Origin of the sequence: Roseinatronobacter bogoriensis DSM 18756 (assembly GCF_004366635.1) — a bacterium.
Classification (GTDB): Bacteria; Pseudomonadota; Alphaproteobacteria; order Rhodobacterales; family Rhodobacteraceae; genus Roseinatronobacter; species Roseinatronobacter bogoriensis.
Window position 1 is genome coordinate 57021 of sequence record NZ_SORN01000003.1, and the last position, 56270, is coordinate 113290.

Sequence of the window (56270 nt, forward strand, 5' to 3'; positions counted from 1 at the left end):
GCGGCGGATCAAAGCGCAAACATTCTTCGACCAGCGCATCCGAGATGGGCGCGCGGCCATAATGGTCTGTCTGCAAAAGCGTTTTGGTCGCGTTGCCGATACTATGGACTGTCGCTTCATGCCCTGCATTCAGCAGCAGGATGCAAGTTGAAATCATTTCATCCGTGCTCAGCCGGTCGCCGGCCTCTTCTGCGTTTATCAGATGCGTTATCAGATCATCGCGCGGGGTCTGGCGGCGTTGCGCGATATAGCCGCGCATGAAATCAACAAATTCCGTGGTCGCCGCTATGGCGCGGTCTTCATCGGCGCGGGTACGCCCGGCCTGATACATGCCCACCATCGCATTGGACCAGCGCAGCAGATCAGGGGCCAGAGACTCTGGTACGCCCAGCAGGCGCGCGATAATCGTCACCGGCAACGGTTGAGCAAAATGCGTCAGCAAATCGAAGGGACCATCAGGCAACTGGTCGATCATCTGATGCGACAATGCCTCGATCTCAGGCGCAAGCGCCGCAATCCGGCGAGAGGTGAAGGCGCGCAGCACAAGGCTGCGCAACCGCGTATGGCGCGGGGGTTCCAACTCCAGCATGGAATGCGCCTCGACCGCATAGAACGGGGCCAGATGTTCGGCCACTGGCGGCGGGTCCAGCGGCATACGCCCGAACCGGCGGTCGCGCAAAATGGCATTTGCGGACGCAAAGCTGACGGCGCAGGGCATGTTGTATTCCTGCCAGAACACCAACGACCCCAGCGCCCGCATCCGGTCATATGCCGGATACGGGTCTTGCACAAAACCTGCATCAAGCGGGTCTTGGGAGAATGCGGGCAGGGAAAGCGCCACCCTGTTTAAGCCTTTGACACGGCGTCCAGTATCCGCGCCCATGACCGGATGCCACGATGAAAGCTGTCCAGATCATATTTCTCATTGGGTGAGTGAATCTGGTCATCATCATTCGCAAAGCCGATCAGCATTGAATCCATGCCGAGAATGGATTTGAAATAACCCGCAATCGGGATCGACCCACCGGCCCCGACAAAGGCAGCGGGTTTGGGCCATTCGTCACTCAATGCGCCGCGCGCCGCCTCGAATGCAGGATGCGATGTTTCCATGACCGAGGCGGGCGAGGCGCCATGCTCGTGAAATTCAACTCGACAATCGGCAGGCACGCGCGCAGTGACAAATTCACGGAACACCTTGCGCAGCTTGTGCGGGTCTTGCTGGCCAACCAGCCGGAAGCTGACCTTGGCGCTGGCCTGTGCAGGCAGCACAGTCTTGAAGCCAGCGCCAGTATAGCCGGAAATCATGCCATTGATCTCGCAGGTCGGTCGCGCCCAGATCATTTCCAGTGCCGTGCGCCCACTCTCGCCAGCGGGCACACTCAGGCCCACACCGCCAAGAAAAGCATCCGGGTCAAACCCCAGCCCATCCCACTGCGCGCGCAAATCATCGCTTATTTCGGGCACATAATCATAGAACCCCGGTAGGGTGATGCGGCCATTCTCATCATGCAGATCTGCCAGAATCCGTGCCAGAACCCGCGCGGGGTTCATCGCGGCGCCGCCAAAGCTGCCTGAATGAAGGTCGCGCGCAGGGCCATGAATGGTGATCTCTTCGCCCAGCAGCCCACGCAGCATGGTGGTAATGCCGGGGGTCTGGGGGTCAAACAGGCCAGTGTCGCAGATAAGCGCAAGATCAGCGCGCAGCGCGTCGCGATTTGCCTCCAGATAAGGAACCAGCGAGGGAGAGCCGCTTTCTTCTTCGCCCTCCAGACAGAAAGTCAGCTTTACCGGCAGACTGTCATGCACCTTCAACCATGCGCGGCAGGCCTCAATGAATGTCATCAATTGGCCTTTGTCATCAGACGCACCGCGCGCGCGGATCACTTTGCCCTTTGGTGTGTCCTGAAGTTGCGGGTCGAATGGGTCAGATTCCCACAAATCCAGCGGGTCTACGGGCTGAACATCATAATGGCCGTAAAACAGCAGATGCGGTCCATCCTTGGCCCCACCTTGCGCAACCACCATCGGATGACCGCCTGTCTGGTCCTTGCGGGCCTCGAAACCAAGAGAGGCCAATTCCGCCACCAGCCAATCAGCAGCCTTGTCCACATCTGCTGCATGTGCGGGGTCCGTCGAAATCGAAGGGATGCGCAGCAAGGCTGAAAGGCGTTCCAGCGCTTGCGGTAAATCCTGATCGATCTGGGCCAGCACAGGGGTGATGGTTGCAGTCATGTTATCGCTCCGGTTATAGGGGTCTGGTGCAGAACGTATCAGAGCGCTTGGGGCTGTCCAGCCCTGTCGCATATGCGAAACGCTTTCACGGCAGAGCACAAGCCATTTGGAGGTTGGAACTATGCGACTGAAAACTATCGGATTGGCAGCCGGACTGATGCTTGCATCTACCGCGCTGGTATCTGCGCAGGACATACAGGCGGAAAGCTATCAGCTGGACGGGGTGCAGATTACGGTTATTGCCCACCCTTTTCTGGCGGAAGACGAACTGATGACCCTGCGCCTTGTTGGGCAGAACCGTGACGCGTTGGAATTGTTCGTACCTGACGGGCCGGGCTATGCGGCGCTGGCTATCGCGCCTGAAGAAGGCTTTGTGCGCAATGGTGTTCCGGTCGATTCGGCCATTGCCATTTCTGGCCTTCAAGATATCGACACAGCGCGCGCCTCTGCGCTCGAAGCGTGCGATGCGGCCCGCCAGACAACGCAGAATTGCGTGGTTGCGCTTGAAGTTGCACCGCGCTGAGGCCCGCAACGGCAAGATGCGACGAAGGGCCACGGAGTCTTTGCTTTGTCAGAGAGGTCAGTTTGATTTAGGTCATGGTTTGACCACAATGTCGAAACTAGAGTCAGAGAGCGGGGCTGAAAAGCTTTGCATTTCGGCTATGGATCGATAAATACGAATGTATACCCAGCGAAGATGCGAGGGAGAGGGTTTTGACTTATACTGCTGCGCTCGACACGGCCTTGAACCGACTGCACGAGGAAGGACGCTATCGTACCTTCATTGATATCGAGCGTCGCAAGGATCATTTCCCGAATGCTGTCTGGACACGCCCTGACGGGACCAAGCGTGATATCGTGGTCTGGTGCGGGAATGATTATCTGGGTATGGGCCAGCAGCCAACCGTCCTGAATGCAATGCATGAAGCGATTGACGCGACAGGCGCTGGATCGGGCGGCACGCGCAATATTTCCGGCACGACGGTCTATCACAAGCGCCTTGAGGCTTCGATTGCCGATCTGCATGGCAAAGAAGCGGCACTTGTCTTTACATCCGCATATATTGCGAATGACGCAACCCTTTCGACACTGCCCAAGCTATTCCCCGGTCTGATCATCTATTCGGATGCGCTCAACCATGCTTCGATGATTGAAGGCGTGCGCCGCAATGGCGGGGCCAAGCGCATTTTCCGCCACAATGATGTGGCGCATCTGCGCGAATTGATGGCCGCTGATGACCCTGCCGCACCAAAGCTGATTGCGTTCGAGTCGATCTATTCAATGGATGGTGATTTCGGGCCGATCAAGGACATCTGCGATGCAGCTGATGAATTTGGCGCGCTGACATATATTGACGAAGTGCATGCTGTTGGCATGTATGGGCCGCGTGGTGCTGGTGTTGCAGAGCGTGATGGGCTGATGCACCGCATCGACATCATCAACGGGACGCTGGCCAAGGCCTATGGTGTGATGGGTGGCTATATCGCAGCATCAGCCAAGATGTGTGACGCGATCCGTTCATATGCACCCGGGTTCATCTTCACCACATCGCTGCCGCCAGCAATCGCCGCCGGGGCAACAGCATCGGTCGAATTTTTGAAAACCGCGCAGCATCTGCGGGATAAACAGCAGGAGAATGCGCGCATTCTGAAAATGCGTCTGCGCGGGCTTGGATTGCCAATCATCGATCATGGCAGCCATATTGTGCCGGTGCATGTAGGTGACCCGATCCATTGCAAGGCAATCTCTGACATGTTGCTGGACCGGCATGGGATTTATGTTCAGCCTATCAACTTCCCCACTGTGCCGCGTGGAACAGAACGGCTGCGCTTTACCCCGTCGCCTGTTCACAAACCCACCATGATCGATGATCTGGTAAGCGCTATGGATGGATTGTGGGCGCATTGTGCGCTGAATCGCGCCGAAATCTCTGCCTGACTTTCTTTAATGCTTCAAATCGCCGTGAAATTGTATATGGTTACCTTCAGGGTGACGCAGATTTAAAAGCTGCGCATCCCTGCAAGGCGGATGCAGGTGAAACTCTAGGCGGTCAAGGGGCGGGTAATGAAATGGTTTGGCAATAAACCCAGATCAGAAGATACGGGAACATCCAGTACTGCGGCGGTCGGGTTCGATGATTTCGAAGTTCGGTTAGGCGACCTGATGCGCGGCGAACGCGCAACTCTGGGCAAGTCTTTGCTGGATGTGCAGCGTGAACTTCATATCCGGGCAACCTATATCGCCGCGATAGAATCCGGCGATCTTTCAGCTTTTGAGGCCGCAAGTTTTGTGGCCGGGTATGTGCGGTCTTATGCACGATATTTGGGGATGGACCCGGACTGGTCTTACGCCAAATTCTGTGCGGAAACGGGCTTTGCAATCTCGTCAGATTTGCAGCGCAGCACCACATCCTCACCCCGGATCGGCGCCCAGCCATCAACAGGTGACTTTTCTCAGGGTCTACTGGCCAGAACCAAAATGGCTGAGGAACCTGACCCTTTTTGGCGGCGGCTTGACCCTGTTGCGATGGGGTCCACAGCGGTGATGATCCTTTTGATCGCTGGTTTGGGCTTCGGCGGCTGGACGGTCCTGCGCGAAGTCCAGCGCGTCAATCTGGCACCGGCGGATCAGCCGCCATCTGTCCTGTCTGATCTTGACCCGATCACATCTGGCGCAGCGCCCCGAATGGCAGCGATAGAGGAACCCTCTCTGCGCGTTGGTGAGGCACGGAACACAAGCAATACAAACGCTCAGGGTGTTGTGCGCAACTACCGCCCAGAAGCGCTGGAAACACCGGTTGTCGTGTCCAGAGATGGCCCCATTGCGGCGATCAACCCGCGCGAATCGGAGCCCAGCCTCGACAATTCAGGCATAAGCTCAGCCATAGAAATGGCCTTGGCAGAAGCCAGCACGAGCGCTGTATCTGGCGAGAGCGTTCGCGTCACGCATGACGGGCCACCGGAAGTTGAGATTCTGGCTGTCCGCCCAAGCTGGATTCGTGTGCGCGCCGCAGATGGAACGGTCCTTTTCGAGAAAGTCCTCGACGCGGGGGAGCGGTTCAGGGTTCCACCATCCGAAAGCCCGGCGACGTTGCGGGCTGGAAATTCGGGCTCAGTCTATATGCTGGTTGACGGACAGCCCTTTGGGCCAACGGCACCGGGCGCACAAGTCGTAGACCAGATTGCCCTTTCGCCCGAGGCTGTCTCGGAACGCTTCACACTTGCCGATCTCAGTGACGATCAGGCTTTGCGTGAGTTCGTGAATGTGGCCGAAGCGGGAACCGACGCTTTGACGCAGACAGACTAAGCTTGTGACATGCTTCAGGCATGTCATAGACAGCTTGGGTGATTTGTCGCACTGAGTTTATTCAGAACCCATGTATATCGTCGCCCAATTCACAGGTGTGGTGCCGCCTTCCCATTGCCGCTATGTCTAGATTAGCTTACATTGCAGGCAGTGAAGTCGAAGGGGGCATCCGCTGATGGACCACAACCATATCCGCCCGTGGCGCAACATCGCCAGACGCAAATCGCGCCAGATAATGGTTGGGTCGGTGCCTGTTGGCGGCGATGCACCCATCTCTGTCCAGACGATGACGAATACCGATTCTGGCGATGCGGCGGCCACGATCAAACAGGTGCTTGCCTGTGCCGAAGCGGGCGCAGATATCGTGCGCGTTTCGGTGCCTGATACCGATGCCAGCCGCGCGCTGCGCGAGGTATGCCGCGAAAGCCCGGTGCCGATCGTGGCAGACATACATTTTCACTACAAACGCGCGATCGAGTCGGCCGAGGCCGGGGCCGCCTGTCTGCGCATCAACCCCGGCAATATTGGCGATGCGGCCCGCGTGCGCGAGGTTATCAAGGCCGCGCGCGATTATGGCTGTTCCATTCGCATCGGCGTTAATGCCGGGTCGCTGGAACGCCACCTGTTGGAGAAATACGGCGAGCCGTGCCCTGACGCCATGATCGAATCGGGCCTCGATCATATTCGCATCTTGCAGGATAACGATTTCCACGAATTCAAGATCAGCGTCAAAGCGTCAGATGTGTTCCTTGCCTCTGCCGCCTATATGGGGCTGGCCGAAGCGACCGATGCCCCCATCCATCTTGGTATAACCGAAGCGGGCGGCATGGTTTCGGGGACTGTAAAATCTGCGATCGGGCTGGGCAACTTGTTGTGGATGGGTATCGGTGACACGATCCGTGTGTCGCTGTCGGCTGACCCGGTCGAGGAAGTGAAGATTGGCTATGAAATCCTCAAGTCACTGGGCTTGCGCCATCGCGGTGTGAACATCATCTCTTGCCCGTCCTGTGCGCGTCAGGGGTTCGATGTGATCAAGACTGTCGGTCTGCTGGAAGAACGCCTTGCCCATATCAAAACCCCGATGAGCTTGTCGATCATCGGCTGTGTGGTCAATGGACCGGGTGAGGCGCTGATGACCGATGTCGGCTTTACTGGTGGCGGTGCCGGGTCTGGCATGGTCTATCTGGCGGGCAAGCAAAGCCACAAGCTCAGCAATGAGCAGATGGTCGAGCATATTGTCGAGCAGGTTGAAAGACGCGCCGCCGAGATAGAGGCGGTGCAGGATCACGCTGCAGAATAATCTGACCTGCGTGATGCCGGGTTTGGCCCGGCATCGGTTTTAATCCGCTCCGCCAGTCTCGGCCAGCAATTGCGCATTGCCGCCTGATGCTGTTGTATCGACGCACAGGTGACGCTCCAGAAAAACATGGCCAGCATCTGGCATGTCCGTAATCAGCGGAAGGATTGGCCCGTCACGTTCAGCCAGCGCCTGTTCGATTGCGCGCGCCTGATCTGTATCTCCCCAGAACAGCACCCCCGAATAACCGTGTAATGCTGCCAGATTATCGGGGACACCGTCGATTATTGCAGCCGCACCCCCCAACGCTTGCACGGCTTTCGCTTGCGCTTGCGCCACCTTCGGCCCCGGCCCCATGCACAGGATGGGTGCGCGCGCGGCAAAGCTCAGGCGGTTCGACTCGCCCGTCGGGCCGGGCAATTCCAGAACGTCTGGCAGCGTTGCGCCTGTCGCATTGGCCAGCGCCTTGCGCAGCCCCTCAACCGTGGCAACCGAGGCGACATCTTGCACCGCCTGCGCTTCCTCGCGTGTGAAGCGTGTCAGGTAATGTGGGCCACCTGCCTTTGGCCCCGTGCCGGACAGCCCTTCGCCACCGAAGGGCTGACTGCCCACGATTGCCCCGATCTGATTGCGATTGACATAGGTGTTTCCCACCCTGATCCGTTCGACCACATGCTGAACACGACTGTCGATCCGCGTGTGCAGCCCAAAGGTAAGCCCATAACCCGTAGCATTCACATCAGCGATAACGCGGTCAAGATCGGCGGCCTTGAAGGTCGCCAGATGCAAGACCGGGCCAAACACTTCGCGCTCCAGTTCCTTTATCCCCGACACAGAGAGGACAACCGGTGGAACGAAGAAACCTGTGTCAGGTGTCGCAAGTTCATGCAGCACGCGCCCCTGCGCCCGCGCGGATTCGATATATGCGCTGATCTGGTCGCGTGCCTGCGCATCAATGACAGGGCCAACATCTGTGTAAAGTGCCCAAGGGTCACCCAGACGCAATTCATCCATCGCGCCAAACAGCATCGCGCGAAACTCTTGGGCGATATCTTCTTGCACATAAAGGCAGCGCAAGGCTGAGCAGCGCTGCCCGGCTGATTGAAAGCTGGATGCCAGCACATCGCGCACGGCCTGTTCCGGCAGGGCTGTGCTATCGACGATCATCGCATTCAGACCGCCAGTTTCGGCAATCAGGGGCGTACCCGGGTTCAGGTGCTGCGCCATCGCCCGCCGGATTACAAGCGCCGTCTCGGTTGAGCCGGTGAAGGCCACACCATTCACACGTGGATCCGATGTCAGCGCCGCGCCAACCGTCGCGCCATCACCGGGCAAAAGTTGCAAGGCGTCGCGCGGAACACCTGCCTCATGCAAAAGTCGCGTTGCAAGATGCGCGATCAACGGGGTCTGTTCGGCGGGTTTGGCCAGCACGCCGTTGCCTGCCGCCAATGCCCCCGCAATCTGGCCTGTAAAAATGGCCAGCGGAAAATTCCACGGACTGATACAGGTAAAAATCCCGCGCGCGGGCGCAGCCAGGTTTTGCGCCTGTAGCGCGTAATACCGCAGAAAATCCACTGCTTCGCGCAACTCTCCCACGGCGTCTAGTTGGCTTTTGCCTGCCTCGCGCCCCAGAATGGCGAAGATCTCGCCGAAATGCGCCTCATAAAGATCGGCTGCGCGATTCAGCACCTCCGCCCGGGTTGCGACATTTGCCGCCCAGGGTTTGGCGGCAGCGAGGGCCGTGTCCACATCCTCCGGGGTGGAGAATGTAACCTCTCCCACATGGTCCGTTGGGCGCGCAGGGTTTTTCGCTGCGTATGGGGCGGCGCCTGTGACCTTGCCTGCAATCAACGGTGCTGCCTTGAAACAGGCTTCGCGAAATGGGGCGCGCGCGGCGTCGATCTCATCCAGGTCGCGCTGATCGCTCAAATCCCAGCCCCGCGCATTGCGCCGCGCTGCCCCGAACAACACCGGGCCTGTGCTGATCTTTGGGTTATGTCCTTTGGGGAGCATCTCCAGAGCAACAAAAGGACAGGCCGCCACCTCGGCTGGGGGGACATCTTCATCTACAATCTGGTTGACGAAAGAAGAATTTGCCCCGTTCTCCAGCAATCGCCGCACCAGATAGGCCAACAGGTCTTTATGCGCGCCCACTGGCGCATAAATACGGCAGCGTGTGCCTTGTTGCGTCAGGACGATGTCATGAAGTTTCTCGCCCATTCCATGCAGGCGCTGGAATTCATAATCCAGCGCGCTGACACTCATTTCTTCGGCCATATGCAGAACCGCCGCCACCGTATGCGCATTATGCGTGGCGAATTGCGGGTAGAGGCGGTCATGCTTGGCCAGTAGCTGCCGCGCACAGGCGATATAGTTGATGTCGGTCGCGGGCTTCTGGGTCAGGACAGGAAAGCCGTCCAGCCCGAAAACCTGTGCACGCTTGATTTCAGTGTCCCAATACGCACCCTTGACCAGCCGCACCATAAGCTTGCGGTCCAACCGCTCGGCCTGGGCGTGCAGCCAGTCGATCACATCGCCCGCGCGCGGCCCATATGCCTGCACCACTACGCCGAAGCCGTCCCACCCTTCGAGTGCGGGGTCCGCCAGCACAGCGCCGATCACATCCAGCGACAGGGCAAGGCGGTCGGCCTCTTCCGCATCGATGTTGAAGCCCAAACCCAGCGCGGCCGCCAGCCGCGCCAATTCGCGCACACGGGGGACCAGTTCGGTCATGACGCGGTCTGATTGCCCCATCTCATAACGCGGATGCAGCGCTGACAGTTTGACCGAAATCCCCGGATTTGATCGTATGTCATTGCCACTGGCGCGCGCCCCGATGGCACGGATCGCCTTGGCATATGCCGTGTGGTAGCGCTTTGCATCCGCATCCGTGCGCGCCGCTTCGCCCAGCATGTCATAGGAATAGGAATAGCCGCGACTTTCCAGCTGTTTTGCCCGGGTCATGGCTGTGTCGATTGTTTCACCCAGCACGAATTGACGGCCCATCTCCTTCATGGCGCGCCCGACAGCGGTTCTGATCACCGGCTCGCCCAGCCGCTTGACCGCACCGCGCAAAACCTGCGCCGCGCTTTTGCTGCGGTCATCCAACACGCGGCCTGTCAACATCAGCGCCCAGGTTGAGGCATTCACCAAGCTGGACGAGGATTTTCCCAGATGCCGGCCCCAATCGGACGGGGCAATCTTGTCTTCGATCAGATCATCAATTGTCGCCGCATCCGGCACACGCAAAAGCGCCTCTGCCAGACACATCAGCGCGATGCCCTCTTCTGTCGAAAGACCGTATTCTGCCAGAAATACTTCCATCAAACCGGGGGAGTCGCTGGCGCGAATATCCTGCACCAGTTTGGCCGCAGCCTGCGAAATATCCGCGCGTGCGCCAGAATCCAGCGCGGCCATGTGAATGGCGCGCGCTGTTTCCTGCGCCTCATCGCGCAAGATATGATGGGTGATCTCGATTGGCAGTTGGGCAGCAGGCTGCATGGCGGCACCTTTCACAGGAAGATCCCCTGAGATTGACATAGAAAAATGTTGATTTCAGCCTTATTTGCTGATTAATGCAGTCAATATATCTTCTTAATGTGGGTTTTTCAGTAAAATGAACCAAGTGAAGCTTGACGGCTTTGATCATGCGATCTTACGGCATCTGTCGGTGAATGGCCGCATCAGTGTAACCGAACTTGCCGGACGGATTGGACTGACGAAATCCCCGACACAAGCGCGTTTGCGGCGGCTGGAAGAGTACCGGGTTATCACCGGCTATCGCGCCATGATCGACCCGCAGCAAATTGATGCGGCCCATATCGCCTTTGTTGAAATCAAACTTTCTGACACCCGCGAAGCTGCCTTACGCGCCTTTAATGAAGCCGCCCGAAAAGTGCCGGAAATAGAGGAATGTCACCTGATTGCGGGCGCGTTTGATTATCTTCTGAAGGTACGCAGCCGCGATATAGCTTCTTATCGCAGGGTTTTGGCCGAACATATCTCGGCGCTGCCACATATCACTTCAACCTCGACCCATGTAGTGATGGAAGCGGTTAAGGAAACCGGTGCACAACCTGCATTCTAAGCACATGGGGTCAGCGACGAACGGCCGTCAGGATCGGCATGGGTCCAGAGCGCAGGATCAACATGCCATCGCGGCTAATGTCGAAACCGGTTGCCACTTCCAGCGCATCCAGAAAGCGTAATTCCAGATTGCGCAGATCAGTCGGGCAGGCCAGCCGGGTCGTTCCCAATTCCCGAAAGGCAAGCTGCCCGTCCTCAACCTTGGCCCGGCCCACATAGCGATTACAGGTGCCGCGCCCCGAAATCTGCCCGTTGTTGATTTGTAGTGTCATGGCCCGCGCTTCCCCGGCGTTCGGGGCCAGTACAGACCCAAACAGGCTGGAAACATACCAACTGCGACCGGACAGAAGATCCAGCGCAGACCCGGCGCACCCGTCCGAAATAGTCGCCGTGGCATGCAATGTCAGCTCGGCTGAAATCGGGTAGATCAGATTGTTATCTGGCAATCTGCATCGCCCCTGTGTCAGGCGAAGCGACAGCGACCTGGCCGATACGTTCATGGCGCCATTACGAGGCGCGGATATTCCAAGCCCGTCACTGGGCAGGGTTTCATCTTCAAGGCCAGGCAGGTCAATCAGCGCGGTTTCCAGCCCAAGTTCAATGCGCCATTCGCCATTCGCAGCAACGGCCTCTAGCGGCAGAACGGGTTTGAATAGCGTGGGCTCGCATACGACTTCGGGCTGCCCCGGCATGGTCAACTCTGCCTGATTGCCTGTAAAGTGCAGCACGCTGCCTGCGTCATCTGCGAAGGTGCTTTCGGCGTCGGGCTGCGCTGCAAGCAGCAAAATTCCCCCTGAATGGCGTAAGACCAGTTCATCGTTTTCCTGCGTGATCTGTATCTGCACCCTATCAGCGCATTCCCACAGGTCGCTGAAGCCAATTGCAAGGCTTTGGTGCAGCGCAAGGGTCAGGTCGGGGGCCGTGCGGTTCGAGATCGGAATGATGGCACTTTGCAAAGTGACCGATCCTTCGGTGATCATGCCCGCCTGTAATGCCTGGGCAGTTCGTGGCAGGGGCGGCAGGTCGATCTGCGCCGCGGTATCGCCTGCTTCAACCGGGTGGCGCAGTGACAGGCTGTTTTCCCCATCTTCGTTGCGGATCAGCAGCAGCACGCCCGAGTCTGGCTCTGCTGGTTCGGCCCATGTGATCGTCACCGCCCCCTCCTGCGAAAGCGCGGGCGGGGCGAGAAAGCACATGAACAGAACAGCATAGGCGTGGCGCATCGCGGCCTCCGTCGGTCGGGATAGACTTGGGATATGCCATGATGCCGCCTTGCAGCAACAACAATTGCGTGAGAATGGCCCGATCAGGCGCGTTCGGAATACTCGAATGTCTCGGTATTGACGACGATGTTTTCATCCTGCCCGACAAAAGGAGGCACCAGAACCCGTACCCCATTGTCTAGAACGGCGGGTTTGAAGCTGTTTGCCGCAGTCTGACCTTTTACAACCGGCTCTGTCTCGACGATCTTGCAAACCACTTTTTGCGGCAGCGCCATATTCAGCGCCTCTTCCCCGAAATATTCCACGGTAACGGTCATGCCGTCTTGCAGAAATGGCCGACGCTCGCCCAGAAGTTCGGCATCCAGTTCAACCTGTTCGAAGGTCTCCATGTCCATGACAACAAGCCGGCCATCGGATTCGTACAGGAATTGCTGGTCTTTCTGTTCCAGACGGACCCGCTCTACCTTGTCGTCAGAGCGAAACCGCTCGTTCAGCTTGCGGCCATCGCGCAGGTTTTTCAGTTCGACCTGCGCAAATGCGCCGCCTTTTCCCGGTTTGACATGGCTCACTTTGACAGCGGCCCATAGGCCACCATCATGTTCCAGAACATTGCCGGGGCGAATTTCGTTACCGTTGATCTTGGGCATAGGTGGACCTTGTCGAGACCTTGATGTTTGAACAAACCTTCCTATATCGCGCATAGAATTGGTGCGCAAGGAAGCGTTGTTTCCGCTTGCATCACGGCGTATGCGCAAAATGCATACCTGCTATGCGAATTGAGTGTAGCGAATCAAGGCGCAAAAAGGCTATGCAGCACCGAGCGGTGAATGCAAGAGCAAGAATAAAGGAATGTGGTATGTTTGATGCGGCTGATGGAACGGCCTTTACCCACGAACAAGGCGCGCGCGCTCGCAAGCTTTTTGCTGCGGTAGTGCTTGCTGCGCTGGATGATGCGATTGCGGATGACAAGAAATACGGCAATGGCCCTGAGCAGATCGCTCGTTGGGCACGCTCGCGCGATGGTCGCGAAGTGCTAAGCTGCGCCGGAATTGACCCGAATGAACGCGTTGTTGCTGGCTTGATGGAATTTGTGGCGAAAGGCGTGCGCACGTCTGTCGCGCTTTCGCGTGAAGAGAGCGAGCGTCGCAATGCTGCCGCAGCAGCAGAAGCCGAGGCTGCATAAGCGGCACACAGCCGACTTGGAATGACAAACCCCGCGCTTTTGGCGCGGGGTTTGTCATTTTACCTAAGTCAGCGGTCGTACAGGCCCGGGACCACCATGTGCTTGTCAGATTTGCACACCAGCTGCTTCCGCCAGGAAATCCAGACGATCCTGCCCCCAGAACCGCGCTTCGCCCATTACGAAAAACGGCACCCCGAACACACCTTGTTCTACCGCATCTTCCAGATTGCGGGGATAGATCTCTGCGCCCTGCAACATGCCGCTGAATGCGAGGCTTGGGTCAAATCCCGCCGCAGACAGGCAATCGCGGATCACCTCATCTTCGGCGATGTTACGGTCCTCTTCCCAGCAAGCGCGGCTTAGACCTGTGACCAGCGCGGCCATATCCCCACCCCCTGTTTCCTGCGCGGCGATGATCGCGTAGGATGCGGGCGCTGGATTGGTGGGAAAGAATGCCGGCTGCAATTTTATCGGCACACCAAGACGATCTGACCAGCGCTGCAATTCCTGCAACCGATAGGCCTTGCGGCTTTCATGTCTGTCGGCCAGAACCTTGCCGCCAGTGCGATGGAACAGCGCGGATGGGTCCAGCGGTTTGTAGCGCAATGTGGCCCCGGCGGCTTGCGCAATCCGGGCAGGGCGTGTGCCCGCCATATGAACCCAAGGCGACATTGGGCTGAGATAGTAATCGATATGGGCCATGTTCCATCCTTTTGCACACAGAGGCAGTTTGCAAGATCGTAACGGGGTGGTAAGCGGTGTCAACTTGTCCGAATCCCGAAGGATGGCACGATGATCGATCGCTCGGAACCCAAACTGATTTCCGGTAATTCAAATGGCCCATTGGCAAACGCCATTGCGCGGCGCATGTCGTTGCATCGGGGTATGTCTGTTTCCCTCGTCGATGCGCGGGTCGAGCGGTTCAATGATGGTGAAGTGTTCGTCGAGGTTTACGAGAATGTCCGTGGCGAGGATATGTTCATCATCCAATCCACCTCAAAGCCCGCGAATGACCATCTGATGGAATTGCTGATCATCGCCGACGCGCTGAAGCGTTCATCAGCCGCGCGGATCACAGCCGTCATTCCCTATTTCGGCTATGCGCGGCAAGACCGTCGAACCAAGGCCCGCACCCCTATTTCAGCCAAGCTGGTGGCCAATATGATCACCCAGGCTGGAATTGAACGTATTCTGACGCTTGATCTGCACGCAGCCCAGATTCAGGGCTTTTTCGATATTCCGGTAGATAACCTTTATGCTGCGCCGGTCTTCGCGCTGGATGTGAAGCATAATTTCCGGGGGCGGTTGCAGGATGTGACGATTGTTTCGCCCGATGTGGGCGGCGTTGCGCGCGCGCGTGAACTGGCCAAGCGGGTCGGCTGTGCCCTCGCGATCGTGGACAAGCGCCGCGAGAAGCCGGGCGAAGTGGCAGAAATGACCGTGATCGGCGATGTGAAGGGCAAGACCTGCATCATTGTCGATGACATTTGTGACACCGCAGGTACCTTGTGCAAAGCCGCCGAGGTGTTGATGGAGGCTGGCGCAACCGAAGTGCACAGCTACATCACGCATGGTGTGCTGTCTGGCCCTGCCGTTGGGCGGATCACCAATTCGGTCATGAAGTCGCTTGTCATCACCGACTCTATCGCACCGACCGAGGCGGTTCAGGCCGCACCGAATATTCGGATTGTTCCAACCGCGCCTATGTTTGCCCAAGGCATCCTGAACACATGGAAAGGGACATCGGTATCATCTTTGTTCGATACGGAAACGCTGATGCCGATCTATGAAGGGCTGTATAGCGAATAGGTGCGATTTTCTGGCTGACAAATCGGTCCTTTTCCGCCTTTTGTTGTCCTGTTATGTCCGGCACATGGCACGAGGTGCAGCGACCAGTGACAAATGTCAGCTTTCGGGACTATCCCGCCGCTCGGTTGTTCTCTGCGCGGAACAAAGGCCGAAGGCCGCCGCGCATCGCCGGGCCGCCCTCACGGCACGGCGATTTGGCTGCCCCAAGCGCTCAGATCAGATCCCGCAGGGACTTGGTCAGCATAAAGTGCTACAGATTCAACCATGGATCGCCGCACCGCGGCCCGACGCTGCGCGGCTTGTCGAAACCATCCTCCGTCCGAAACGCCCCCAACCTGACACCACATGCTTTCTGCAAGTTGGTTTAAATAGGCAGCTCTTAAGAAAACCGGAACGCAGCTTTACGCGGTTCTTGAGATATGGCGCAACGGGACGGCAAGCCGCGCACAAGGTCACTCATGTTCCTTTTGCTTCATTTCATCGCGGCGCATACGGTCTGCGCGTGGGAGGGACTCCAGCGGGTCAAAGTCATTGATATCCTTGCGTGACTTGTGCCGCTTGCTGTTCCAGCGCGACAAGCCCAACCACACCGCCAACCCGACAGACGCCCAGATCAACCCCTGCACGAAGATATGCAGCCCCGGCACGAAATATGTCACAAGCGCAACAGCCGCCGCGCCGATTGCAAAGCCCAAGGCGACATAGGCTGTGGTCATCATCTCCACGGCCAGCAGGGCGGCCGCAATCAGGCCCCAGATTATCCAGTCAGGCAAGGCGAACAGGTCCATCACTCACATCTCTTTCAGAATGGCAGCCGCTTCGCGGAAGGAATTTGACGGGCCACCCGGCAGCATGATCAGCTTCGCGTTATCCGACTTGGCCAATCCCTCCAATGCTTCGACCTGCATGCGTGCGGTCTGGAAGGTCAGGGCTTCGCGCGCGTTATCCCCTTCGAGAGAGGCCGAAATGGCACGGTTGGCCGAAGCATTGGCATCGGCAATCGCGCGGATGGCGTCGGCACGGCGCTGCGCCTCATATAGTTCTGCATCAGCGGCAAGCTCTGCTGCGCGGCGCTGTCCTTCGGCGCGGGTGATTGCCGCACGGCGTTCGCGTTCTGCGGCCAGCACCTCTGCCATGGCTTTCTGCGTAGTCTCGTTCAACTTTACATCGGTGATTTCTGACCGCGAGATGCGAATGCCGTATGTCTTGCCTGCATCTTCCAGCGCCTCAAGAAGCGCGACATTCAGCGAACCGCGATCCGATTGCACCGCGTCAAGTTCCACCTTGCCCAATTCCGAGCGCACCAGTGATTGAACCAACCCGATGACCAGTTCATCAATCCGGTTGACACGAAAGACCGCCGCTTCGGGATTGTCTATACGGTACACGACCAGAAGCTGCGCCCCGAACACAACGTTATCTGCCGAAACCACTTCCAGAGAGATATCGTTCAAAACCTGATCATTGACCGGCACTTTGGAATGCACCCGATCAAGGAATGGCACGATCACATTCACCCCGGCGTCCAGCGTTCGATGGTATGCGCCCAAGCGGGTGACGACATAGTTTTCTGATTGCGGCACGATCTTCAGGCCCAGAAGGACAACAAGCACCAGCACGACAACAAGTGCAAGAATAAGTTCCATGACCACCCCCAATAAAAATATGCCCGGATCATATGACAGATGGGGCGCGCTGCAAGGTTAAATCATGCGCTCTCTTCCGTGGCAACACGCCGTGAGAGAAGCATCAGGCCAAGGGCTGTGCCTGAACACAGGATCATCCCGAAGATCAAAGGCAAGGGCGTGCCGTCATAGGCCAGTGAAATCGGCACCGCAATCAGCACGGACCCGACTGTTGACAGCGACATGACCACCGAAGACCCGATCCCCGCCATATGCCCCAAGGGCTGCAAGGCGAGGGCGTTCAGATTTCCGAAAGTCAGCCCGATGGAAAAGAATGCCGTGCACATGAAGGCAAAGAACAGCGCAAAATCCCAAGGCGCGGGCAGGCCGCGACTTATCAGAACCAGAAACACCACCGAGACACTAGCTTGCCAGAAGAACGCATAAGTGGCGATCTTGCGCATACCCAGCCGCATGACAAGTTTTGCATTGGCCACGCTGGCGGTTCCAGCCACCAGCGCGGTTGCCGCGAACCAGAAGGGGAAGGTAGACGCGCGGTCATAGACATCTTCAAAGATCATCGGCAGGTTGGACAACCATGCAAACAGCGGCGCAAAAGCAAATGTCAGCGCCACGACATAGACCATCACCGCCGGATTTGTGAGAATTTCGACCAAGGCCGCGCCGATCACGCGCGGCCGCAACGCGCGGCGGCGGTCAGGCGGCAGCGATTCCGGCTGGCGGATCATCAGCCACAGGCCGGAAATCAGACCGAAGGCCACGAAAGAAAAGAAGATCATGCGCCAGCTTGACAGCCACATGATACCCGCCCCGATTGAAGGCGCGATTGCAGGCACCAGCACGAACAGGGTCATGATGATCGAGGTAACGCGCGCCATGGCGCGGCCCGAATACAGATCACGCACCATTGCCTGTGCGACCACGCGCGGCGCTGCGGCCCCCAGCCCTTGCAAAAACCGCGCGGCCAGCAGCGACTCGATCGACCAGGCCTGCATCGCCAGAAACGCACCCGCCAGATAGACGGCAATCCCCACCAGCAAAACCGATTTACGCCCGAACGCATCCGAGACAGGCCCGCAGACCAGCGTGCCAAGGCCAAGACCGAAGACGAAGCTTGCAATCACCAACTGTCCGCGCGCGGGCGTGTCTGGCGACAATTCCAGCCCGATCGCGGGCAAGGCCGGTAACATGGCGTCAATGGAGAATGCGACCGTCGAGGTTAGCAGCGCCATCAGCGCGACAAATTCGCCAAATCGCAATGGCCGTGTGGGCGAAAAGGCCCCTCTCATCCGGGCATCCCCCGATTCAGGTCATCGATAACGTCTTGCCACAGCTTTGTGGGCTGTGCGCCCGATATGGCGTATTTTTGGTTGATAATGAAAAACGGCACCGCCTGAATGCCCCGGGCGCGCGCTGCGCGATCTGCTTCGCGCACCAGTTCACAATCGGCGTCACTGGCCAGCAGGCGCGCAACCATGTCACGCCCAAGCCCTGCCTGCGTTGCCAGTTCAAGCAAGACTTCATGACTGCCAATATCGCGCCCTTCGGTAAAATAGGCACGAAACAAGGCACTGACGATTGCGCCCTGCCGCCCTTCCAGCCCAGCCCAATGGATCAGCCGATGCGCTTCCAGCGTGTTGGGGGTCCGCGCAATGCCCGGAAGGTCGAATTCCAACCCGGCATCTTCTGCGGCCTCGATCACGGGTTGGTAGGCCTCAAGAATGCCCTGCTCTGCGCCGAATTTCAGCGACAGATACTCTTGCCGCGCCATCCCTTCAGCGGGCATGTCGGGGTTCAGCTGGAACGGATGCCAGCGTATCTCGAACGGGTGATCGGGGCGCGATTCCAGTGCGCGGCCAAGGCGTGTCTTGCCAATATAGCACCACGGACAAATCGGATCGGACCAGATATCAAGTGTAATCATGCCTGCGATACCTTGAAGCTGTCACGCAAGGCGCGGCGCGACAATTTGCCATTCGCGCCACGCGGCAGGCTTTCGCATCTGCGATAGAGGCGCGGTTGTTTGTAGCGCGCCAGCCTTTCGGCGGCAAAGGCTTGCAGCGCTTCCTCTTCCAGTAGTTCATCTGCGGTGTAGAAAGCGGCAATGACGCTGACCCCTTCGCGCACAGAGACTTCGGCGCAAGCAATGTCATGTATCGCCGGGTGGCTGACAAGCACGCGCTCCACCTCCAGCGGCGAGACGCGAAAGCCGCCCGCGTTCATCATGTCGTCATTGCGGCCCGTATACGAAATCGCATCGCTTTCTGCCATCTGGCCCCTGTCGCCGGTCACAAACCAGTCACCCAGCAAGGGCAGGGCGGGCGCACCGTCTTGCAGATAGCCTAGCATCAGCCCCGGATCGCTGCGATGGATCGCAAGCATCCCTTCTGCCCCGCGCGGGACGGGCGCGCCCTCGTCATCCAGAATAGCGACCTGCCGCCCCTGTTGCGGAAAGCCTGCGCTGCCAGCCGGGGCAGGGCGCGCCGGACTGGCCGAGATATAGGTCGAGCATTCGGACATGCCCAGCGCCTCGTAAATCTCGCGCCCTGTCGCATCTCGCCATGCGTTGCGCGTAATCTCCGGCAGTTTTTCACCCGCAGACAGGCCGTGACGCAGGCGCGGCAAATCCAGCGCGCGCCCATCTTTCAGAAGCTGACGATAGACACCGGGCACCGCAGCAAAGATGGTCGCATCAAACCGTTTGAGCATCAGGCCAAGCGGTGCACCTGCATCGGGGATCAGGGCTGTTGCACCGATGGCCCAAGGGTCCATCAACCCGGTGCCCAGAGTATATGTCCAGTTGAACGCACCGGCATGCAGCATTCGGTCATCTGGTGTCAGGCCATACCAGCCATCCCACATCATCCGCCGCGCCCAGATGGCCCGGTGTGCATGAACCACCGCGCGCGGGCTACCACCGCTGCCAGATGTATAAATAATGTATCCGGCGCGATCGGGGCTGCCCATATGCCAGTCACAGGGCGGCAGATCCTGCATGGCGTGCAATGCAGCCTGTCCGATTACAGGGGTTTCATAATCCGGCAGCGCCACCCCGTCCGCACCCAGCACCAGCGAAGGGGTCACTTCATGCGCGATGCGCGTGATCTCTCCCTGCGTGAGTTGTGTCGATGTTGGCACAGGTACTAGCCCCGCGGCGATGGCACCCAGATAAGCCACCGGAAAATCCACTGTATTGCCCAGCCGCATCAGGACCCGGTCACCGGGCTGCAACCCGGACTGCAACAAGCCCTGCCCGGTGCCGCGCACCGCAGCAATCAGGCGGGCATAGGACCACCGTTCTGCCCCGCTTGCGCGCAGGATTTGCAGCGCAATCTTGTCGGGGGTCGTAGCACCCGCAGACAGGACATAGTGCGCCATGTTAAAGGGCGCGGGGCATGGTTCGGGCGGTGTGGGGGCGGTTACGGACAACATGCGCATAGAGCTACGCGCGCGCCAAGACAGTTGCAAGCCCAAGCCGCCCCGCGTAAAGGACAAATCCATGACCAGAGCAGATGACCCAGGCGTTCTGAAAATCATGCGCAACAGCGGCACCGATGACGTGGCGCGGCCCATTGATCTGGCGCAGCGTGTGCGCGAATTGCGAAAGTCGCGCGGCTGGACATTGGAGCAGGCCGCCACGGCCGCTGGTCTGGCACGTTCGACGCTGTCGAAAATCGAAAACGGGCAGATGTCGCCAACCTATGACGCGCTGAAGAAACTGGCGCAGGGTCTGGAAATCACGGTGCCGCAACTGTTCACCCCGCCCGTGCAGCACCCCGCAAGCGGGCGCATGGCAGTAACACGGGCCGATGAAGGCACTGCGCAGCCGACCCCGACTTATGATCACAGGTTGCTGGCAGGTCAGCTTAGCCAAAAGAAGATGCTGCCTTATCAGGCGCGGGTCCGGGCGCGCGATATGGCCGATTTCGGCGGATGGGTTCGTCACGGGGGCGAAGAGTTCCTGTATGTCCTGACAGGCGAAATCCGACTGTACACCGAATTCTATGCCCCGATCGACATGCGGCGCGGTGACAGCGCATATTACGACGCCAGCATGGGCCATAACGTCATTTCGCTTTCGCGAGAGGATGCGCAGATTCTGTGGGTCACCTCTCTGGAGTGAACGTGTGTTCCTCACCTGATACAAGTTTCCCGATCCCGCGATGAGTGCAGCAGACAAAGCATAGGCGTACCCTTTCTGTTCTTGCCAAGCCCCGCGTTTTCAGCCACATGATCAGGTATAGCCAACAAAATAAACGCCACAACAAGGTGAAGGTCTGATCATGAAACTTAGCGTCATCCCAGCAGTTCTAATGACCTTGCTTGTCGCCGGTTGTGCGGGTGGCATCAGTGATCGCGCGGTGGTTAAAGGCGCTGGGGCCGAACTTCTGAAGCTTCGGGCAGGGCCGGGTCTGGGGTTCAACATTATTCTTGGTCTGCCAGATGGAACCGCCGTTTCACGCCGCGATTGCGTGACCGAAGTGGGGCAGCTCTGGTGCCGGGTTTCGCTGGTCGCGGCCCCAAGCATTACCGGATATGTCTCTGCCGATTACCTCTCAACGCCCTGAGGTCAGGCGCCGTTTTCGCACATGCTTGAACTGGTTCGAATTGGGCAGGCCCCTGTTTAAATTTGCGGGTCGCAATTTCACGCAGGCCGCCGGATAAAAGCATGCAGGCGGATGGCCTGCATGCTGTCGTTGCGGTTATTGCATCAGTTCGGTCCAGATCTGGGTGTGGATGTCATTGACCTCTTGCGGGCAGGACTGGCCCCAGCGCCCTGCCTCTGCCTGTTCGGCAGGTACATTGATCTCTGGCGCGTCGCGCATCTCTTCATCCATAAACTCTTCAGAGCCGGTGATCCCGTTCGAGTAGCGCGCAAAATTCGAGATGAGCGCCGCGATTTCGGGTTGCAAGACGAAGTTGATGAACTTCATTGCGTTTTCAGGGTTTGGCGCGTCTGCCAGCACGGCTGCGTTATCCATCCAGATCGGATAGCCGGTTGCAGGATAGCCATAGGCGAAATTGTCATTTTGCAACCGCACCCGCATGGATGCGCCGTTCCAGTAGATACCTGCCGCAAAGTCACCGGCAGCGTAGCTGTCGACGGCCCCGTAATCCAGCGCCAGCCAATGAGGTTTGGCAGACATCAGGCTATCGCGTACAGCGCGCAACACATCACGATCGGTCGTGCAGCGTTCGCCACCGTGATAGTAAATGGTCATCGCCATCACATCAGACATTTCTGGAATCACGTTGATCCGGCCCTGCAACTCGGCGGGCGGGTCGATAATCAGCTCAAAGTTATTCGGGTCACCGCTATAGACCGATGTATCCACGATCACGCCGGTTGTTCCCCAGGCCCAGGGAACCGTATATTCACGGCCCGGATCGAACGGCACATCTACCCATTGTGGTTCGATATTGCCCATATTGGTCACAATCTCGCGGTCAAGCGGCTGGATCAACCCTTCGGATACCCAAGTATCAATATAGGTGTCTGAAGGCACAACAATATCAAAGCCATGCCCGCCCTGACGAATACGCGCAAGCGCGGTGTCATTGCTATCGAAATCGGTCAATGTGACCTCAATGCCCGTTTCCGCAGTAAAACGTTCCAGAATTTCGGGGTGGGTGTAGTTGCCCCAGTTGTAAAGATTGACCACACCTTCAGCACTGGCCAGCGCTGTAGTTCCAAGCAAGGCCACACTGGCCCATCCAGCTATCATTTTCATTTTGTCGTCTCCCTGTGGTTGGTGGTAGAACCCTCAGCGCCCACGGGTGCGGGTGATGAGGAAGAATGCTGTCACAATCACCAGCGACAGCGCGAGAAACAGTGTGGCAATGGCATTCATTTCCGGTGTTACTGTCCGGCGAAGCTGACCAAGCATATATGTGGGTAGCGTATCCTGCCCTGCGGATTTCACAAATTCGGTAATCACCACTGTATCGAGCGAGATTACAAAGCCCAGCATGAACCCGGCCAGAATGCCCGGTATCATCAGAGGCAGCGTGATATACCGAAATGCCTGAATAGGGGATGCGTAAAGATCGGCCGCTGCCGCCTCTAATGCGTGATCAAGCGTTTCCAGCCTTGCGCGGATCGGCAGATAGGCAAAGGGAATGCAAAATGCCGTATGCGCCGCGACCAGATAGCCCATACCAGTATAGCCTGTCTGGACCTTGATCGCGGCCACGAAGATCAGAAGCGCGATGCCGGTTACAATTTCAGGCACCATCAGGGGTTGGTTGATCAGCGCATAAATCATGGTCTGGCCCGGAAAGCGCCCTACGCGGGTGGTCCCAAGGGCCGCCAATGTTGCAAGCGCTGTTGCAAGGCCCGAGGCAGTGACCGCCAACCACAGAGAGCGTAGCGACACATCGCGCACCTGCGTATTGTTAAACGCAGCTTGATACCATTGCAGCGAAAACCCTTCCCAGCGCGACTGCGAAACGCCTTCATTGAAAGAGAAAACCACCAGGATGATGATGGGCAGATACAGCATGACAAAGGTCACGATGGCGATCAGCCCAAAGCCGGGCAGTTGGGTTATCGAAAAGCGCGCTTTAGCCACGACGCACCTCATCATTCCGGCCAACGACGCGAAGGTAGAAGATCAGCGCACCCACAACAACGACCAGCATCAGCAGCGCCAGCGCCGCGCCTAGGGGCCAATTCCGGCCCTGCCCGAATTGCAGTGCGATCAGGTTGCCCAGCATCATTGTCCGCCCCCCTCCCAGAATACGCGGTGTTACATAGGCACCAATTGCAGGGATGAAGACGAGGATGGACCCAGCAATGAAGCCCGGTTTCACTTGTGGCAGGATGACATGCCACAGCACATTCAACCGGCTGGCATAAAGGTCATATCCCGCCTCGACCAAGCTGAAATCCATCTTTTCCATTGCGGCGTATAGCGGCAACACCATCAGCGGCAAAAACACATAAGCCATGCCCAGAAGCACCGCAAATTCGGTGAACATCATCTGGATGGGGCTGTCGATCACCCCTGTCCACATCAACACTGCATTGATCGTGCCGTTGTTGCGGATCATTTCCTGAATGGCGAATGTGCGGATCAGCAGATTGGTCCAGAAGGGGATTGTGATCAGAAACAACCAGATGGTCCGCGTGTGGCGCGGGCGGGTCGCAATGAACCAGGCGGTCGGAAAGCCCAGAAAAGCGCAGATGAACGTGGTTTGCAATGACAGCCAGATCGAGCGCCAGAAAACTTGCAGATGCGCAGTGTTCCATTCGACAAGATCGGGTTCAAAAATGTCACGTCGGAAAAATACCCGGAACCACGCATCCAGTGTGAATTCCCAACTGACACCGCCCATATTGCCCGGACTGAGGAAAGAATAGACCGCCACGATCAGCAAGGGGCCGGACGCCGCCAGAAGCAGAACAATCAACGCCGGAGTGCAAAGCAGCCATTTCCAACCATGCCCGCGCATCGCTTAATCCTCCAGCACGCGCAACGCGCCGGGCGCGAAGGAAAGGCCAAGCTTGGCCCCCGGTGCGGGGGCTGGCTGGTCGGGGCGGTTCTGACGGCGCAGCACGAAACCTTGCGCGTCATCCAGCAAAAGATGCAGATGGGTGTCCGTGCCAAAAAAGGTGGCAGCTTCGACAACGGCTTGCATGTCGCCCTGTCCTGCTGCGGTAGGCTCTGCCTGCTCTGGTCGGATCACGGCGGTGACACGCGCGCCGACAGGTGGGCTGATGCTGTTGGGCAGGCGCGCGGATGCCTGCTTGCCGCCGGGCAGTTCCAATACCGCTTCGCCGTTTTCTATGCCCTTCACACGCAAGGTCAGAAAGTTCGTATCGCCGATAAAATCAGCCACGAACCGATTGACGGGCGCGTTATAGATATCCTCTGGCGGCCCAAGCTGCAGGATTTCGCCCGCCGACATGACAGCGATCCGGTCCGACATGGTCAGCGCTTCTTCCTGATCATGGGTTACAAAAACAAAGGTGATGCCCGTCTCTGACTGTAGGCGTTTAAGCTCGCTTTGCATTTCCTTGCGCAACTTCAGGTCAAGCGCGCTGAGCGGTTCATCAAGCAACAACACGCGCGGACGCGGTGCGAGCGCACGCGCAAGGGCGACGCGTTGTTGTTGCCCGCCTGAAATTTCTGATGGCAGTCGGTCGGCCATCGCTTCCATGCGCACAAGCTGCAACATCTCGGCCACGGTTGCCTTGATTTCGGACTTCGGCTTGCCCAGCATTTTCAGCCCGAAGCCGATGTTATCCGCAACGCTCATATGCGGAAACAAGGCATAGGATTGAAACACCGTATTGATAGGGCGTTTGCTGGGGCCAAGCCCGGTCACGTCCTTGCCATTGACCTTCAATACGCCCGTGCTGGGTTCCTCGAAACCCGCGATGATACGCAAGAGTGTGGTCTTGCCGCACCCGGAAGGGCCAAGCAGCGTAAAGAATTCGCCACTGCCGATGCTCAGGTCGATATCGCTAAGCGCATGGAATGCAGAAGCACCTTGCCCAAAGGACTTGTTCAACCCGGTGATTTCGATTTCCTGCCGCACGTTATTACTGTCCTTTTCATGGCCCCGCAGGGTCAGAATGCACTTTCCTTTTCCCAGACAATCTGACCACCACAAATGGTCATCTCGACCTGCATCGTGCCGATTTCCTCTGGTGTCGCCGCCTCTATATCCCCGCCAAGGATAACCAGATCGGCCAGATACCCGGGGCGCAGCTGCCCCTTGCGGGTTTCGCTATGCGTCGCAATGGCCCCACCGGTCGTATATGCCGCCAGTATATCATGCAGGCTCAGGCGTTCATCAGATGCCCCCTCATAAACCGGGCGCTGCAAGGCGGATTGGATGCCACGCAACGGGTTCAGGTCGGCAACCGGCCAGTCACTGGCAAAGGCCAGTGGAACGCCCGCTTCTGCAAGGCTTTTGTGCAGATAGGCATCCCCCCAGCGGTGCTGACCGATCTTGTTCATGGTCGGCTGCAAAGGAAAGTCACTTGCCCCGGGGGCGTGGATAGGCTGGATCGAGGCGACAACGCCAAGATCTTTCAGCCGCGCAATGTCGCCTTGGTCGATCAGTTCAATATGCTCGATCCTGTGGCGGGAATCGCGCGGGCCATTTACCTGTCGTGCGCTTTCATACCCATCCAGAACCCGACGCACGGCACCATCGCCAATCGCATGGACCGCAATCTGAAGGCCGCACCGGTCCGCCTCTGTGGCGATGGCGGCAAACTCGGATTTCGACCAAAGCGGCTCCCCTCGCCAGCCGGGCTGGTCGGGGTAGTCATTGATCATGACAGCCGTTCCGCTGTCGATAACGCCATCCATGAACAGCTTTACGAAACCCGAAGACAGCCAGTCGTCGTTATATTGTTGCGCCATCTCGCTGGCGATTTCCAGATCGGCCAGTGTGCTGCCGCTGGCATAGTGAAACGGCACCTTTACCCGCGCGGTCAGCCGCCCGTCACGGCGCAAACGGTCCAGAATGCGCAAGGTGTAGGGGTTGCCATCCATATTTATCAGGCTGGTCAGCCCAAGCCTTGCACAATGCGCAAGCCCTTTGGCCATAATCTCGCAATCTGCCGCGAATTCTTCGTCGCTCGGGTATGGGTCAGGGTCTTTGCCTGTGGCCAGTCCGGCCATGATCCGGTGCGCGCCGGCCAATGCAAGCACAGGGGCCTTGGCCTGAAATTCCCGCAACTCTCCTGTGGCCAGCCCGTCATTGCCCATGACGATTTCATTGCCGCGCCCAAGACTGCGCCCTTCCAATATGCCCGCTCGTTCAAGTGCCAGCGTATTGGCCCATGCCGTGTGATGATCGGCCGCAAGGACGCAGACAGGGCGGTCGGGCAGAATTGCGTCCAGATCCTGCCGCGTCAATGAGCGGCCCACAACATCGTAATCGCACCCTTGCCCAAGAATTACAGGTAAATCCGGATGGCTTGTGGCATAGTCGCGCAAAGCTTGGGACAGTGCATCAAAACCCACCACCCCAAGCAGTTGCAAATGGTCCAGCTCTCCTGCGCCAACGAAAAGATGCAGGTGACTTTCAATAAAGCCGGGCAGAACCGTGCGGCCTTGGGCATTGATCACGCGCGTCCCGGTGTCGGCCAGTGCCATTATTTCGGCATCTTCGCCAATGGCGGTTACTTTGCCTGCGGCCAAGGCAATGGCGCTGGCCCGTGTCCGATCAGGATCCATTGCCAGCACGCGGGCATTCACAATCACAGTATCTGACCTAGTCACGCACGCCCCCGCCAAGCAAACAAATATTTTGATCAAATCATAAACAGGTGGTTGCTGGCTTGTCTATGGTTTTGCTTCACTGCGATGAAAGAGTTTGATTCCGCGCAAAGAAATTAGGCCATAGTGGCTGGGGGCCACGTGGTTGACTGGGCCATCAGTGCTTGTCTGCTGTATAAGTCTGGCCGCGATCCTGACCCGGCTCTCTCAGGAAACCTTGCCGCGTGCGGCTGCGATGACTGCGTCACATGTCAAGGCACGAAGTTTGTGTTGACCGGGTTCCGAGAATAGCGACTTGTCGAAGCTGATCCCGAAGCTGAAACGATTCGAGATATTGAAAAAGCACGCAGCGCTGATCAGCCAGTGCAGCTCATGCGGGGACACGTCGGGCCGGATGCTGCCGTCTTTCTGACCGCGTGCGCAAATATCTTCAATGCGCTCGATCGCGCTGGCATTCACGCGCGCAATAAGTGACGATTCTGAAAGATGGCGTCCTTTATGGACATTCTCAATCATGACCAGCCGAATGAAAACTTCGTTTGCGCGGTGGTGGTCGAAGGTGAATTCGACCAGCCTGCGCAACGCGTCAAGGGGCGCAAGCGAGGTCAGGTCAAGCGCTGCTTCTTCGCTGCGTACTTTGCGATAGGCTTCTTCAAGTACCTGCCGGTAAAGCGATTCCTTATCACCAAAATAGTAATAGATCATACGCTTGGATGTGCGCGTCCGGGCTGCGATTTCGTCCACGCGCGCACCTGTCAGGCCATGCTCGGCAAATTCCTCTGCCGCCGCAGCAAGGATATTCGCCTGCACGGCCTCTGGGTCTTGCTTCCATTTTTTTCGCGTCTGTGTGTCGGTCATCAGGGCAAGGCCACTCAGGTATACCAGCGTCACCTTTGCATAATGTACCGAATAGTTAAAAGCAATTGACATAATTAACCAGATGGTTCATTCCGTGTCTCAGGGAGCGGGGGGGACGATTCGCAAAATGGACACGCAAGCAGGCACCAAGGCGTCTTTGCTGATAGGCTTGATCGGCGCAGGCATTGCGGGCTCGCGCACTCCGGCAATGCACGAGGCTGCTGCGCGCGCGCTGGGCTTGCCGCTTGTCTATCGCCGGATTGATCTGAACACACATGCGCCAATCCCATTGCCCGACCTGCTGTCGCAACTGGAGTGGATGGGGTTTGACGGGCTGAACATAACCTACCCGTGCAAGCAGGAAATCTTGCCGCTGATGGACGAGTTGTCGCAGAACGCCCAAGGCGTCAGCGCTGTGAACACGGTGGTTTTTCGTAACGGGCGCAGGCTGGGCCATAACACCGATATATGGGGCTTTGCCGAAGCGTTCCGGCGGGACTTGTCAGGTGTTCAACACCGCGCCGTTTTGCAACTGGGCGCGGGCGGCGCAGGGGCTGCGACCGCCTTTGCGCTACTGGGGCAGGGCGTGATAGACCTGCGCATATATGACCCCATGGCGGACCGCAGCGCCGCCCTCGCGGCGCAACTGTCCAGCCAGTATGACCCGGCGCGCATAAGCGTCGTCACGGACCCTGCACAGGCGGCGATGGGCTGTGATGGCATTGTCAACGCATCCCCTGTCGGCATGGAAAAACTGCCCGGTTTGCCGATGCCTGTGGAGGCATTGCCCGTCGGCGCGTGGGTCGCGGATATCATCTATTTCCCAATGCAGACCGCTTTCATCACAGCGGCGAAAGAACGCGGCAGCAGGGTTATGAACGGGGCCGGAATGGCACTTTGGCAAGCGGTGCGCGCCTTTTCGCTGTTCACGGATCTTGACCCCGATCCCGATGCAATGCGCGCAGCTTTTAACGCCGCGCTGCCCGCACCCACCGTGCAACCCGCGCGAATGATTTCCTGATAACGCAAAAGGGAGGACACCATGCGTTCCATTACTTCAACCTCATTAGCAGCACTTGTGCTTGGCCTTGGGTTAAGCGCTGCAAGCGCTCAGACAATCCGCTTTGGCCATGTGGACCCGGCTGAATGGACATCCTCCAAGAAAGGTGCTGCCGCCGAAGTCTTCAAAATGCTGGTTGAGGGAGAGTCTGATCTGACGGTCGAGTTATTTCCGGCCGGCTCGCTTGGCAATGAAAACGAATTGATTGAACAGGCACAAGAAGGGCTGACGCAAGTCGTCATGGTTTCCGGCGCGATGAGCCGGGTATGTCGTGCGGCACAAGTTCTTGATGTGCCATTCACCTTTGCCGATGCCACTGTCGCATGGTCGGTTCTGGATGGGCCATTCGGCGACGAACTGGCCGAACATTGCCTTGAAGAATCCGGCCTGCGCACGCTGGCTTATGGTGAGACGGGCGTGCGGCACTTCACCAACAACACCCGCGAAGTGCGCAACCCTTCCGATATGGAAGGCCTGAAATTCCGCGTTCAGCCGATCCCGCTTTATGTCGAAATGGTCAATGCGCTGGGTGCCGAACCTACGCCCGTTCCGTGGACCGAGGTGCCGAATGCCCTGGCCACCGGCCTAGTTGACGGGCAGGAAAACCCCGTCGGGGTTATCTATGGCAACAACCTGCACCAGTTGCAAAAGCACCTGACGCTTTCAGGCCATGTCTATGCCACAGATTTTCTGGTCATCAATGACGAGTTCTTCCAGTCTCTGAGTGAACAAGAGCAGGCGGTTGTCGCACGCGCGGCGACGGTTGCCGGGACAGTTGGCCGCGCGATCCAGCAGTTCAATTCGGCACAGGGGCTGAGTGCGATGGCCAGCGAAGGTGTCACGGTCTATGCCCCGACCGCCGAAGAGCTTGGTCAGTTCCGTGAGCTGGCGCAACCGGCTGTTCTGGAATGGCTGCGCGAAGAGTTGGGCGATGATGCCGAATGGATCGACCGGCTACAGGCTGCACTTGATAGCTGATCGTCATTTCTGGCGCGCGCATCCGCTGCGCGCGCCTGTTTTGTCAACCTGAAAGGCACCAAGCAATGCTGGAGCGTTTGCACAGATATCTGAGCGCCGCCTTTGCCTTTGGCGCGGGCCTCTGCATGGCTGGCATATTTGCGATTGTCCTGGTCAATTCGCTGCGCCGCTACTTTCTTGGCCGGTCCTGGCCCTGGGGCGAGGAATTGCCCGTCTATCTGGCAATCTATGGTGTCATGTTCGGTATTGCCCTTGCAACAATGCAAGAGCGCCACATCGCCTTCAGGGTGCTGACGGATTTTCTGAAGCCGGGATTGCAGCGCATTGCTGCGTTGATCGTCGATCTGATGACACTCGTCGTGGGTATTTTGCTGGCGCGATCCGGCTTGATGCTGATCGAAAGTCGCGGCGGGCGTGATGCATCCGGGCTGGTCACGACCATGCGCGGCCTCTCACGCGAATATGACATGGCCTGGATCGCAACACTCGGCACTTTGGGCCCGTGGCAGTTCGCCCTTGTCCTTGGTGGGGGCATGTTGGCGCTGGCGGCATTTGTCCAGCTTTTGCGGCGCCTGTTCGCACCGCTGCCCGTGGTGACGCCATGAGCATTTTCATTCTCATCCTCGGGCTGGTTCTGGGCGCGCCCATCGCCTTTGCGATCTTGCTATCACTTGGCATCTTCATGGAATTTGCCCCTGCTCCCTATCACGCACGCATTGTCGCGGCAGAGGTGTTTCGTGGCCTGAATTCATTTCCGCTTCTGGCGATCCCGCTTTTCATTCTGGCGGGCGAGGTAATGAATGCTTCGGGCATCACGCATCGGATCATTGCATTTTCCATTGTCATCGTCGGCAGGCTGCGCGCGGGGCTGGCACTGGTCAATATCTGGGCCAGTGTTGTCTTTGCTGGGCTGTCGGGATCGGCCATTGCAGACACATCTGCCATCGGTCGGGTGTTCGTGCCCGAAATGGAAAAAGCCGGCTACCCGCGCGATTTTGCCGCCGCGCTAACTGCCGCAAGCTCGGTGATCGGGCCGATTATTCCGCCATCCATTCCCGTCATCATATACGCGCTGACAGTAACCGGGGTTTCGGTACCCGCCCTGTTTCTGGGCGGTGTCGGCCCCGGCATTCTGCTGGCGATAGCGCTTTCGGCCTATGTTATGCTGACGATCCGCCGCATCCGCCCTGGTGCTGCCACCGACCGCGCGGCCTATGATGCGATCCCGGCCAAGTTCGGCGCCATCCTTGGCGGGTTTTTACCGCTGATGATGCCGGTTTTCGTTGTCGGGTCGATCATCCTTGGCGTGGTCACCCCGACCGAGGCGGCCGCCTTTGCCGTGGGTTATGCGCTGGTTCTGGGCGGGCTGATCTACCGCGAGGTCAACTGGCGCGATCTGCCGCGCATCTTCTCGGAATCGATGCGCGACAGCGCTGTGATCCTGATCATCATGGCGGCTGTTTCGGCAGGCAACTGGCTGCTGACCTATAACCGCATCCCCAACATGCTGACCGATTGGGTGATGGGCAATATCGACAGCACCACTGTGTTCCTGCTGATGGTGATCGTTCTCTTTCTGGTCGTGGGGCTGTTCCTTGAAGGGATTGCCGCGATGCTGGTGCTGGTGCCGATCCTGCACCCGATTGCGGTCAGCATGGGGGTCGATCCCACGCATTTCGGCATTATCGTGATCTTCAACCTGATGATCGGTCTGATCACGCCGCCCCTCGGGTTATGCCTGTTCGTGGCCGAGGGCGTGGCCAAGGTCGGAATGGGTCCGCTGATCAAGCGCATCATGCCCTTCTTTCTGGTCGAGGTGCTGGTGCTTTTCATCATCACTTTCGTGCCGCAGACCGTCACCTTCCTGCCGCGCGCCCTGGGGTTCTGAGCATGCAATTTTCCGGCGATATCCTGATCGAAGACGAGTTTCTGCGCGACGGCTTGCAGAATGAGGAGCGGATTTTCACGCTTGCCGAAAAGCTGGAGTTTCTGGCCGCGCTGGAAGCTGCTGGCCTGCGGCGTATTCAGGTCGGCAGTTTCGTGCATCCGAAATGGGTGCCGCAAATGGCCGACACGGATGCGCTTTGCGAAGCGATGCCACGCAACGAGGGCGTGACCTATACAGCGCTGGTTCTGAACGGCGCGGGGCTGGACCGCGCGCTGGCCGTGGGGCTGGGGCATCTGTCGATCTCGATCTCGGCCTCGGAGACGCATTCACGCAAGAACACCAATCGCAGCGTCGATGAGGGGCGCGCGGCTATCACACCCGTGATCGAGCGCGCTCTGTCCGAAGGGGTCACTGTGCGTGCAGGCATTCAATCCGCCCTTGGCTGCGGGTTCGAGGGGCGCATCGACCCTGCCCGCGTGATCGCCATCGCCCGCGAATTTGCGGCCCTCGGGGTGCAGGAAATCAACATCGCCGACACGGCTGGTCTCGCCAATCCGGTGCAGGTCTTTGACCTCTGCCGCAAGCTGCAAGATGCCATCGGGCCAGATGTGGCGCTGTCGCTGCATCTGCATGACACGCGCGGGCTGGGGCTGGCGAATATGCTCGCCGGTCTGCAAGCGGGCGTGCGGATTTTTGACGCGGCCATGGGGGGGCTTGGTGGCTGTCCGTTTGTGCCCGAGGCCACTGGCAATGTCGCCACCGAAGATCTGGCCTTCGCCTGCGAAGAAATGGGGCTGGCCACGGGCATCGACTGGCAAAAGCTGCGCGCGCCCGTTGCGCGGGCCGAGGCGCTTCTGGGCCGCGCGTTGCCCGCCCGCCAAAGCCATGTCCCAAGCCCCCCTTGGCTGAGGGAGGTCGCATGAGCCATCCCTATGCCCTCTCTTATCTGACCGTTCCCGGCGTGACCCCGCCCGAACAGACCTATATGGCGGCGCGCACAGGCTACGATCTGGTCAGCTACCGGCTGTTTCATCTGGGCGTTGCGGGCGAGCCGGACATCAACCCGACCGATCCGCAAATCATCCGCGAAACCAAACGCGCTTTGGCGGAAACGGGCCTGAAATGCTTCGATATCGAGCTGATGCGCATCCTGCGCGGGCTTGATCCGCGTGACTTCCTGCCTGCTTTCGAGGCGGGCGCAGAGCTGGGCGCCAGCCAGGTGATCTGTTCCGCCTGGACTGATGTGCGCAATGACCGCAAGTTCATCGTCGAAACTTTCGCCGAAATCTGTGATCTGGCCGCGCCGTTTGGCCTGAGTGTCAATCTGGAATTCCCGGCCTTTTCACGGCTGACCACGCTGGAAGAAGTGATCGACATTCTGGAACGCACCGGGCGGCGCAATCAAGGCGTGCTGGTCGATACGCTTTACATGCATTTCAACAAGGCCCCGCTGCTGGCGCTGGAACGCGTGCCGCCGGAATGGATCAATTTCCTGCATATCTGCGATGCGGATGATCTGGCCTATACGCGCGACGCCATGATCCAGACCGCCCGCGATGCCCGCCTCTATCCCGGCGAAGGGGCCATCGACTTTTGGGCGGTCAATTACCTGTTTCCCGACCTCCCGCTCTCGATCGAATTGCCGCATGCCAAGCGCATCGCGGAATTCGGGCCAGAGCAACATGCGCTAAATTGCCTGATCGCGGCCAAATCCGTGTTCGAGGGCGAGGACGCGCTTCAATCCACGGCGGCACGATGAGGACCGCAACACAGGAGAACTGACCAAATGGCCAGAGAACTGACAGAGGCAGAGACCGCCACGGTCGATGCCATGATAGCGCGTGCGCGCGCGGCAATGGACGAGATCAAGGATTACGATCAGGCGCAGGTCGACCGTCTGGCGCAGGCGCTTGGCTGGGCCTGCGGCAATGAGACGACCTTTCTGCGCATTGCGCAAATGGGTGTCGATGAGAGCGGTATTGGCGACCGGGCAGGGCGTGCAGGCAAGCGCTTCAAGATCCTTGGCGTGTTGCGAGATGCGCTGCGCGGCAAATCCGTGGGCGTGATCGAGCAAGACCCTGAAAAGGGCCTGACCAAGATCGCCAAACCCGCAGGCGTGATTGCGAGCCTGATCCCGACCACGAACCCCGAACTGACGCCCCCGGTGACGGGTATCTATGCGATCAAATGCAAGGACGCGGTGATCTTCTCGCCCCATCCGCGCGCGCGCCAGACCACATTCGAGATGGTGCGCGTCATGCGCGAGACGCTGGCCAAACTCGGCGCGCCGCGTGATCTGTTTCAATGTGTCGAACACCCCTCGATCCCGATGACCGAATACCTGATGTCGCAGGCTGATCTGACCATGGCCACAGGCGGCAAGCCGATGGTGCAGGCGGCCTATTCCAGCGGTAAACCCGCCTATGGCGTGGGCGCGGGCAATGCGACGATGGTGATTGACGAGGACGCTGATATCACTGAGGCGGCGCTGAATTCGCGCTTGTCCAAGACCTCGGATTTCGGGTCGGGCTGTTCGGCGGATGGCAATCTGGTCATCCATGCCAAAATCTATGACGCCATGCGCGCGGCCCTGATCGCTGAGGGCGGCTATCTCTGCTCGCCCGAGGAAAAGGCGCTGCTGGCCAAGGCGCTGTGGAAAGACGATGGCAGCCGCCGCGTCGAAACTGTCGCAATCGCCGCCCAGGCCATCGCGGAGTTCGCGGGCTTCATCATTCCAGATGACCGCAAGTTCATCATGGTCGAGCAAGACGAGATCGGGCGCGAACACAAGTTTTCCGGCGAAAAGCTCTGTGTCGTCATGGCGCTCTATCGCGCGGCGGATTTCGACGATGCGCTGGCCAAGGTCCGCGCTATCTACGAGGTGGGCGGCAAGGGCCATAGCTGCGGGATTTATTCCTTCAACGAGGACCACATTCTGCGCCATGCGATGAATGCGCCTGTCAGCCGGGTGATGGTGCGTCAGCCGCAATCCAAGGCCAATGCGGGCAGTTTCTCGAACGGGATGCCGATGACCTCCAGCCTTGGTTGCGGCATCTGGGGCGGCAATATCACGAACGAGAATGTCAGCCTGAAACACTACATGAATGTCACATGGGTCGCGCGGCCCATCCCCGAAGACCGCCCCTCGGATGCGGAACTTTTTGGCGAATTCTACAACACAGAGGTGATGTGATGGATGGTGCATTTCGCTCCGGCAAGACCGACCTGATGGCCCCGCAACTGGTCCGCTATCTCGAAGCGCGCGGTGTGCGCCACATTTTCGGGCTGTGCGGCCATACCAATATCGCCGTGCTTTCTGCGATGGCCAATACCAGTCTGCGCTTCATCAATGTCCGCCATGAACAGATCAGCGCCCATGCCGCCGATGGTTATGCGCGTGTCACAGGGCGGGCGTCGGTGCTGTTGTCGCATCTCTCGCCCGGTCTGACCAATGCGGCCACGGGCGTGGCCAATGCGGCGCTCGATTGCATCCCCATGGTGGTGATCGCGGGCGATGTGCCCAGCTACTATTACGGCAAACACCCGCATCAGGAAGTGAACCTGCATGCCGATGCCAGCCAGTATGAAATTTACCGCCCCTTCGTGAAACGCGCATGGCGCGTGGACACGCCTGACCTGCTGCCGGAGATCCTGGAAAAAGCCTTCACGCTGGCCGAATCTGGTCAGCCCGGCCCGGTTCTGGTCAATGTGCCGATGGATTTCTTCTCGGCGCAGATTGATGTGGCGCTTTGGGACCGGGTCAGCGGCGGGCCACGCGCTCTGGCCAAACCGTCGCTCGATGACGAGACCGCGCGCCAGATCGTGGCGCATCTGGCCGATGCAAAAGCGCCGGTCATTCATGTGGGCGGCGGCATTGCGCTGGCCCAAGCCTATGATGAATTGCGCGCTTTCGTCGATCACATGCAAATTCCGGTCAGCCATTCGCTGATGGGCAAGGGCGTGCTGGCCGATGATCACCCGCTGACTCTCGGCATGACCGGGTTCTGGGGGATGAAATTCACCAATGAAACCACGCTTGCCGCAGATTGGATTCTGGCGCTGGGGACGCGGTTCAAGGAGGCCGATTGTTCCAGCTGGTATCCGGGCTACACGTTCAACATTGGCGGCGATGGGTCAAAACTCATCCATATCGACATTGAACCGCAGGAAATCGGGCGCAACTACCCTGCCGAAATCGGGGCCGTGGCCGATCTGAAAGCCGCGTTGCGCGTGCTGACCCGTGTCGCGCGCGAAATGCTGCCACAGGGCCGCAAGACGCCGGGTCTGGCCGAGAAAATCGCTGCCGAGCGCGCGGAATTCGCGGCGCAGAATATCGAGATGCAAAGCTCTGACGCATTTCCGATGATGCCTGAGCGCATCCTCGCGGATTTGCGCGCCGCGATGCCCGATGACGCCATCCTGACCTCGGATGTGGGCTGGAACAAGAATGGCGTGGCGCAGCAATTCGACATTCTGACCCCCGGCTCGATCCTGATCCCCGGCGGCTTTGCCACCATGGGCTTCGGCCCGCCTGCGGCTGTGGGCGCCAAGATCGCAGCACCCGAGCGCGTTGTCATCAGTCTGGTGGGCGATGGCGGCTTCGGGCAGAACCCGGCAGTTCTGGCCACGGCCGTTGCCGAAAACGCCCCTGTGATCTGGGTCATCATGAACAACAATGCCTATGGCACCATCGCCGGGCTGCAAAAAGCCAATTACGGCCTGACCCATGGCACCACCTTTCCACGCGCCGCTGATGGCACCGAGCAGACGCCAGACTACGCAGCGATTGCGCGGGCTTATGGCTGCGATGGGGTTCGTATTCGCAGCGCGGCCGAGTTCCGGCCCGCACTAGAAGCCGCGATCGCAAGTGGCAGACCAACGGTCATAGATGTCGCGATGATCAATAACCCGACACCAACTTCGGGGCACTGGAACATTCTGGATATCTATTCGCCCGATGGTACGGGCGGACATGCGACCACCGACTGATCTGCGACTACCGGAGTATGCGCCATGAAAACCTCGATCTCGTCACTTTCTGTTTCTGATACGCTGGAAGACAAGCTTGCCGCCTTTGCAGCAGCAGGTTTTGACGGGATCGAGATTTCCGAGCAGGATTTCGCAGTGCAGGGAAGTACGCCAAGCGAAATAGGCAAGCTTGTGCGTGACCACGGGCTGGACGTGACACTGTTTCAGACCACGCTGGCCCTGCCGGGAATGCCAGACCGCGCGCGTGCCCTGACGCAACTGGAACGCCGCCTTGATATAATCTCCGCGCTGGATGCCCCACTGTTGCTCCTCAAGGCGCCATCCGACCCCCAAAGCCTTGGCGGTATTGACCGTATGGCCGATGATCTGCGCAATGCCGCCGAACGCGCCGCAGCGCGGGGTTTGCGTATCGGCTTTGAGCCGCGCGCTCAGGCGCGCCACATCAACGACTACCGTGATGCGTGGGAAATCGTTCGCCGCGCCGACCATTCTGCGCTGGGTCTGGTTCTGGACAGCTTTCATGTTCTGGCCCGCGGCCTGTCGCCTGAAGGCATCCGGGCCATTCCCGCTGAACGGATTTTTCACGTTCAGATGGCCGATGCACCCGCAGTCGAGATGGACCTTGATTTCAAGTCGCGCGGATTTCGTCAGTTGCCGGGTGAAGGTGATTTGCCGTTGCTGACATTTCTGCGCGCTGTGCTTGCAACCGGGTATAGCGGCGCACTGGGGCTAGATCTGCGACAGGACAGGTCACGCCCCAGCACGCGCAACCTTGCACTTGACGGATATCGCGCGCTGGTCACCCTGGCGGATGCAGCCCGGCGCGCGGAACCCAGCCTGAACTTGAACCTGCCAGCATTTCCGCCCCCGTCGCGGGTCGAGGATGTGGCCTTTGTGGAATTCACCGCTAATGAAGATCAGGCGCGCTCACTTGGTCACATGTTATCTTGTCTTGGCTTCGCGCCTGTTGCGAAACACAAATCCCGTCAGGTTGCGCTATGGCAGCAAAATGACATTCGGATCGTGGTGAATTCAGAACCAACGGGCTACGCGCATTCTGCACAGGTCATGCATGGTACAAGCATTTGCGATATTGGTCTGACAGTGCCTGACGCCGAGGCCGCCGCCCGTCGTGCAGAAGCGCTGGGCGCAAGGCGCTTTCACCAGACACGCCACCCTGATGAAATGAATATCCCTGCGGTTCGTGGCGTCGGGGGGTCGGTGCTGCATTTTCTGGACCGCAAAAGCGATCTGCGCCGCGTCTGGAAACGCGAATTCGTGCCCTTGCCGCAGGTGACAGGGGTAAAGCAGGCAGGGCTACGGCGCATCGACCACCTTGCCCAGGTCATGCAATTGAATGAGTTGCCGGGCTGGGCCCAGTTCTATGCCGCACTGTTCGATGTTGACAAGGCGTCAGAGACACGCGTTGCAGATGCGGGCGGGCCGGTAAGGTCGCGGGCGCTGCAAACAGAAGATGGCAGTTTCAGACTGACGATGAATGGCGTTGACACGCATCGCACCTTTGCGGGGCGGTTCCTGTCAGACAGCTATGGCGCCTCTGTCCAGCATATTGCGTTTCATACCGATGATATTTTTGAAACAGCGCGTGTGCTTGCAACAACGCGCTTCACTGCCCTGCCAATTCCCCAATCCTATTATGAGGATCTGGCCAGCGCTTTCGACCTGTCCGATAGTTTTGTCGCTGATCTTGTTGCGGCCAATATTCTCTATGATCGTGACCCGCTAGGAGGCGAGTTCTTTCAGCTTTACTCTATGCCACATGGCGACGGGTTCTTCTTTGAAATCGTGTCGCGCAAGAGTGGCTATAACGGCTATGGTGCCCGCAACGCGCCCTACCGGACAGCGGCATTCAAGCGGTTGTCAACACGATAGGCAGGCCGATTGGCGTCCGGCTTCTGACGAAAGAGGTGCAGTGAAAGTTTTGAGGGCGTTGCGGACGGTGGATGGTTTCGACAAGCCGCGCATCGCCGGGCCGCCCCACGGCACGGCGATGCGCGGCGGCCTTCGGCCTTGATTCCGCGCAACCGAATGACGGCAAAGTCCCCCAAAGCGAACCTGAGACATTCATGGCCCCCTTTTTCAGAAAGCCAAATAGACAATCTGGCGCGTGGTGCATCGCAGCCAGGCGGCAAGACTAGTTTCAGGCCACCCGCGCGCCCTTGACCCAAACCTCTTTCAGCATGGGTACCGACCCGGGTAGCGCCACGCGGATCAGATCCGCGCGCAGCCCTATGCGCAGCGCGCCCCTGTCAGCAAGCCCAACTGCACGCGCCGGTGCAGATGTGACTGCGCGAAAGCCCTTTGCAAGGTCGCTGCAGGATTGCCCCAAGCGTATAGCCGCCTGTAGCAAGGCCGCCGGAATATAGTCTGATGACAAAATATCCAGTCGGTCCGCCGAGGCAAGCACCGATGCCGCGACATTGCCGGAATGCGACCCCCCGCGGATCAGGTTGGGCGCGCCCATCATGACCGCTATTTCATGCGCGTGGCACGCCTGCGCAGCTTCCAGCGTGGTAGGAAATTCGGCCAGACGCACGCCATGCGCCGCCGAGTTCGAAACTTGCGCTGCGGACGTATCATCATGGCTGGCAAGCGTCGCGCCATAGCGATGCGCCGCAGCAACCGCCGCCGCCTCATGGGGGGCACGCACGCGTGCGCCCAGCGCCTGCTGTCGGGCGACGTGATCGTCAAATTCGGCGTCTGTCATGCCGTATTTGCCTTTCAGATAAACACGCAGCTTGGCCAGATCGGAAAACTGACGCTGCCCGGGCGTGTGGTCCATCAGGCTGACAATCCCGACCCGGTCAACCGGCCCGAATTCGTCCAGTTCATCCAACAAGGTCTCAGAACATATTTCGGCGCGCAGATGCAGGTAGTGACTGATCTGCAATGCGCCCAATTCGCGCATCTCCAGAATCTCAGTGGCCAAAGCGCGCGCATAGCGGCCTCGCCCACGTGCATCGTCGCGCAGCAGTGACCCAATACGCAGCGCGTCATAAACCGTGGTAATGCCTGTGCCTGCCAATTCTCGATCATGGGCAATCAGGGCGCTGGCATGCGGCCAGTCCACCCCGGGGCGGGGGGAAAGATGGCGTTCCAGATTGTCCGTATGCAGTTCAATCAAGCCCGGTGCCAGCAGATCACCGTCGCAATCCTGTGCGCCCTTTGGCACATGCGCGCCATCCTCGATGGCCACAATCACCCCGTCCCGGATGACGACAGCCCCGCGCTTGACCTCGTCGGGCAGCACAAGCATAGAATTTGCGAAGACATGCTCTGTCATTTCTTTGGTCCTTATTCTAGGCGTCACGGCGTTGTCACAGTCCTGTGCGAGGCCCGGAGCAAGCTGTCGAGGAGGATCGAATGCTGGAAAGATTTCAGCGATTTGCAGTCTATTACGCGCCGGCACCGGGCACCGAGCTTGCGTTTGCGGGGTCCAGATGGCTGGGCTGGGACGCAGAGGCTGCCATCGCCTGCCCCCACCCAGAGCTTGGCCTTGATCTGGCAGAGATTACCGAGGCACCGCGTAAATACGGGTTGCATGCGACCCTGAAGGCCCCGATGCACCTTGCCTGCCCGCCCGCTACCCTCTTCGATGCGGTCGAAACACTCGCCCAAGGACTTGCGCCGGTGGATATGGGCCAACTGTGTCTGCGCTGTCTTGACGGGTTTCTTGCCATTGTGCCCGAAACCCAGACCCAGGCCCTGACGGATGGGGCCGCGCTGATTGTCAAAGCGCTCGACCCTTTCCGCGCCACCTTGTCCGCACAGGCGCTTGCCCGCCGCCGTGCTGCCGGTCTTAGCCCACGGCAAGAAGAACTCTTGCAGCTTTGGGGCTATCCTTATGTCATGGAGGAATTTCAATTTCATATCACGCTGACAGGGCGGCTGGGTGCCAAAGCCATGACCGACGCGCTGCGCGCCGCCCATGCATGGTTTACCCCTGCGTTGCAGGCACCCTTGACGCTTGATGCGCTTTGCATCTTTGGAGAGGATGAGGCAGGGCGCTTCCATCTTCTCAGGCGCGTTCCGTTGCGCGGCTGATCGCGGCCAGCATTTGCGCAAGCGCGTCTTCAATCGTGGTGTCATTGCGGATCGTCACAGCACCGACGGGCGCATCCAGATCAGCGCGCGACAGACGGGCAGCAATCGCCTGCGCATCCTCGCGACCGCGTGTCTGCAAACGCTGTGCCAAAACCTCGTGCGAGGCTGTTATCATCAACACCAACAACCCCGGATAGGCCTGCTGTATCTCCGGCAAGGCTTTGCGAGAGCCGTTGAAAACCACGATGCGCCCCTGCGCGAGATGATCATTGATGCTGGCAGGTATGGCATAGCGCAACCCATGCGCCCGCCAGTCAAAGGCATAACACCCGGCTGCCCTTTGCGCCTCAAACTGCGCCTGAGAGACGGCGAGATGCGCCTCGCCGCCAGCATCTGCGGCGCGCGTCACAATGCGGCGGACCTTGACAATATCTGGCCTCGCTTTTGCAAGGGCGTCGATCAATGTGTCTTTGCCCACCCCTGACGGGCCGACAATGGCGACAAGAACCCCCGTCATGCGGCCTCCTTTGTCGGGGTAAACCCCGTCACATCCACCTCTCGATCACAGACGGCTGCGCGCGCGTCTGCGTCATGGAATATCCCCAATATGGCGGCACCACGCGCTTTGGCCTCCAGTATAAGGTCCAGAACCACGGCGCGGTTCGCAGCATCCAGGCTGGCCGTCGGCTCATCCAGCAGCATCACAGGCCAATCCTGAATAAAGCCCCGCGCGATATTTACACGCTGTTGCTCGCCCCCCGAAAATGTGGTCGGGGACAGCGACCATAGCCGTTGCGGGAGGTTCAGGCGCTCCAACAGCCCTTCTGCCTTCGCCAAGGCCGCGTCCTCGTCAATGCCCTGCGCCAACAAGGGCTCTGCCACGATCTGGCGCGTTGGAATGCGCGGGATAACCCGCAGAAACTGGCTGACATAGCCCAGGGTGCTGCGCCGCAACTCCAGCACAACACGCGGGGCCGCGCGGCACAGCTCTGTCCCAGCCACGTTGATTGAACCTTCTTCACAGCGGTAATTTCCCCAGATCATCCGCATCAGGGTCGACTTCCCCGCCCCCGAGGCACCGACCAGTGCCACGCATTCGCCTGCCCCCACAGACAGGCTTGCCCCTGTCATCACTGGCAAGACCGCGCCGCCTTGATTGTGCAAAACGAATTGTTTGCCCACACCTGCAATCTCAATCATTCCCGCGCCCTCATTTTCTTGCCAAAAATACTCAATCCCACACAGCCCCGCGCACAGTGCGTCAGGCCTGAAGCACTGAACTGACCAAAAGCTGTGTATAGGCATGTTGCGGGTCGTCGAGGACCTGATCGGTCAGCCCGTCTTCGACCACATGCCCGTCTTTCATCACCATCAGCCGGTCGGCCAGCAGCCGCACCACGGCCAGATCATGCGTGACAATCACGGCCGACAATCCCAGCCGCCGCACCAACCCGCGCAGCAGGTCCAGCAGTCGCGCCTGCACGCTGACGTCAAGCCCGCCTGTGGGTTCATCCATGAAGACCAGTCGCGGCCCTGTCACCAGATTGCGCGCGATTTGCAGCCTTTGCTGCATTCCGCCCGAGAAGGCGCGGGGGCGGTCGTCCACGCGGGCCGCATCAATTTCCACGCGCGCCAGCCAGTCGCTCGCCTGTGCCCGGATGTCCCCGTAATGGCGCGCGCCAACGGCCATCAGCCGTTCGCCCACATTGCCGCCAGCGCTGACATTCATGCGCAAACCGTCGCGCGGGTTCTGGTGGACAAATGCCCAATCCGTGCGCGCCAGCCAGCGGCGTTCTGCCTCGCTCATCGCAACAGTATCACGCGGCCCCTTGTCGCGCGTATCAAGGATCACGCGGCCAGCATCCGGGGCCAGGTGTCCCGCAAGGCAATTCAGAAGCGTCGATTTCCCTGAACCGCTTTCTCCCACGATCCCCATCACCTCGCCGGGCCAAAGCGTGAAATTCACATCCTTGCAGCCCAGATGCGCGCCATAGGATTTAGACAGACCTTCAACCTGCAAAAGCGGTGTCATGCGGCATCTCCCTGTCGGGCCGCAACGCGGGCGGCGCAATAATCGGTGTCCGAACACACAAACATCCGGCCCCCTGTATCATCGGTGATCACTTCATCCAGATAGCTGTCCGCGGCTTCGCAAATCGCGCAAGCCTGATCTGCGGCCTTGCTTGGCTGAAAAGGATAATCCTCAAAATCAAGGCTCTCGACGTGCGTGAAGGGTGGCAGCGCATAGATACGGCATTCGCGCCCAGCCCCGAACAACTGCAAGGCAGGCGACATGTTCAGTTTCGGGTTGTCAAATTTCGGGATCGGTGACGGGTCCATGACATAGCGCCCCTGAACCCGCACCGGGTAAGCATAGGCGCGCGCGATCTCGCCGTGACGCGCAATATCTTCGTACAGGCGCACCTGCATCAGCCCATAATCTTCCAGCGCGTGCATCGTGCGTGTTTCTGTCTCGCGTGGTTCCAGAAAGCGCAAAGGCTCCGGGATCGGCACTTGAAAGACAAGTATCTGCCCTTCGGAAAGTGGGGTTTCCGGAATGCGGTGGCGGGTTTGAATGATACTGGCCTCGGCCGTTGCTTCTGTTGTGGCGACGCCTGCGACACGGGCAAAGAACTTGCGAATAGACACGGCATTGGTTGTATCATCCGCGCCCTGGTCAATCACCTTCAACGTATCTTCGGGCACAAGGCAGGCTGCGGTTACCTGCACCCCGCCTGTGCCCCAGCCATAAGGCATGGGCATTTCACGGCTGGAAAACGGCACCTGATAGCCCGGAATGGCAACCGCTTTCAGGATGGCGCGGCGCAACATGCGCTTGGTGGCCTCGTCCAGATAGGCGAAATTGTAGTCAGACATGGTGTTCACACTCCTGCGCGCGCCCGTGGCGCGGGTGGGTGGGTAGGGCGATACGAGGGCGCGCCTGAAAGGGATCGGCCTTCATTCTGCGGCCTCCTGATAGGCGCTGGCATCGCGTCGCAATTTTCGGATCAACTCCAGCTCTGCCTGAAAATCCACGTAATGGGGCAGCTTGATATGCTCCAGAAAGCCGCTGGATTGGATATTGTCGCAATGTGACAGCACGAATTCCTCGTCCTGTGCGGGTGCCGTGCCAATATCCTCGCCCAATTCGCGCGCGCGCAAGGCACGGTCGACCAGTGCCATCGAAATGGCCTTGCGTTCGGATTGGCCGAAAACCAGCCCATAGCCGCGCGTAAACTGTGCAGGCTCTGTCTTTGACCCCTGAAACTGATTGACGCTTTCGCATTCCGTCAGCAGGATTTCGGCAAACTCTATCTCGAAATCCAGCTCGGGCAGTTGTGCCGACACACGCACATAACCGATGCGCAATTCGCCAATAAAGGCATGATTGCGCCCATATCCCCGCTGTGTCGAATAGGCCAGCGACAGCAAGAACCCCTCATCACCACGTGCCAGTGCCTGCAACCGCAAGGGCCGTGTTGCGGGAAATTCCAGTGGCGCGCGCGTCAGGTCCGGCACGTCGCCTTCGCCTGCACTCTCTGGCTGCATCAGTCCTTCTGCGTTCAGATGTGACAGGATATGCGGCACAGCCCCCGTTGCTGCCGGAAGCTCTGGCGCAGGGGCTACGCTATCGTCTTTGGCCAGATCGAAATCCAACAGACGGTGGGTATAGTCAAAGGTGGGCCCCAAAACCTGCCCGCCCGGCGCATCCTTATAGGTTGCCGAAATCCGGCGGATGATCTGGGCCGCGCCTGTGTCCAGTGGCACAGTTGCCCCGAAACGCGGCAAGGTTGTCCGAAACGACCGGATCAGAAACACAGCCTCGACAGCATCGCCACGCGCCTGTTTCAGGGCCAGTGCGGCCAGATCAGGATCATAAAGCGACCCTTCCGCCATGACGCGATCTATAGCCAGCGATAACTGTTCCCGAATTTGCGCCAAGGCCAGATCAGGCACGCCGTGATCGCCGCGCCGCGCTTCGGCCAGCCAGCTATGCGCGTTGTCAATGGCGCGCTCTCCACCTTTAACGGCGACATACATCGGGAACCTCTATTCTTGTGGAACGTGGAAGTGCTGCCAGTGTCTTGCCACTGGTGAACATCAGATCGCAGCCCAAGGGAAAGCGGGCGGCGTTGCGCTGCAATGCACCCGGATCGGGCAGGTTCAGCCAAGCCTCTCTCTCAATGCCCGGCCCTGACAGCCGGACGCCTTCGTTGTGCAACTGGTCCAGTTCGACAATCAGCGTGGCAGAGCGATCGGGATATTCCGGCACGCCCTGTTGGTAGGTTGAAAGCTCGCCAAGTGCCTGCCACGTGCCCAAGGCAAAACCCGCGTGTTGCGGCGCGCACAGCGGTGCCCCCAGATGGAAGGCAACCCATTCGCGCATGGCTGGGCAATCATGCGCACCGGCCAGATGCAAAGGGGTTGTGCTGTCTGCAAGGATCATCAGCGCAATCGCCGCCGCATCAGAGCAAGGCGCAGGGGCAGAAACCCCCTCAAGCGTTACAATCCGGCCCGGATGCGCCATTGCATCGAGAACCTGTCGAAAGGCGCGCGCGCCTTCGCGGGCGGGGTCCGAAAACCCGGCGGTCAATAGGGCGCTCATGGCTCACCTCGTACAAGCGTGAAGAAATCGACCTTGGTGGCGGCGGCGCGGCGGGCGCGGGCCTGCGACTGTTCGGTTTCGTGCTGGGCCAAAGGCGCCAGAACGCGCGCGTGCAATTGCGCGGCTGCATCTGTTTGCAACAAGGCATCCAGCAATGCGGCACGTTCTGCCTTGCGCGGGCTGCGGCCCTGAACAAGCGCATGGCCGACGGTGCCACAGCCAAGCCGCAATGCGGCGCGGGTCACCGTCACTTCGCCCAGATTAAATGCAGCGCCGGCTGCACCTGCGCGCCCTTGCACCATCATGGTCCCGGCCTCTGGCTTTCGAAGCCATGTGAAATCAGGGGCAGCATCGGGCCAGCAGGCGTCTAGTTGTGCCAAAGGCGCACGCGCAAGAAGGCCCATCCAATCACGGCGGGTCAATGGGTCGGCGGTCATGTCGGATCTCTCAATTCGGTATAGACAACTAGACAAATACGCTGTTTACAGTTTTCAATCAAACGGAATTTTGTGAAAGTTTCACGACATGACACAGCGCGTCGCCCTTTGGCAGAACATAAAAGACCTACTTCATGGCGAAATCGTTCAGGGCGTCTGGCGGGCTGGTGCACGTTTGCCCACCGAGGCGGATCTGGCGCTTAGATTTGATGTGAACCGCCACACGGTTCGGCGTGCCTTGCAGGCTTTGGCCGAAGAGGGGTTGGTTCAACCCAGACGCGGTGCAGGCGTGTTCGTGCGGGCCGCCCCGCTGCGCTACCCGATCGGGCCGCGTACAAGGTTTCGACAAAACCTGCTATCCGCAGGGCGCACCCCGTCGCGCAAATTGCTGCACCTGTCGCAGCAATCCGCATCCAGCGCAGAGGCAAAAGCCCTCGGGCTCGTTCCCGGTGCGCCAGTCCATGTGATGGAGGCTATAAGCTTTGCAGATGATCTTCCAATCTCTCTTGCAAGGTCGTGTTTCTGCGCCACACGATTTCCCGAGCTTGGGGTGGCTCTCCGCGACACGAACTCGGTCACAGGCGCGCTGGCGAACGTGGGAGTTGCCGATTACTTGCGCAAATCCACGCGGTTGACAGGCCAGAATGCAGACCCTGTGCAAGCACGTCATTTGCAACTGTCTACGGGCGACGCACTTATCCTGTCAGAAGCAATCAATGTTGATGTGACAGGGCGGCCCGTTGAGTTTGGCCGAACATACTTTGTCGGCGAACGTGTCGAATTGGTTCTGGAAAGCGAAGATAACGCAGCTTTTGTCACGTGATTGCAATATAGCTGAGTTACCCGCGGGCCAAACGCGAAGGAACTGATACATGACACCCCAGAATCTGCGCATCAACGGCGCGTTATCCTTAATGAACGGCAGCCTGGAAGATTGCGACCTTTTCATTTCCGATGGCCATTTTGTGCCATCGGGTGGCGCTGTGCATGAGATCGACCTGTCAGGTTACTGGGTGTTGCCCGGGATTATCGACTTGCATGGCGATGGGTTTGAACGCCACATCCGCCCCCGACCCAGCGCCCCGTTTGAAAAGCGCGCAGCGCTGCAATCGGCCGATACAGAACTGGCAAGTCAAGGCGTTACGACCGCATGGTTTGCACAAAGCTGGTCCTGGGAAGGTGGGGCGCGCGCGCCGGATGAAGCGGTTGCCCTGCTTGACGCACGTCGCCAGATTGCCCATCGCCTTATGACGGATATCCGCATCCAGTTGCGGTTTGAAACGCATATGCCGCACGATCATGCAGCCCTTATGGGTGTCGTGCGCGACTACCATCTGGATTACATCGTGTTCAACAATCACTTGCCCGAAGCGCTGGAGCTTGCCGCTTCAAAACCCGCGCGCTTCGCGGCGTGGGCCTTGCAAAACGGGCATCTGCCCGAAGATCTGCTGAAGAAAGTACATCAAGCCCACGAGGCAGGCCCGGAAATCCCGACTTTCCTGACATCCCTCGCGGCTGATCTGCGTCTGGCCGGGGTGATGATGGGATCGCATGACGACCCGGATGCAGAAACCCGTGCTTTCTATCGCGGCATTGGCGCGACCATTTGCGAATTCCCCACCTCACTCGCGGCCGCCAATGCCGCGCGTGCGGCGAATGAACCGGTCCTGATGGGGGCGCCGAATATCGTGCGTGGCGGTTCTCAATCCGGCAATATTGCCGCGATGGAACTGGTCGAAGAGGGGCTGTGCGATGCGCTGATTTCTGACTATTACATTCCGGCGCTGGCGCAAGCGGCGTGGGAGATTGCGGATATGCGTGCATTGTCCTTCGCCCATGCCTGGGAAATGATCTCTACCCGCCCTGCACAGATCATGGGCCTGTCTGATCGCGGCAGCCTTCTGCCCGGCCAGCGCGCCGATCTTGTGGTGATGAACCCCAAGACCCGCCGCGTTGAGGCAACTCTCGTGCAGGGTCAGATTGCCTTTGCAAGTCTTCAGGCGGCATACCGTCTTTTACAGGCACCTTTGCCCTATGCCCTTGCCGCGCAATAAGTCTGACATGACATATGCCGGAATAATAGAGACAGAAATCGGGCGGATCCGCCCCATTGATCTGCTGGAGCATGACCATCTGGGCCGCGCGCGTGACTGGGTGCGCTCTGGGGCGGTCCTGTGTCGTGTGGCGCCCCCCGCGACCCCGCGCATGCATCTGGTCAGCTATTTTCCGGTGATCGATCAAGGTCAGGTGCTGTTGGGCGACCATATCAGTTCAGGCCTGTGGCTGCCGCCCGGCGGACATGTCGAACCGGCTGAGCATCCGCGCGACACGGTGCGGCGCGAATGCCTTGAGGAATTGCGCATACCAGCCCGTTTTCTGCGAGATGGCCCAGTGTTCCTGACCATCGCTGAAACCATTGGTGCACATCCGCATGAAGATGTGTCGCTGTGGTATCCGCTACAGGGGGTGGCGGGTGCCTTGCCGGAATATGACAGGCGCGAATACCGGGCAATGCAATGGTTTCGTTTTGACGACGCGCCTTTCCACGATTCGGACCCGAATCTGGAAAGGTTCCTTGGCAAGCTTGTCGAAGAATCCGTCGGGACGTGATGCGCCTGGCTGCGAGGGGGAGAATATTGGCCCTCAATGCAGCGTCACATCTTCGTATTTCGCCAGAAACGCCTCAACCTCCATATGTCGAAAATCAGACAGTGCCATGCGCAGGCGGTCATGGTCCCAGTCCCACCACGCAAGCTCTGTTAACCGCCGCGCAATCTGCTTGGGAAAGCGACGTCGCAGCTTCTCGGCCGGGACGCCGACAACGACCGTGTAGGGCGCCACGTCGCGCGTGACAACGGCCCCCGCACCGATGATGGCACCATGGCCGACGGTTACATCAGGGCGGATGATCGCGCCATGCCCGATCCAGACATCATGGCCGATTGTGACCCGCCGTTCCGCGCGCCGTTCGAAAAACGCAGTATCGGGTGCTTCATCAGGCCAGTAAAGGTCTGACCGGTACAGGAAGTGATGCAGGCTTGCGCGGTCCATCGGGTGATCGGTCGGACCAATGCGCACATTGGCGGCGATATTGACGAATTTGCCGATGGTCGCATTTGCAATATCACAGCCCCGCGCGCAGTAACTGTAATCGCCCATTGTGGTGTTCAACAGCACCGATCCCGCGCCAATTTCCGTATAGATGCCAAAGTCGCTGTCCCGGATCGTGCAATCCGGGTGAACCAATGCCCCATCGGGTGAAAGCTTGCGGGTCATCAAAATTCGCGCCCCTCTCCTGTCCAGCGCACGAACTGCCCAGTCTGGGCCATGTCCAATGTGCTGGCAATCTCCAAAATACCGTGCGCGACCTGAGTTGCGTTTTCCTTGGCATCTGGTCCGCCCATATCTGTACGCACCCAGCCGGGATCAATCAGCGCGACAGCTATCTGTCGCGCCCGCACATCCGTGGCCAGACCCTGCATTATCTTGTTCACCGCAGCTTTCGAGGCGCGGTAGGCAATCCGGTCGGATTTGGCATATCCCATCCACGCCATCTGACTGGAAATCGTCAAAATACGCCCGCCATCCGGCATCTTGGGAAGCACGGCCTGTGCCATTGCAAGTGGGGCAAGCGTGTTGATCAGAAATGTGTCCGCAAAGCCATCAAAATCCATGTCCAGCGTGGCCTGCCGTTCTGGCCCTATCACCCCGGCATTATTGATCAGCACATCAACCGGCCCCAGCTTCGTCCCGATTGCGCGTAGCCTGTCACGGTCCCGCATATCGACCAGGTGTTCCGTCACGCCTTGGGGCGCATCGCCATTTTGGCGCACGGTTCCACTGACCTGCCAGCCACGCGAAAGCGCCTCTATTGCTATTGCGCGCCCGATCCCTCGTCCCGCGCCTGTAATAAGAATATGCAACTGACCCTCATTCTCTTGCACGAAATACTCCCGCCGGAGGCTCCGGCGGAAGCCATCTGTGAAACCGTCAGATCAATGCCCGCGCTCACCGATGAAGCGCTTGCGGATCAAGCCTGAACCCCAGTCGATGATTGCGATCACAATCAACACATTCAGCACGACAAAGGCCACCTGATCGAACAGGCCCGCGCGGAACCGCTCGATGATGATCATCCCGATCCCGCCAGCGCCAACCAGCCCCAGAATGGTCGCCGACCGGGTGGAGGATTCAAAGGAATACAGCGACAAGGATATGAAAACCGGCAATATCTGGGGCAGGTATCCATAGCGGATGATCCGGCCCGTATCCGCGCCGGTGGCACGCACCCCTTCGACCTGCTTGCGGTCGATATTTTCAATCGCTTCCGAGTAGAGCTTGGCCAGATTGCCCATGTCAGAGATCCAGATCGCAAGGACGCCCGCCAATGGTCCCAGCCCCACGGCGCGCACAAAGACCAGACCCCACACGATCTGGTCGATGCCGCGAAACACGTCCAGCAGTCGCCGCACAGCATGGCGGAACAGGCCCACCGGCATGGTGTTGCGCGCCGCCAGAAAGGCCAGCCCCAGCGCAAAGATCGTTCCCAGCAACGTGCCGACAAAGGCCATGGCGATGGTTTGCGCAATGCCTTTGTAGATATTGGCATATTGCCATGTCGCCATATCCTGCCAGACCACCATCCGGGTGATCAGCGCCCAGGCCCGGTCTGACGCGGCAAGCAGTTTTCCGATCTCGAAAAAGCCGAGTGACCAGATCAGATAGACGATGACAAAGGCCCAGCTTGCGGCTTTCAGTGTGGCCACGAACGGATCGCCAAAAGCCTTTGGATGGCGCTTGCGCGCAGCCGCGATATCGGCGTCGGAAATGGCGTGAAATGTAAGTGTGCTCATTTCAGGGACTCCTTGCCAATCAGACTGTGGCGCGCGCGCTCGGACAGCAGGTCAATGGCCGTAACCGTCAGCACGACCAGCAGCAGCACGGCCGTCACACGGTCATCTGAATAGAAGCTGATCGTATGGCTGAGTTCCGCCCCGATCCCGCCTGCGCCGACAAACCCGACCACGGCGGATGCCCGCACATTTATCTCAAAGCGCCACAAGGCGTAGGATGTAAAATTCGGCAGGACTTGCGGTAACACGCCATACCGCATCTGTTCAAACCATGACCCGCCCACAGCCTTGATGCCGTCCACCGGGCGCATAGAAGCATTTTCATTCACTTCCGAGAACAGCTTTCCCAACGCACCCGTCGCGTGAATGGTAATCGCAAGAACGCCGGCAAGAGGGCCAATGCCCACGGCAAAGACCAGCACCAGCGCAAACAGAATTTCCGGCACCCCACGGCAGAATTCCAGAAATCGTCGCGCCAGCACACCGGCCCAGGGAAAGGGCGCGCAATTCCGCGCGGCGATGAATGACAGGGCTACGGCCAGGCCTGTGCCAAGTATCGTGGCCGTCAGCGCCATAAGGATCGTTTCCCATATCAGGCGCATATACTTCCAGAAATCATTGTACCAATACCCGATAGAGCCAGGTGGAAATCGCCCTGCCTCGTTGCGCCCATCAAACAGGACGTCCCATTGCAGCGTCGGCATGACGGAGCCGAAATATTCGAAAATGCGCGGCAGGCCCGTTGCCAGCCGGTCCGGCGTGAATCGCGAAATCCAAAGTGACCACAAAAGAAACCCCAGAAACGCCACGCCCAGTGTTATATTGACCACCATCCGGTCGCGGATCATCTGGCGGCGATGGGTCTCGAACAGGGAAACCGGGTCGCGATCCTGGCCGTTTGTTGTGACACTTGCCATCTCAGTTCACCACGCGCGCTTCGGGCTGCGCCACGGGCTGCGGACGCAGGGCAGTTGATGTCATGGCTTCAGAGAAGGCCTCCTCGGCTTCGGCGCCGTAGATCTCGCGCGCGGCGCGGTCGGTCAGGTCCTTTGGCGTGCCGTCAAAGACGATGACGCCATCCTGCATGCCGATGATACGGTCGCAATACTGGCGCGCGGTGTCCAGCGTATGCAGGTTGCAAATGACCGTCAGCCCGTCTTCGCGGTTGATGGCGCGCAGCGCGTCCATGACCACTTTGGCGTTCAGCGGGTCAAGGCTGGCGATGGGTTCATCAGCCAGCATGATGCGCGGTTCCTGCACCAGTGCACGCGCAATGGCCACACGCTGCATCTGCCCGCCCGACAAAGTGTCAGTCTGTTGCAGCGCCACATGCGCCATGCCCAGCCGGTCCAGCGCGCGAATGGCGAATGCGCGTTCCTTGGCGGTGAATATCCCCATCATCGAGGAGGCAAAGCCATGATGGAACAACCGCCCCGACATGACATTGGTCAGCACGTTCAGGCGGCCCACAAGGTTGAATTGCTGGAACACCATCGCGCATTCATTGCGCCACTGGCGCAACTCGCGCCCCTTCAGCGCGGTAATGTCGCGCCCCTGAAACAGCATCTGCCCGCCTGATGGTTCGTTCAGGCGGTTGATCATGCGCAAAAGCGTGGATTTGCCCGCGCCAGACCGCCCGATAATACCCACCATCTGCCCGTCAGGGATGGTGAAGGTTGCGGGTTTGACGGCAACGGTGCTGTTGAACTGTTTGGTCAGTCCCTTGAATTCCAGCATGGGGTCTACTCCTGTCAGCGGCGGGGCCGCGAAAAAAGACAGGCCCTTGCCGATGCAAGAGCCTGTGTGTGTCGATGTCAGGCGCTAGCGTGAACCCGCGATTTCGTCCTGACGCATGCGCACTGCGGTTTCATAGAATTCATGGTCGATCTCGACGAAGCCGCCGCCTTCGCCGCCGATTGTGGCCTCGTAACAGTCGGGCTGGCGGTCCTTCATGTTCAGGAACAGGTCCAGCACCAGTTCGCGGGCTTCCGCGGGCAAGTCCTTGCGCAGCACTGTCGGGCCGTTCGGGATCAGGTCCGAGGTCCAGATGAAGCGGATATCATCCATATTCAGCAGGCCGTTATCGACCATGCGCCGGATATTGCCACGGCTGTAGCCCTCGGACGCCTCGCCCAGCAGGGACGACCATGTGGCGGCGGCATCATACTGGCCTTGCAGGACGGCGATCACCCCTTGTTCGTGCCCGCCGGAAAAGCCCACAGTGCCGAAATAGCTGTCCTCGATACCGGCCAGACGCAATTCGGCACGCGGGAAAAGATAGCCGGAGGCCGAATTGGCATCAGCATAGGCCAGACTGCGACCCGCCATATCCTCGATGTTTTCAATGCCGCTGTCTGCGCGGGTGATGATAACGGAATAATACCCCAGTGACCCATCGACATTGGCCGATGTCATCACAACCTCGACCGCCTCGGGGTCTTGCAGGTAAATACCGGCATAGCCCGATGCGCCCAGTCCGGCCTGATGCAACTGGCCCGCAAGCAAGCCCTGCATGACGCCTGCGTAATCAGCGGCGGGATACAGTTCGACAGGAACGCCCAGTGTATCGGCCATCAATTCCTGTAGGCAGCTGTAGCGGCGAAGGCGGTCGGCCTCATTCTCGCCCGACAGGATTCCGATATTATAAGTGCCGAAATCCGCGCGCCAGTCTGCGGCAGCAGGCATCACAGAGGTCATGAGGACGGCAAGCGTGGCAGCAGCGCCAGTGAGTGTTCTGGTCATGGTGGTGGTCCTTTTGGTGGAGTATCAAAACGCCCCCGCACATTTCCCCGCGCAGGCCATGAAAAAAAGGCGGCCCGTGACGGGCCACCCTTCAGGTTCGATCAGCGCGAACCGGCAAGTTCTTCGCGGCGCATTTCCACAATGCCCTCGAAAAATTCATGGGTCACAGGCTCCCAGCCCAACCCCTCGCCATAGCTTACGTTGTAGTAGCACTCGATATCCTGTTCATGCTGGGTCGCCAGATAATCGATAACGATGTCCTTGACCTCTTGCGGCAGGGCCTGACGGATCACGATCGGACCATTGGGAATGATCGGGCTTTCCCAGATGATGCGCAGATCGGCCATATCCAACAGGCCGTTGTCGATCATGCGTTTCAGGTTTCCGCGGGTATACCCTTCGGCAGGGTCACCCTGACCCGAGGCCCATGTCACACCTGCATCATACTGGCCTTGCAGCACGGCAATGACTGCCTGTTCATGCCCGCCACCAAAGCCGGTGCGGCTGAAAAATTCTTCTTCAACGATACCGGCGCGGCGCAATTCAAAACGCGGGACGATATAGCCCGATGTCGAATTGGGGTCGGCATAGGCCAGTGAATGGCCTTCCATATCTTCCAGTGAATGGATGTCACTGTCGGCGCGCACATACATCGGCGCAATGTAGCCCAGCGACCCGTCCGCTTCCTTGGTCACGAAGATCGGTTCAACCGCGTCCGCATCCTGCAGGTAAATGCCTGCATAGCCTGATGCGCCCAGCGCCGCATAATCCAGCTGGCCTGCCAGCAGGCCCTGCATTACGCCGGCATAATCGGGTGCGGGGAACATCTCGACCGGAACACCAAGGCGTTCGGACAATGCCGTGGCCATGCAGTCATTGTTGCGCAGGCGGTCGGCTTCATTCTCGCCGCCCAAAAGGCCGATGCGGAACACAGGCAGGTCATTGCGCCAATCGGCGCTGGCGGTCAAGGGAAAGGTACTCAGCGCTGTCGTCGCAACGAGCAGTGCAGCAAGAGCCTTGGTGTGCATGAGAGATCTCCAGGTCAGGTTGGCAGCGGTGCGCCCCAAAACGGGACGTCTGCGTGATCTCAGGCTTCGGTAACGGTCGCATAACGCTTCCATGACGAAACCATGAAATCTTGTCTGCGACAGAGGCTTTGTTCGGACGTTGTGTGACAGATTGGGTGACGATCGCGTATCACTCCGGCGATTCATGTGGCGGGGCGCACGGTGCTGAAACTTTGCCGCAAGTGTTTTGTCATCCGCCTTCTTTGCGGGTCCTTGCGGGGGCAGGCTGGACAATAGCACCGCAGCGGCGAAAGCCTGCATTCTCTGACCAATCGCTTCAATTTCATCAGCTTGACGGTTGTGCGCTTTTGACATAGCGCAACTACAGATTGGTGCAGCCAGCCACGATCAGAATCGCGCCAATCAATGTTCGTTTGATCTACCAATCGCTTATTTGGTTCATCGCAAATCGTCTAAAGCGGGCGCTTTTGTCCACGGGTGCTGAAAGCATGGGGAATGCTATGACAAACAGTTCAGCAAAACGCCGCTTCGGTTGGCTTGGACGGGCGTTTTTCGTTTTGGGTGCCGTCGCAATATTGGTCTGGGCTTGGTTGTCTGGCGCATTGTCGCCAGCGCTGATGATGGCAAGCCCGGCAGGGCGCGGCCATTTTGTTACCGACAGCATTTTGGCGGACCTTGTTGTCGATATCGACGGTTTGGCCGTTGAAGGGTTGGACAAAAATCTGTCTGGCCTCACATATGCGGCGAATACGAACACATTGTTTACCGTCATCAACAATCCCCCCGCCGTGGCAGAGGTGAGCACAGATGGCGCGCTTCTGCGCCTTATTCCAATCAAAGGTGCGAAAGACACAGAAGGCATCAGCCATTTGCACGGAAACAAGTTTCTGATCGCTGATGAAAGGGATCAGTCGATACATCTTGTTCATATTGACCCGCATACCGAAGTTCTGACACTTGATGGGCCCCCCGCCCTGAAACTCGACTTTGGTAATTTCCGAAATTTGGGGTTCGAGGGCGCTTCATGGGATTCTCGAAACAACCGGCTTTATCTGGTGCAGGAGCGGCTACCGATCAGGTTACTGGTGGTCGATGGGCTTTATCCAGAGGACCCGGATCAAGAGCGGTTCTTGTCTGTCAGGTCTCATCGTCTGCCATGGCTGCACCGGCTTGCCCTGCTGGACCTCTCGTCGCTCATACGGCACGAGCCTTCGGGAAAACTCCTTCTCTTGAGCGATGCTTCAAAAATGCTGCTCGAATATGATGAAGATGGGCAGTTGGTCAATGTGCTGCGCTTGCGGGCGGGCATGCATGGCTTGCAGTCCGCAATCCCGCAGGCAGAGGGGGTGACGATGGATAATGAGGGGCGCCTCTTCATCGTTTCAGAGCCGAACTTGTTTTACCGTTTCGCACATGAGTCGACGGCCACCGAGAACTGAATTGACCAAGGCGAAAAACGAGAAGCCCCGACCTCTGTTCCAGGACGGGTTTCTTATCTTAGCATGCACACATCAAAAGCCAGCCGCGTGAAATAGGTGTTGTGCGCATGATCCGGACCAATGCGGCCCAGTCAGTTTTCGCAAATATCACCGGCCGCTAAACCGGATAACCGTAATGCGCAATATGTCCCCATATCGACTGGTTTATCTTCGCCAATTCATCAATGGATTGGCGGATATGGTCAAGTGCCGCTGCATCCAGATCCAGTGACTGGCCCATGCGGATGCTATCCTTGCGGTCGGC

General features: G+C 58.9%; 56 protein-coding genes (2 of these 56 cut by a window edge). 23 read left to right on the forward strand and 33 right to left on the reverse strand.

Translation table 11 applies throughout. The features are described from left to right. Both EV660_RS08525 and EV660_RS08530 read right to left on the reverse strand, forming a co-directional pair. Positions 1-829 carry the 5' portion of a cytochrome P450 gene (locus tag EV660_RS08525; protein ID WP_071481924.1) on the reverse strand. The gene continues 341 nt to the left of window position 1, outside the view, so the window shows 829 of its 1170 coding nt (coding positions 1-829); the start codon lies at positions 827-829; its stop codon lies off the left edge, out of view. A gap of 17 nt (positions 830-846) precedes the next feature. Continuing rightward, positions 847-2232, reverse strand: coding sequence for a dipeptidase (locus EV660_RS08530; RefSeq protein WP_071479893.1), 1386 nt, complete (start codon positions 2230-2232; stop codon positions 847-849). A 121-nt stretch (positions 2233-2353) separates the two neighbouring features. On the opposite strand from EV660_RS08530, the gene EV660_RS08535 reads away from it, so the two are divergent. The 4 genes from EV660_RS08535 to ispG all read left to right on the forward strand — a co-directional run bounded on the left by EV660_RS08535 (position 2354) and on the right by ispG (position 6838). Next, positions 2354-2755: a hypothetical protein gene (locus tag EV660_RS08535; RefSeq protein WP_071479892.1), complete on the forward strand. Its 402-nt coding sequence runs from the start codon at positions 2354-2356 to the stop codon at positions 2753-2755. 191 nt (positions 2756-2946) lie between these two features. After that, a complete protein-coding gene (hemA, locus tag EV660_RS08540; RefSeq protein WP_071479891.1) occupies positions 2947-4170 on the forward strand; it encodes a 5-aminolevulinate synthase in 1224 nt (407 codons plus the stop codon). 126 nt (positions 4171-4296) lie between these two features. Beyond that, positions 4297-5538: a helix-turn-helix domain-containing protein gene (locus EV660_RS08545; protein ID WP_071479890.1), complete on the forward strand. Its 1242-nt coding sequence runs from the start codon at positions 4297-4299 to the stop codon at positions 5536-5538. A 175-nt stretch (positions 5539-5713) separates the two neighbouring features. Further along, complete coding sequence (gene ispG, locus EV660_RS08550) at positions 5714-6838, forward strand: flavodoxin-dependent (E)-4-hydroxy-3-methylbut-2-enyl-diphosphate synthase (protein WP_071479889.1); 1125 nt, start codon at positions 5714-5716, stop codon at positions 6836-6838. Positions 6839-6877: 39 nt separating this feature from the next. Here the strand turns inward: ispG and putA are convergent, their stop codons facing one another. Beyond that, positions 6878-10336: a bifunctional proline dehydrogenase/L-glutamate gamma-semialdehyde dehydrogenase PutA gene (gene putA / locus EV660_RS08555; RefSeq protein ID WP_071481923.1), complete on the reverse strand. Its 3459-nt coding sequence runs from the start codon at positions 10334-10336 to the stop codon at positions 6878-6880. A 115-nt stretch (positions 10337-10451) separates the two neighbouring features. On the opposite strand from putA, the gene EV660_RS08560 reads away from it, so the two are divergent. Then, positions 10452-10922, forward strand: coding sequence for an Lrp/AsnC family transcriptional regulator (locus tag EV660_RS08560; protein ID WP_071479888.1), 471 nt, complete (start codon positions 10452-10454; stop codon positions 10920-10922). A gap of 10 nt (positions 10923-10932) precedes the next feature. Here the strand turns inward: EV660_RS08560 and EV660_RS08565 are convergent, their stop codons facing one another. Both EV660_RS08565 and efp read right to left on the reverse strand, forming a co-directional pair. Then, complete coding sequence (locus tag EV660_RS08565; RefSeq protein ID WP_071479887.1) at positions 10933-12144, reverse strand: META domain-containing protein; 1212 nt, start codon at positions 12142-12144, stop codon at positions 10933-10935. An 83-nt stretch (positions 12145-12227) separates the two neighbouring features. Then, entirely contained in the window at positions 12228-12791 is a 564-nt protein-coding gene (gene efp, locus EV660_RS08570; protein ID WP_071479886.1) for an elongation factor P, read from the reverse strand. A 209-nt stretch (positions 12792-13000) separates the two neighbouring features. Here efp and EV660_RS08575 point away from each other — a divergent pair, with 209 nt between their 5' ends. After that, a complete protein-coding gene (locus EV660_RS08575; protein WP_071469852.1) occupies positions 13001-13327 on the forward strand; it encodes a DUF6280 family protein in 327 nt (108 codons plus the stop codon). A 105-nt stretch (positions 13328-13432) separates the two neighbouring features. Here the strand turns inward: EV660_RS08575 and EV660_RS08580 are convergent, their stop codons facing one another. Beyond that, on the reverse strand, positions 13433-14029 hold the full coding sequence (locus tag EV660_RS08580) for a 2-hydroxychromene-2-carboxylate isomerase (protein ID WP_071479885.1): 597 nt from the start codon (positions 14027-14029) through the stop codon (positions 13433-13435). A 90-nt stretch (positions 14030-14119) separates the two neighbouring features. On the opposite strand from EV660_RS08580, the gene EV660_RS08585 reads away from it, so the two are divergent. Beyond that, positions 14120-15136: a ribose-phosphate pyrophosphokinase gene (locus EV660_RS08585; protein WP_071479884.1), complete on the forward strand. Its 1017-nt coding sequence runs from the start codon at positions 14120-14122 to the stop codon at positions 15134-15136. A 452-nt stretch (positions 15137-15588) separates the two neighbouring features. On the opposite strand, the gene EV660_RS08590 is transcribed toward EV660_RS08585, so the two are convergent. The 5 genes from EV660_RS08590 to EV660_RS08610 all read right to left on the reverse strand — a co-directional run bounded on the left by EV660_RS08590 (position 15589) and on the right by EV660_RS08610 (position 20214). After that, complete coding sequence (locus EV660_RS08590; RefSeq protein ID WP_134013997.1) at positions 15589-15927, reverse strand: NfeD family protein; 339 nt, start codon at positions 15925-15927, stop codon at positions 15589-15591. Further along, the gene (locus EV660_RS08595; protein ID WP_071479882.1) at positions 15928-16782 is read right to left on the reverse strand and encodes an SPFH domain-containing protein; all 855 of its coding nucleotides are present in this window, start codon (positions 16780-16782) and stop codon (positions 15928-15930) included. Between the two features lie 62 nt (positions 16783-16844). Further along, positions 16845-18071: a multidrug effflux MFS transporter gene (locus tag EV660_RS08600; RefSeq protein WP_071479881.1), complete on the reverse strand. Its 1227-nt coding sequence runs from the start codon at positions 18069-18071 to the stop codon at positions 16845-16847. After that, positions 18068-18706, reverse strand: a complete 639-nt coding sequence (locus EV660_RS08605) for a DsbA family oxidoreductase (protein WP_071479880.1) — start codon at positions 18704-18706, stop codon at positions 18068-18070. Before EV660_RS08605 ends, EV660_RS08600 begins: the two co-directional genes overlap by 4 nt. After that, on the reverse strand, positions 18703-20214 hold the full coding sequence (locus EV660_RS08610) for a class I adenylate-forming enzyme family protein (RefSeq protein ID WP_071481922.1): 1512 nt from the start codon (positions 20212-20214) through the stop codon (positions 18703-18705). The genes EV660_RS08605 and EV660_RS08610 overlap by 4 nt, the downstream gene beginning before the upstream one ends. 67 nt (positions 20215-20281) lie before the next feature. Between EV660_RS08610 and EV660_RS08615 the strand changes: the two genes are divergently transcribed. Further along, complete coding sequence (locus tag EV660_RS08615) at positions 20282-20905, forward strand: helix-turn-helix domain-containing protein (RefSeq protein ID WP_071479879.1); 624 nt, start codon at positions 20282-20284, stop codon at positions 20903-20905. A 190-nt stretch (positions 20906-21095) separates the two neighbouring features. Beyond that, positions 21096-21350 (forward strand): SH3 domain-containing protein, encoded by a 255-nt coding sequence (locus EV660_RS08620; protein ID WP_425466540.1) that lies wholly within the window; start codon positions 21096-21098, stop codon positions 21348-21350. Between the two features lie 135 nt (positions 21351-21485). Here the strand turns inward: EV660_RS08620 and EV660_RS08625 are convergent, their stop codons facing one another. The 6 genes from EV660_RS08625 to EV660_RS08650 all read right to left on the reverse strand — a co-directional run bounded on the left by EV660_RS08625 (position 21486) and on the right by EV660_RS08650 (position 27881). Continuing rightward, positions 21486-22514 carry an ABC transporter substrate-binding protein gene (locus EV660_RS08625; RefSeq protein ID WP_071479877.1) on the reverse strand — a complete coding sequence of 343 codons (1029 nt, stop codon included), beginning with the start codon at positions 22512-22514 and terminating at the stop codon, positions 21486-21488. A 33-nt stretch (positions 22515-22547) separates the two neighbouring features. Beyond that, positions 22548-23285 carry an ABC transporter permease gene (locus EV660_RS08630; RefSeq protein ID WP_375781728.1) on the reverse strand — a complete coding sequence of 246 codons (738 nt, stop codon included), beginning with the start codon at positions 23283-23285 and terminating at the stop codon, positions 22548-22550. 61 nt (positions 23286-23346) lie between these two features. Further along, positions 23347-24237 carry an ABC transporter permease gene (locus EV660_RS08635; protein ID WP_071479875.1) on the reverse strand — a complete coding sequence of 297 codons (891 nt, stop codon included), beginning with the start codon at positions 24235-24237 and terminating at the stop codon, positions 23347-23349. A 3-nt stretch (positions 24238-24240) separates the two neighbouring features. Beyond that, on the reverse strand, positions 24241-25326 hold the full coding sequence (locus tag EV660_RS08640; protein WP_071479874.1) for an ABC transporter ATP-binding protein: 1086 nt from the start codon (positions 25324-25326) through the stop codon (positions 24241-24243). A gap of 32 nt (positions 25327-25358) precedes the next feature. Next, entirely contained in the window at positions 25359-27026 is a 1668-nt protein-coding gene (locus EV660_RS08645) for an amidohydrolase (RefSeq protein ID WP_232727356.1), read from the reverse strand. A gap of 204 nt (positions 27027-27230) precedes the next feature. Continuing rightward, entirely contained in the window at positions 27231-27881 is a 651-nt protein-coding gene (locus tag EV660_RS08650; protein ID WP_071481920.1) for a TetR/AcrR family transcriptional regulator, read from the reverse strand. A 127-nt stretch (positions 27882-28008) separates the two neighbouring features. On the opposite strand from EV660_RS08650, the gene EV660_RS08655 reads away from it, so the two are divergent. The 9 genes from EV660_RS08655 (at position 28009) to EV660_RS08695 (ending at position 38689) form a co-directional block, all read left to right on the forward strand. Next, a complete protein-coding gene (locus EV660_RS08655; RefSeq protein ID WP_071479873.1) occupies positions 28009-28902 on the forward strand; it encodes a shikimate dehydrogenase in 894 nt (297 codons plus the stop codon). A 21-nt stretch (positions 28903-28923) separates the two neighbouring features. Next, positions 28924-29919 carry a DctP family TRAP transporter solute-binding subunit gene (locus EV660_RS08660; protein WP_071479872.1) on the forward strand — a complete coding sequence of 332 codons (996 nt, stop codon included), beginning with the start codon at positions 28924-28926 and terminating at the stop codon, positions 29917-29919. Positions 29920-29984: 65 nt separating this feature from the next. After that, a complete protein-coding gene (locus EV660_RS08665; protein WP_084634713.1) occupies positions 29985-30524 on the forward strand; it encodes a TRAP transporter small permease in 540 nt (179 codons plus the stop codon). Further along, positions 30521-31807 carry a TRAP transporter large permease gene (locus EV660_RS08670; RefSeq protein WP_071479871.1) on the forward strand — a complete coding sequence of 429 codons (1287 nt, stop codon included), beginning with the start codon at positions 30521-30523 and terminating at the stop codon, positions 31805-31807. The genes EV660_RS08665 and EV660_RS08670 overlap by 4 nt, the downstream gene beginning before the upstream one ends. Before the next feature lie 2 nt (positions 31808-31809). Next, the gene (locus EV660_RS08675; RefSeq protein WP_071479870.1) at positions 31810-32730 is read left to right on the forward strand and encodes a hydroxymethylglutaryl-CoA lyase; all 921 of its coding nucleotides are present in this window, start codon (positions 31810-31812) and stop codon (positions 32728-32730) included. Then, positions 32727-33566 (forward strand): sugar phosphate isomerase/epimerase family protein, encoded by an 840-nt coding sequence (locus tag EV660_RS08680; RefSeq protein WP_071479869.1) that lies wholly within the window; start codon positions 32727-32729, stop codon positions 33564-33566. The genes EV660_RS08675 and EV660_RS08680 overlap by 4 nt, the downstream gene beginning before the upstream one ends. A 27-nt stretch (positions 33567-33593) precedes the next feature. Next, positions 33594-35000 carry an aldehyde dehydrogenase family protein gene (locus EV660_RS08685; RefSeq protein WP_071479868.1) on the forward strand — a complete coding sequence of 469 codons (1407 nt, stop codon included), beginning with the start codon at positions 33594-33596 and terminating at the stop codon, positions 34998-35000. Next, complete coding sequence (locus tag EV660_RS08690) at positions 35000-36796, forward strand: thiamine pyrophosphate-binding protein (RefSeq protein ID WP_071479867.1); 1797 nt, start codon at positions 35000-35002, stop codon at positions 36794-36796. Before EV660_RS08685 ends, EV660_RS08690 begins: the two co-directional genes overlap by 1 nt. Before the next feature lie 24 nt (positions 36797-36820). Continuing rightward, positions 36821-38689, forward strand: a complete 1869-nt coding sequence (locus tag EV660_RS08695; RefSeq protein ID WP_071479866.1) for a bifunctional sugar phosphate isomerase/epimerase/4-hydroxyphenylpyruvate dioxygenase family protein — start codon at positions 36821-36823, stop codon at positions 38687-38689. 268 nt (positions 38690-38957) lie between these two features. Here EV660_RS08695 and EV660_RS08700 read toward each other — a convergent pair whose 3' ends face one another. After that, a complete protein-coding gene (locus EV660_RS08700) occupies positions 38958-40100 on the reverse strand; it encodes an alpha-D-ribose 1-methylphosphonate 5-triphosphate diphosphatase (protein WP_071479865.1) in 1143 nt (380 codons plus the stop codon). Between the two features lie 80 nt (positions 40101-40180). Here EV660_RS08700 and EV660_RS08705 point away from each other — a divergent pair, with 80 nt between their 5' ends. Then, positions 40181-40861, forward strand: a complete 681-nt coding sequence (locus EV660_RS08705) for a DUF1045 domain-containing protein (RefSeq protein WP_071479864.1) — start codon at positions 40181-40183, stop codon at positions 40859-40861. On the opposite strand, the gene phnN is transcribed toward EV660_RS08705, so the two are convergent. The 7 genes from phnN to phnG all read right to left on the reverse strand — a co-directional run bounded on the left by phnN (position 40836) and on the right by phnG (position 45904). Beyond that, entirely contained in the window at positions 40836-41378 is a 543-nt protein-coding gene (gene phnN / locus EV660_RS08710) for a phosphonate metabolism protein/1,5-bisphosphokinase (PRPP-forming) PhnN (RefSeq protein ID WP_071479863.1), read from the reverse strand. The two genes, EV660_RS08705 and phnN, sit on opposite strands and share 26 nt — an antisense overlap. After that, positions 41375-42061, reverse strand: coding sequence for a phosphonate C-P lyase system protein PhnL (gene phnL / locus EV660_RS08715; protein WP_071479862.1), 687 nt, complete (start codon positions 42059-42061; stop codon positions 41375-41377). The genes phnN and phnL overlap by 4 nt, the downstream gene beginning before the upstream one ends. 61 nt (positions 42062-42122) lie before the next feature. After that, on the reverse strand, positions 42123-42893 hold the full coding sequence (phnK, locus tag EV660_RS08720; RefSeq protein ID WP_071479861.1) for a phosphonate C-P lyase system protein PhnK: 771 nt from the start codon (positions 42891-42893) through the stop codon (positions 42123-42125). After that, positions 42890-43738, reverse strand: a complete 849-nt coding sequence (locus tag EV660_RS08725) for an alpha-D-ribose 1-methylphosphonate 5-phosphate C-P-lyase PhnJ (RefSeq protein WP_071479860.1) — start codon at positions 43736-43738, stop codon at positions 42890-42892. The genes phnK and EV660_RS08725 overlap by 4 nt, the downstream gene beginning before the upstream one ends. A gap of 81 nt (positions 43739-43819) precedes the next feature. After that, the gene (locus EV660_RS08730) at positions 43820-44902 is read right to left on the reverse strand and encodes a carbon-phosphorus lyase complex subunit (protein ID WP_071479859.1); all 1083 of its coding nucleotides are present in this window, start codon (positions 44900-44902) and stop codon (positions 43820-43822) included. Next, complete coding sequence (phnH, locus tag EV660_RS08735) at positions 44886-45467, reverse strand: phosphonate C-P lyase system protein PhnH (protein WP_071479858.1); 582 nt, start codon at positions 45465-45467, stop codon at positions 44886-44888. Before phnH ends, EV660_RS08730 begins: the two co-directional genes overlap by 17 nt. Further along, positions 45464-45904 carry a phosphonate C-P lyase system protein PhnG gene (phnG, locus tag EV660_RS08740; RefSeq protein WP_071479857.1) on the reverse strand — a complete coding sequence of 147 codons (441 nt, stop codon included), beginning with the start codon at positions 45902-45904 and terminating at the stop codon, positions 45464-45466. Before phnG ends, phnH begins: the two co-directional genes overlap by 4 nt. Positions 45905-45992: 88 nt before the next feature. Between phnG and phnF the strand changes: the two genes are divergently transcribed. From phnF to EV660_RS08755, 3 genes are read left to right on the forward strand one after another with little or no spacing between them, the layout of a single operon-like run. Next, on the forward strand, positions 45993-46727 hold the full coding sequence (gene phnF, locus EV660_RS08745; RefSeq protein WP_071479856.1) for a phosphonate metabolism transcriptional regulator PhnF: 735 nt from the start codon (positions 45993-45995) through the stop codon (positions 46725-46727). Between the two features lie 49 nt (positions 46728-46776). Next, entirely contained in the window at positions 46777-47958 is a 1182-nt protein-coding gene (locus tag EV660_RS08750) for an alpha-D-ribose 1-methylphosphonate 5-triphosphate diphosphatase (RefSeq protein ID WP_071479855.1), read from the forward strand. A 7-nt stretch (positions 47959-47965) separates the two neighbouring features. After that, positions 47966-48514 carry an NUDIX domain-containing protein gene (locus tag EV660_RS08755; RefSeq protein WP_071481918.1) on the forward strand — a complete coding sequence of 183 codons (549 nt, stop codon included), beginning with the start codon at positions 47966-47968 and terminating at the stop codon, positions 48512-48514. Positions 48515-48547: 33 nt separating this feature from the next. Here the strand turns inward: EV660_RS08755 and EV660_RS08760 are convergent, their stop codons facing one another. The 7 genes from EV660_RS08760 to phnD (EV660_RS08790) all read right to left on the reverse strand — a co-directional run bounded on the left by EV660_RS08760 (position 48548) and on the right by phnD (EV660_RS08790) (position 54527). Beyond that, complete coding sequence (locus EV660_RS08760; protein WP_071479854.1) at positions 48548-49180, reverse strand: LbetaH domain-containing protein; 633 nt, start codon at positions 49178-49180, stop codon at positions 48548-48550. Next, entirely contained in the window at positions 49180-49848 is a 669-nt protein-coding gene (locus EV660_RS08765) for an SDR family NAD(P)-dependent oxidoreductase (RefSeq protein WP_232727358.1), read from the reverse strand. Before EV660_RS08765 ends, EV660_RS08760 begins: the two co-directional genes overlap by 1 nt. A gap of 51 nt (positions 49849-49899) precedes the next feature. Next, positions 49900-50757, reverse strand: a complete 858-nt coding sequence (phnE, locus tag EV660_RS08770; protein ID WP_071479853.1) for a phosphonate ABC transporter, permease protein PhnE — start codon at positions 50755-50757, stop codon at positions 49900-49902. Then, on the reverse strand, positions 50754-51674 hold the full coding sequence (gene phnE, locus EV660_RS08775; protein WP_071479852.1) for a phosphonate ABC transporter, permease protein PhnE: 921 nt from the start codon (positions 51672-51674) through the stop codon (positions 50754-50756). The genes phnE (EV660_RS08770) and phnE (EV660_RS08775) overlap by 4 nt, the downstream gene beginning before the upstream one ends. A 1-nt stretch (position 51675) precedes the next feature. After that, positions 51676-52494: a phosphonate ABC transporter ATP-binding protein gene (gene phnC / locus EV660_RS08780; RefSeq protein ID WP_071479851.1), complete on the reverse strand. Its 819-nt coding sequence runs from the start codon at positions 52492-52494 to the stop codon at positions 51676-51678. An 84-nt stretch (positions 52495-52578) separates the two neighbouring features. Next, the gene (gene phnD / locus EV660_RS08785) at positions 52579-53499 is read right to left on the reverse strand and encodes a phosphate/phosphite/phosphonate ABC transporter substrate-binding protein (protein ID WP_071479850.1); all 921 of its coding nucleotides are present in this window, start codon (positions 53497-53499) and stop codon (positions 52579-52581) included. Positions 53500-53600: 101 nt separating this feature from the next. Then, positions 53601-54527: a phosphonate ABC transporter substrate-binding protein gene (gene phnD / locus EV660_RS08790; RefSeq protein WP_071479849.1), complete on the reverse strand. Its 927-nt coding sequence runs from the start codon at positions 54525-54527 to the stop codon at positions 53601-53603. Positions 54528-55027: 500 nt separating this feature from the next. Between phnD (EV660_RS08790) and EV660_RS08795 the strand changes: the two genes are divergently transcribed. Further along, positions 55028-55966 carry an SdiA-regulated domain-containing protein gene (locus EV660_RS08795; protein WP_157798894.1) on the forward strand — a complete coding sequence of 313 codons (939 nt, stop codon included), beginning with the start codon at positions 55028-55030 and terminating at the stop codon, positions 55964-55966. 157 nt (positions 55967-56123) lie between these two features. Here EV660_RS08795 and EV660_RS08800 read toward each other — a convergent pair whose 3' ends face one another. Then, positions 56124-56270: the final stretch of a hypothetical protein gene (locus EV660_RS08800; protein WP_071479847.1), read on the reverse strand. Its footprint extends 372 nt past the window's final position; the window shows 147 of its 519 coding nt (coding positions 373-519); its start codon lies off the right edge, out of view — the gene reads right to left on this strand; the stop codon is at positions 56124-56126.

What these genes read in the sequence shown, in the direction of transcription:
- EV660_RS08660 (WP_071479872.1), top strand. Translation starts at nt 28,924, where the DNA reads ATGCGTTCCATTACTTCAACCTCATTAGCAGCACTTGTGCTTGGCCTT.
- EV660_RS08535 (WP_071479892.1), top strand. Translation starts at nt 2,354, where the DNA reads ATGCGACTGAAAACTATCGGATTGGCAGCCGGACTGATGCTTGCATCT.
- EV660_RS08630 (WP_375781728.1), bottom strand. Translation starts at nt 23,285, where the DNA reads ATGCTGTATCTGCCCATCATCATCCTGGTGGTTTTCTCTTTCAATGAA.
- phnD (WP_071479849.1), bottom strand. Translation starts at nt 54,527, where the DNA reads ATGCACACCAAGGCTCTTGCTGCACTGCTCGTTGCGACGACAGCGCTG.
- EV660_RS08675 (WP_071479870.1), top strand. Translation starts at nt 31,810, where the DNA reads ATGCAATTTTCCGGCGATATCCTGATCGAAGACGAGTTTCTGCGCGAC.
- phnL (WP_071479862.1), bottom strand. Translation starts at nt 42,061, where the DNA reads ATGATTGAGATTGCAGGTGTGGGCAAACAATTCGTTTTGCACAATCAA.
- EV660_RS08665 (WP_084634713.1), top strand. Translation starts at nt 29,985, where the DNA reads ATGCTGGAGCGTTTGCACAGATATCTGAGCGCCGCCTTTGCCTTTGGC.
- efp (WP_071479886.1), bottom strand. Translation starts at nt 12,791, where the DNA reads ATGCCCAAGATCAACGGTAACGAAATTCGCCCCGGCAATGTTCTGGAA.
- phnE (WP_071479852.1), bottom strand. Translation starts at nt 51,674, where the DNA reads ATGGCAAGTGTCACAACAAACGGCCAGGATCGCGACCCGGTTTCCCTG.
- EV660_RS08615 (WP_071479879.1), top strand. Translation starts at nt 20,282, where the DNA reads ATGACCAGAGCAGATGACCCAGGCGTTCTGAAAATCATGCGCAACAGC.
- EV660_RS08605 (WP_071479880.1), bottom strand. Translation starts at nt 18,706, where the DNA reads ATGATTACACTTGATATCTGGTCCGATCCGATTTGTCCGTGGTGCTAT.
- EV660_RS08760 (WP_071479854.1), bottom strand. Translation starts at nt 49,180, where the DNA reads ATGACCCGCAAGCTTTCACCCGATGGGGCATTGGTTCACCCGGATTGC.
- EV660_RS08585 (WP_071479884.1), top strand. Translation starts at nt 14,120, where the DNA reads ATGATCGATCGCTCGGAACCCAAACTGATTTCCGGTAATTCAAATGGC.
- EV660_RS08680 (WP_071479869.1), top strand. Translation starts at nt 32,727, where the DNA reads ATGAGCCATCCCTATGCCCTCTCTTATCTGACCGTTCCCGGCGTGACC.
- putA (WP_071481923.1), bottom strand. Translation starts at nt 10,336, where the DNA reads ATGCAGCCTGCTGCCCAACTGCCAATCGAGATCACCCATCATATCTTG.
- EV660_RS08580 (WP_071479885.1), bottom strand. Translation starts at nt 14,029, where the DNA reads ATGGCCCATATCGATTACTATCTCAGCCCAATGTCGCCTTGGGTTCAT.
- phnH (WP_071479858.1), bottom strand. Translation starts at nt 45,467, where the DNA reads ATGAGCGCCCTATTGACCGCCGGGTTTTCGGACCCCGCCCGCGAAGGC.
- EV660_RS08625 (WP_071479877.1), bottom strand. Translation starts at nt 22,514, where the DNA reads ATGAAAATGATAGCTGGATGGGCCAGTGTGGCCTTGCTTGGAACTACA.
- EV660_RS08685 (WP_071479868.1), top strand. Translation starts at nt 33,594, where the DNA reads ATGGCCAGAGAACTGACAGAGGCAGAGACCGCCACGGTCGATGCCATG.
- EV660_RS08545 (WP_071479890.1), top strand. Translation starts at nt 4,297, where the DNA reads ATGAAATGGTTTGGCAATAAACCCAGATCAGAAGATACGGGAACATCC.
- phnF (WP_071479856.1), top strand. Translation starts at nt 45,993, where the DNA reads ATGACACAGCGCGTCGCCCTTTGGCAGAACATAAAAGACCTACTTCAT.
- EV660_RS08725 (WP_071479860.1), bottom strand. Translation starts at nt 43,738, where the DNA reads ATGTCTGACTACAATTTCGCCTATCTGGACGAGGCCACCAAGCGCATG.
- EV660_RS08560 (WP_071479888.1), top strand. Translation starts at nt 10,452, where the DNA reads ATGAACCAAGTGAAGCTTGACGGCTTTGATCATGCGATCTTACGGCAT.
- phnK (WP_071479861.1), bottom strand. Translation starts at nt 42,893, where the DNA reads ATGACACCGCTTTTGCAGGTTGAAGGTCTGTCTAAATCCTATGGCGCG.
- EV660_RS08620 (WP_425466540.1), top strand. Translation starts at nt 21,096, where the DNA reads ATGACCTTGCTTGTCGCCGGTTGTGCGGGTGGCATCAGTGATCGCGCG.
- phnD (WP_071479850.1), bottom strand. Translation starts at nt 53,499, where the DNA reads ATGACCAGAACACTCACTGGCGCTGCTGCCACGCTTGCCGTCCTCATG.
- EV660_RS08655 (WP_071479873.1), top strand. Translation starts at nt 28,009, where the DNA reads ATGGACACGCAAGCAGGCACCAAGGCGTCTTTGCTGATAGGCTTGATC.
- EV660_RS08670 (WP_071479871.1), top strand. Translation starts at nt 30,521, where the DNA reads ATGAGCATTTTCATTCTCATCCTCGGGCTGGTTCTGGGCGCGCCCATC.
- EV660_RS08595 (WP_071479882.1), bottom strand. Translation starts at nt 16,782, where the DNA reads ATGGAACTTATTCTTGCACTTGTTGTCGTGCTGGTGCTTGTTGTCCTT.
- EV660_RS08565 (WP_071479887.1), bottom strand. Translation starts at nt 12,144, where the DNA reads ATGCGCCACGCCTATGCTGTTCTGTTCATGTGCTTTCTCGCCCCGCCC.
- phnN (WP_071479863.1), bottom strand. Translation starts at nt 41,378, where the DNA reads ATGACGGGGGTTCTTGTCGCCATTGTCGGCCCGTCAGGGGTGGGCAAA.
- EV660_RS08575 (WP_071469852.1), top strand. Translation starts at nt 13,001, where the DNA reads ATGTTTGATGCGGCTGATGGAACGGCCTTTACCCACGAACAAGGCGCG.
- EV660_RS08635 (WP_071479875.1), bottom strand. Translation starts at nt 24,237, where the DNA reads ATGCGCGGGCATGGTTGGAAATGGCTGCTTTGCACTCCGGCGTTGATT.
- EV660_RS08755 (WP_071481918.1), top strand. Translation starts at nt 47,966, where the DNA reads ATGACATATGCCGGAATAATAGAGACAGAAATCGGGCGGATCCGCCCC.
- EV660_RS08690 (WP_071479867.1), top strand. Translation starts at nt 35,000, where the DNA reads ATGGATGGTGCATTTCGCTCCGGCAAGACCGACCTGATGGCCCCGCAA.
- EV660_RS08795 (WP_157798894.1), top strand. Translation starts at nt 55,028, where the DNA reads ATGACAAACAGTTCAGCAAAACGCCGCTTCGGTTGGCTTGGACGGGCG.
- EV660_RS08700 (WP_071479865.1), bottom strand. Translation starts at nt 40,100, where the DNA reads ATGACAGAGCATGTCTTCGCAAATTCTATGCTTGTGCTGCCCGACGAG.
- EV660_RS08600 (WP_071479881.1), bottom strand. Translation starts at nt 18,071, where the DNA reads ATGAGAGGGGCCTTTTCGCCCACACGGCCATTGCGATTTGGCGAATTT.
- ispG (WP_071479889.1), top strand. Translation starts at nt 5,714, where the DNA reads ATGGACCACAACCATATCCGCCCGTGGCGCAACATCGCCAGACGCAAA.
- phnC (WP_071479851.1), bottom strand. Translation starts at nt 52,494, where the DNA reads ATGCTGGAATTCAAGGGACTGACCAAACAGTTCAACAGCACCGTTGCC.
- EV660_RS08705 (WP_071479864.1), top strand. Translation starts at nt 40,181, where the DNA reads ATGCTGGAAAGATTTCAGCGATTTGCAGTCTATTACGCGCCGGCACCG.
- phnE (WP_071479853.1), bottom strand. Translation starts at nt 50,757, where the DNA reads ATGAGCACACTTACATTTCACGCCATTTCCGACGCCGATATCGCGGCT.
- EV660_RS08730 (WP_071479859.1), bottom strand. Translation starts at nt 44,902, where the DNA reads ATGTATGTCGCCGTTAAAGGTGGAGAGCGCGCCATTGACAACGCGCAT.
- EV660_RS08695 (WP_071479866.1), top strand. Translation starts at nt 36,821, where the DNA reads ATGAAAACCTCGATCTCGTCACTTTCTGTTTCTGATACGCTGGAAGAC.
- EV660_RS08650 (WP_071481920.1), bottom strand. Translation starts at nt 27,881, where the DNA reads ATGACCGACACACAGACGCGAAAAAAATGGAAGCAAGACCCAGAGGCC.
- phnG (WP_071479857.1), bottom strand. Translation starts at nt 45,904, where the DNA reads ATGACCGCCGACCCATTGACCCGCCGTGATTGGATGGGCCTTCTTGCG.
- EV660_RS08610 (WP_071481922.1), bottom strand. Translation starts at nt 20,214, where the DNA reads ATGTTGTCCGTAACCGCCCCCACACCGCCCGAACCATGCCCCGCGCCC.
- EV660_RS08530 (WP_071479893.1), bottom strand. Translation starts at nt 2,232, where the DNA reads ATGACTGCAACCATCACCCCTGTGCTGGCCCAGATCGATCAGGATTTA.
- EV660_RS08750 (WP_071479855.1), top strand. Translation starts at nt 46,777, where the DNA reads ATGACACCCCAGAATCTGCGCATCAACGGCGCGTTATCCTTAATGAAC.